Below are 43,121 nucleotides of genomic sequence, written 5' to 3' on the forward strand. Positions count from 1 at the left end.
CCTGCACCTGTCGCTCCTGTTGCTCCTGTAGCCCCTGTTGCTCCCGTTGCTCCTGTTACCCCTGCACCTGTCGCTCCTGTTGCTCCTGTAGCCCCTGTTGCTCCCGTTGCTCCCGTTGCTCCTGTTGCCCCTGTTGCCCCTGTTGCCCCTGCACCTGTTGCTCCTGTTGCCCCTGTTGCCCCTGCACCTGTTGCTCCCGTTGCTCCTGTTACCCCTGCACCTGTTGCTCCTGTAGCCCCTGTTGCTCCCGTTGCCCCTGCACCTGTCGCTCCCGTTGCTCCTGTAGCGCCAGTTGCGCCATGAGGCCCCTGAGGTCCTTGAGGTCCTTGAGGCCCTTGAACCCCTTTCACTTTTACCCTAACTTTTTGCGTAACATTAACCTTTTGCTTCACATTGCATCTGCAAATTCGATGTCCACATTTTTTACATTCCTTTATTGGTCGTTTGGGGTGCAAATTTCTAACCTCCTTCTTTTTGAGACTTTTATATCGTATGAAATAAGCAATAAGTGAGAAATGGCATGTACCTATCATTGCTATAAAATAATGGAAAAGAAAGGGAAGGCCCAAGATGATATGCTCCTCATACGGTAGACAGGTGAAATAATAAAACCTAAATATTGAATCCAGCCCGTCATCCGCAGGAAGAGAAAGGGATACGCTCATTCCACTCCGCAGCAGGTCGCTGAGAACGTGCTAAACCGCAAATTCCATGCAAAAGTACCCAATGAGAAGTGGGTAACCGATGTGACGGAGTTTATGTACGGCAATGGCCAGAAAGCTTATCTGAGTGCTATTCTTGATCTTCATGACAAAACGATCGTCTCTTACGTACTCGGGCATTCCAACAACAATCCACTTGTATTCCTATGACCCAGCATGTCCGTGTTGGACGGTGCATTGATAATGGTCCCATAGAATCTTTCTGGGTAACTCTAAGAAAGGGACATTAATGCCTACATCCGCTTTTACAATTACGAATGGTTGCAGGCTAAACTAAACGGCCTTAGTCCAATGGAATTTAGGACTAAGGCCGCGTAATAGATTTTATTTTTTGTACTGTTTAAGCATCCTTTTTATCTGTAAAAGCGACTTTTCGTACAATTGCATTGATGAAATCCTCATCTAAGAATGGAGCAATTGAGACAATGGATCGCATCCCTCCGGCTTCTAACTCCTTCTTGGCTAGTTCACTAAGCACTGCTTTACTTACGAACGGCGCAATCGCTGTTATCGAACGGATACCTTCAGTGTCAGCAATCTTAAGTACAAGCTCATCAAGTACTTCCCGGCTGAGGAAAGGAGCAAGAGGCGTTATGTTCTTGATACCTTCAACCTCAGTCGCCTTACGTGCAAGCTCATCAAGCACTTCACTGCTGATGAACGGCGCTAACGGGATGAGTTCCTTTATATTAAAGCTATCCTTGATCTGATTAAACATATCATCAGCCTGTGATGCACTAAGGAGCGGTGCTACCGTTGTAATTTCCTCAACTGTTACTTCATTATTCTGAAAATAATCAGCCGTATCCTGTTCAATCACTTTCTTGATCAATTTCGCTTCTTTGCCATCATCCAAAATTTCATCTATGCTGACACCAAAAATTTCGGCTAATACGGGCAGCTTCGAAATATCAGGCATTGTCTCGCCGCGCTCCCAATTGCTTATCGCTTGGTAACTAATGCCTAGCTGATCCGCAAGCCCCATCTGCGTAATGTCTTTCTTTTTTCTAAGGCTAGCGATATTCTTGCCAATCTTCTCCATACTGAACATGATTACAACACTTCCTTTAAATGTTTTTGGTGTTAATGTATCTATCCCTATCAATTTGGACCCATTCACTGGGCAATGGATATTGATTACTTCGCTCAGTTGTAAATTCAGTCCTTGTCTTCGTAAACTTTCTTCTAAAGCTGGCCAACTTCTTCGTAATCCTCTCCATGTTGAACATGAATGCGTCACTCCCTTGATTTGATAATCCGAGTGTATCGCGTCCATTCACTTAAGTATATCAAGTGGTTCTTGAGTTGAAAATTCCCTTTGACAGCAAGGATTCTGACTCGTTCTTATTTCTGTAAGCATAGTCTGTACACCTTCTCAATTTACAATTGAGTTGTACCCTAATGTACAAGAAGAAACGGTTTCACCGGCCATATAGGCGGGTGCGTTTCTTAAGGTATTACTTAGAATTTATGATACGATAGCCATAAATTCTATAATTCTAAAAAAACGGCAACTCAATTAACGCTTGAGTGCCGAATTTTGAAACTTGCTTTAATTTCCTAAATCTGATGAACTTGCTTCATATCGCGAATCTGTTGTTTAAACAACTGAGTAACATGCTTAGGCTCTTCAGCAGCAAGAATGGCTGAAATCATCGCTATGCCATCAAATGAATAATTCTGCAACTTAGGCAATGTCACTTCATTAATTCCTCCAATAAGAACAATTGGAATCGATACCGCCTGCCTTATTTGTTTAATTACACTTAACTCGATATAGGAAGCGTCCTCCTTGCTTCCTGTTGGAAAGCAGGCTCCTACGCCTAAGTAATGTGCACCTGCTTGTTCAGCATGAACTGCTTGCTCGACAGTTTCAGCCGAGATGCCAACAATCATATGTTCTGCAAGGCTGCGAAGATTATGATTACCAATGTCACTTTGCCCTAAATGAATACCCTCTGCCCCTAGTTCCATCGCTAATTGAACATGGTCATTGATGAACAATGGAACTTGGTACTGCTTGCAAAGTAGATGCAATACAGCAGCTTCTTCAAGCATCTGCTCGTACAGTTTTATTTTCTCCCGATATTGAACACAGGTCGCCCCACCCTGCAAAGCAAGTCCTACTCGTTCCTTCAAACAATCCTTACCGTCAGTTACAATATATAATGTAAGATCAAATGGCTGCTGATGCATAGGCGACCTTCGCTTTCTGTGCAATCATAGCTTCGTTCATCGCAGACATCTCATCAAAGAACCTTTGACGGAATGTACCTAAGCGACGTTCATGCACAAGTGAACGGGCTGCCTCTTCGCCTGCAATTCCGACTGCCGTTAATGCAAGTACTGCTGCATCAAGCGCTGGCAGTCCAGTACCAACTAAGCAGCCCGTAACAGAAGCTGTCATGCAGCCTGTACCTGTTACATCAGCAAGAATCGGGTGTCCATTGGCAATTTCTACTGAATGGACGCCATCTGTAACAAAATCTATAGGACCACTTGCAGAAATGACACAGTTCAAGCTCTTCGCTAATTGATCTGCCTTATCCGCATCAAAAGGAGCGTTAGGATCAGCATCCACTCCACGCCCACTGCTCAATCCTGTTAATGTGGCAATCTCTGAACGGTTCCCACGGATGACAGTAAACTTCACTTGATCTAGCAAAGCTTCAATGCATTGCTTGCGATATGCACTTGCACCAACTCCAACAGGATCTAGAACAACTGGAATATGAAGACGATTCGCCTCTTTACCTGCACGAACCATGGATAAAAGCTGCTCTTCTTGAATCGTGCCGATATTGATGACAAGTGCATGGCACAGCCCAACCATTTGCTCACTATCATCGGGATTTAATGTCATAATCGGACTTCCGCCTGCCGATAAAGTTATGTTAGCACAATCATTAACCGTTACAATATTTGTTAAATGATGCACATACGGATGAAAGGCTTGCATGTCTTTCCACTGTCTAGCAAATTTATTGTTCATAATGAACCGCCTGCTCTCCACAAAGAATGAAAATGATGTATCGGTCCTGAGCCTTGTCCAACCGCATAAGCGTTCCGAATTCCCTTAGTTACATACAATTTGGCTAATCGAATGGCTTCATTGCGCTCATATCCACGCGCCCACAATGCAGCAATTGCAGATGAAAGACTGCATCCTGTTCCATGTGTATGCTCACTAATTACCCATTCCTCTGTAAATGTCGTTCCATCAGATAAATAATCAATCGATACTTGTGTGCCACTAGAATCCCGAACTGGCAAATGCCCGCCTTTAAGCAACACTTCACAGCCGAATGTGCTGGCTAAATCAGCAACTACTGCTTGCATAATGGAATGAGAGTGAATGGAAGATCCATATAGAAGCTCTGCTTCATGCAAATTAGGCGTCATCAAGCTACAAATAGGAAATAGCTTTGTTCTTAGCGCATCTACCTGATCAGGTTCAAGTAAACGATGACCACTCGTAGACACCATTACAGGATCTACAATAACAATTGGCGGCTTATACCGCTTGATTGCTTCTGCAATTTCGTGAATAATGAACTTCTCGGCAACCATCCCAATTTTGACTGCATCAATTCGGATGTCTGAGAACACCGACTCGAGTTGCTTAGCAACAATATGGCTACTTAGCGTCTCAATCGCCTGCACACCGAGCGTATTCTGGGCTGTAATCGCAGTAATTACACTAAGCCCATATACACCTAGTGCAGAGAATGTTTTGAGATCAGCTTGAATCCCCGCTCCACCGCCTGAATCACTGCCTGCAATCGTTAGTACATGCTGCATTCCTCTCACCTCAAGGTTATAAAATATACATAGTGCAGCCATCGATACGATGATCTAACTCAAAAATTAAGCCTCAAGCTGATATGCCATAGTCCAAAATTGATATTCCATCTGGCAGCTTACTCGGAAGGCTTCCTCTACACGAAGCTGCTCAGCTTCTGACGAATTAGCAGACAAGACATCTAATTTAGAACATACAATCTCTACCCATGATGGCTTCTGTTCCTTTGCATAGAACGTAATCCATTGGTAGTAAGGATGATTCTCAGCAGGTGGCGATTCACTCATGATGCGCTTCGCAATATATTCATACGTCCAAGGACATGGTAGCATCGCCGCATATAATTCGGGAACCGTACCAAATTGCGCTGTAGTAAACATGTGATTCCGGTAATTCCGAGTTGCCGATGCCATGGCTTCTGACTTTATCTCGTCTACTGACACGCCTGCTGCTTCGCAGAACACGTGATGCGGCTGCACCTCATCATTCAGAATATAGCTAATCCCTTGGTGGAAGAATGTCATATCCTCACGCGTGCTAACTTTCGTAATCGCCATTGCATACAGTTGTATGTACGCATTCAAATAGAGATGATCCTGCTGAACATAATGAATGAGCTGATCCTTAGACAAACTCCCCTGCCGGATTCCTGCAACAAAAGGATGTTCATAAAGCTGTTGAAATAAGTCCTCGTTGATCTCGCGCAGCTTAGCTGATAATGATCGAATCATAGCCATACCCTTCCCTCCTCCTGTATAAAGCATCTCAAATAAAAAACTCACCGGATGCAAAAAAACCATTTCCTGTACAGGAAATGGTTCGGATCTCATAATTGCATAGTACCGAAGCCCACTTCCCTACGCTAGTATGAACTAGATCAGGTTCAAAGGGTCCGAGCCTCGCGCTCGTCTCAATCTTGCGATTCCCCTAGTGGTTACTTTTGCTATTTAAGTTGACCTCAATATATCACGGTCTTATTAGAGCGTCAAGCTAGTCTGGATGTAACTGATCCCACCATGTTAGGTTTGATAACTAATCACACCATCTCGCTCTGAACGTTTAATTCGACCTTCACCTTCGAGATACACGAGATGTGCAATCGTTTCTGCGAGCGCGAAGCGAAGCTGATGCGTCGTCAGCCTAAAGCCGAAGACGGTGCGGCACAGCTCGTAGGCTGTCATCGGGTGACGGAGATGCTCCACCATGACACTTAAGCGCTCATGGTGGTGAACGATCAGTTCGGCGGCACGCTCGCCGAACTTTGCGAACGGCTCTCGGTGGCCAGGATAAGCTGCATCCACCGAGAGCTGTTGAACCGCCGCAAGCGAGCTTAGATAAGCGCGCAACGGGTCTTCATCAACGTCAGGCATGTAGCTGACGTTGGGGGAAATTTGCGGCAGCACATGGTCGCCGCAAAGAATCTCGCGAGCCTCGCGGTTGTAGAAGCAGAGATGCCCCGCGGCATGGCCCGGGGTCTCGATAGCTTCGTACAAGCGGTCGCCGAGGCGCACAAGCTCGCCCGCAGCAATCGCTGTCATCGCAGGCTGCGGGGATACGTGATCGACGAACTCACGCATGTGGTTCGTCATCTCGTCCCGCAGCTCGGTCGGCAGCCCATGCTGCGCGAAGCTTTCGCAGAGCAGCCGCGTCATCGGCTGCTCGGCGCCCCACATGAGCGAAGTCAGGCGTATCCCCGTCTCCGATAGGAGAACGGGGGCGCCGCCCGCTCGCTCCTGGAACCAGCCTGCCATCCCGTAATGATCGGGATGGTAATGGGTCAGTACGACCTGTTCCACTTGGTCGTATTTAATGCCTAGCTCTTGGAATGCCTTCTCCCACGCTTCTTCAGAATCTTTTGTATGTAAACCTGGGTCGATTACGGTAAATCCATTCTTTCCCTTCAACACATACGCATTCACCCAGCGAAGCGGAAATGGCAGTGGCACTCTTACTTGTATGAGATCATCCCGAAGGATGGTAACCGTCTCTCTCATCATTAATAACCCCCTTACGTATCATCCAATTGTCAATAACCTTATTATGACATAAGCAGAGCGACAATTGGAATATGACTGAAAAACGCTTTTGCTGTAAAATAATTCCATGGTAAAATAAGAGAAAGCGATTACACCATTCTCACTATAGAGGTGATTCAGGTTGGTTAGCTATACCGAATATCGACAAGCTTTTGAAGGAATTCCGAAACCTTTCGCTTATCTTGATCTCGATCTGCTTGAGCAGAACATTCAGCATGTTCTTACCCTCTCAGGCTCCAAACAAATTCGGATTGCTAGCAAATCCATTCGCTCTCGCGAGGTTATAAAGAGAATCCTGGATTACGATTCGCGATTTATCGGATTGATGTGTTTTACAGCAGACGAAGCGATCTTTCTTGCCGAACATGGCTTTCAAGATTTACTGCTCGGCTATCCGATCTGGGATCGGCATGCCATTCACGCAATCGCTCGCAAAGTAGCAGAGGGAAATCAGATTACCTTGATGGTTGATTCCATTCAGCATGTGGAACATATCGAAAAGATCGCAGAGCAAGTAGGCTGCAAGCTTCCTCTATGTATTGATCTCGATCTTTCGATGGATTTTTTCAGCCTGCATTTTGGCGTATGGCGTTCTCCGATTCGAACTGCTGCGGCTGGAGTCAAGTTAGCCGAACGAATTGCGAGCTCATCGCATGTAACACTTGATGGCATCATGGGGTATGAGGCTCAAATTGCCGGTGTTGGCGATGCCAACCCTTCGACTAAGATGCGAAATCAGCTTATTCGTTACCTCAAGCACAAATCCATTAAGCAAATCGCTACTATTCGTGCAGAATTTATTCATACGCTTCATGCCAAAGGAATTGTTCCACGCATCGTAAATGGGGGTGGAAGCGGTAGTCTCGACTCTACTTGCGCGGAAGAGGTTGTCACTGAGGTTACAGTAGGATCAGCCTTTTACTCACCTGTATTATTTGATTATTATGACAATTTCAGATTTCAGCCTGCTGCCGGCTATGCAATTGAAATTGTTCGACAGCCGAGAGCCGATATTTATACCTGTCTTGGCGGTGGATATACGGCATCAGGAGCAATCGCCCTGGATAAACAGCCGAAACCTTATTTACCAGAAGGTACCGAGCTCCTGTCAATGGAGGGAGCAGGTGAAGTACAAACTCCAATTCTTTATCGTGGGGCTGAGCCAATAATGTTAGGTGATCCTATATTTATGCGCCACAGCAAAGCAGGAGAGCTATGTGAACGATTCAAGGAGCTGCATATACTCACACAAGGACAAGTCACGCAAACGATGTTAACTTATCGTGGAGAAGGGCGATGTTTTTTATGAGACAATCGAGTGGTATGAGATGGAGCAATTGGTCGGGAAGTGCAGTTAGTACGCCAGAGCGTATTGTGTATCCTTCCAGCATTGAAGAGATTTCAAGGCTTGTTCACGAGAGCAACGATCAAGGCAAGAAAGTCCGAATTGTGGGATCTGGCCATTCGTTCACAGCGATTGTGCCAACGGACAGCATCTTGATTTCGCTGGATGAGATGCAAGGCATCAAGCATATGAATCATTACCATTCGATCGCGCATGTATGGGCTGGTACGAAGCTTAAGCTGCTAGGTGAATCCCTGCACGCGCTTGGTTATGCGCAAGAGAACTTGGGTGATGTTAATTTTCAATCGATTGCTGGTGCTGTAAGTACGGGGACACATGGTACAGGTGTCAAATTTGGCAGCGTTGCTACTCAGGTAGTGGGCATCACGGCCGTTACGGCTGATGGCTCAATCGTAGAATGCGATGCTAACCACAATTCGGAATTGTTCAAAGCGATGCAAGTATCGCTTGGTTCACTCGGCATCATCGCAGAGGTCAAGCTGCGCGTTGTTCCTGCATGGAAGATGGATTTTGAGAGCCGTAAGGTTAACTTTCATGATTGCATGCAGCAGCTAGATTCGCTTTGTGCTAGCAATCGCCATTTTGAATTTTATATTTTCCCATATAGTGATCATGTTCAGATTAAATTAATGAATCAGACCGATGCTGAGCCTGACAAGAGCAGCTTCTGGAACAATTTTAACAAAATCGTAGTTGAGAATGGCGCCTTCAAGGTCATGTCGGAGGTCAGTCGCCTATTACCCAAGTCTTCCAGATCCATAAGCCGCTTATCGGGCAAGCTTGCCCCTGTCATGAAGCAAGTGGGTCACAGCCATAGCATGTTCGCTACGCCTCGTCTCGTGAAATTCAATGAAATGGAATATAACATCCCCGCCCAGCACATGCAAGCTGCGCTTGAAGAGGTTCGCGCCTGTATCGATAAGAAGCAATATGCGGTCCATTTTCCACTGGAATGTCGTTATGTCAAAGCCGATGATATATGGCTCAGCCCTGCCTATGGACGTGACTCTGCTTACATCGCAGCGCATATGTACAAAGGAATGCCTCATGAACAGTATTTTGCCGATCTAGAGCAAATTTTTCTCAAATATGACGGACGCCCACACTGGGGCAAGTTACATACATTGAAACAAAAACAGTTAGCTGAACGCTATCCACAATGGGAAGCGTTTCATACGTTTAGAAAAGAGCTTGATCCAAAGGGGACTTTGCTCAACAAGTATTTGGAAGGCCTATTTATAGGTTAGATTTTGAGTTCGTTTGCAGGTCAGTTATTACAAGCCAAAAGCGGGTAAGCTTCCTCAAGCTTGCCCGCACTTTTTTTTATAACAGCACAAATTCCAGGTTAACGGAAGTACTGATCTCCATTGGCCAATGTTGTGTTTGTTGTGAATCTTATGTTGGACAATCTTGGATATGCAATTTATAATACCGAAGTGAAACGGTTGCACCATCATTAAGGCCAGATGCGTTCTCCCTGCATCGAAATGAAAATTATAGCCATACTAAGCATACTAAATTTTGGATAAAGGCTGTGGACAAATGAGGCAAATCTTTGCAATCTATTCTCGCGATATTCATAACGTCATGACAAATTGGGTTGCACTTGTCATCATAGGTGGGCTTATCTTTCTCCCATCGCTCTATGCATGGTTTAACATTAAGGCGTCATGGGATCCATACGGCAATACAAGTCAGCTATCCATTGCTGTCGCAAACAATGATGAAGGTGCCATGCTCCGCGACAAGGAGCTCCAAATTGGGCAAGAAATTATTAAAGCATTGCATGACAATCATTCGATCAATTGGATTTTTACCGACGAGACAGAAGCGACCAGAGGTGTAACTCATGGCGATTATTATGCCAGCATCATCATCCCATCTGATATGTCAAGTAAGATTGCTTCCGTCATCACACCTAATCCGCAAAAAGCAGAAATCATTTATCAGGTCAATGAAAAAATCAATGCGATTTCTCCTAAAGTAACGGCCAAAGGCGCTAGCAGCATCATCGAGCAAGTGAATGAGAACTTTGTCGAGACAGCGAGTGCTACCATCTTCCAAATTATGAATGAGCTTGGCATAGAGCTTGAAAACGAACTACCGAATATCCAGAATCTTACAAAACTTATATTTAAGCTGGAAACTATGTTCCCTGAAATTAACCAAACCGTTACAACAGCCGTAGATGATCTTGATCGTGTGAGCGGTATTTTGGACAAGATGCAGCAGAAACTTCCAACCATTGCGCAGGTTGCTACAGATGGGCAGGATTTAACAACGAAACTAAGCGAATTCTTCGAGCATGGAGAAGAGACAATCAATACGATCGGACCGGATCTCAAAAATAATCTTATCCTACTGCAGCAAGTTACAAGTTCTACAGAGCAATTAACTGGGATGCTTCAAGATGTGAATATCAATAAAGAAGACATATTAACCCCAATTGTACATATCAAAAAACGTCTAACAACATCTGTTGGTGTGTTAGATAGAATGAACGGCGTTATTCAGAAAATAAATAACTTTCATCCTACAAATAAATTGTCAGATGTGATCAACAAGCTCGAGCAAGTGAAAGCAAAGTTCAATAAACAAATCGAGATATTGAACAGCATCTATGATCATGTGGATAAAGGCGAGAAACCTACGCAAAGCTTAATTGATAGCTTAAACCAATTATCTAAAGATGCTTCTGCTATACTCGGTGATCTTATCGATCGCTGGGATCGTGATATTACTTCGTCTATTGTGGACGCACTTCAAACCGCCAACCGCATGGCCAAGAATGCAAACGATATTCTCAAGGAAGCAAGCGCAAGCTTGCCAGATGTTAATAAGATCATAAACGATGCTGTTGCAGGCTCTACATTTGGAGTGAACGAATTAAAGGCACTCCAGGGAAAACTGCCAACGATCGAAAACAAAATCAAGCAATTAGCGAATAAAATCCGTTCTTTAGAGCAGGAAACCAATCTACAAGAAGTGATTGATTTGCTTAAATTGAATGCGCAAAAGGAAAGTGACTTTTGGGCTAACCCCGTCCTTCTTAAAGAGATTAAATTGTTTCCGATACCTAATTATGGCTCAGCAATGTCACCGTTCTTCTCTACGTTATCCTTGTGGGTCGGTGCGTTATTGCTCGTATCTTTGCTGACCGTAGAGGTTCACCAGCCAGCAGGAGCAACTGCCTATCGAAGTTACGAAATCTACTTTGGCCGTTACTTAACTTTTATGACATTTGCTGCGCTTCAATCTGTTTTCGTTACACTCGGTGACATTTATTTACTCGACTGCTATGTCACAGATAAGCTTTGGTTTGTCTTATTCGGTATTCTGCTAAGCATCGTATTTATGCTTATCGTATACACGCTTGTATCTGTTTTTGGCAATGTGGGCAAGGCCATCGCGATTGTCCTGCTTGTTCTGCAGCTAGCTGGCTCAGGTGGTACATTCCCGATCCAATTGACGCCACCGTTCTTCCAAATGATTAATCCCTACCTTCCATTTACTTATGGAATTAGTATGATGCGCGAAGCAGTCGGCGGAATTCTGTGGGACATCGTCCAGAGAGATATGTTTAAGATGCTTTCTTATGCAGCTGTTGCATTGCTGATCGGATTAGCGCTTAAGCGCTGGATTAATCGCGGTAGCGAGGGCTTTGTTCAAAAGGCAAAAAAGAGCGGATTAATCCATTAAGCCGTACTAACACACAACAAAGGAACCTCCTTTCATGAGAGGTTCCTTTCCTTTGCTCCTGATACCGATCGCAATAATATTTGGAACTATTCCAAATATACTACGTAGATTTATAGAGCAGAACAAGATTACAATCGGGGGTTTAGGAATGGACGAGAGTAATAGAATTGCAATTATCGGCGGTACGGGGAAAGTTGGAAGATATCTCGCATGTGAGGCGTTACATCGCGGCTATCAGGTTCGCATGCTTGTGCGGAATCCACAGAACTTAACTTATCGCGATGATCGAATTGAGCTTGTAGAAGGCTCAGTAGAATATATCGATCACTTAAGAGCCCTTCTTAAGGGTTGCCATACTGTCATTAACGCTTTCGGTCAACCACCCAAAGCTATACCGATGTACAGCAATGTAACAAGTAATCTCCTCAATCTTATGAATGAACTTACGATCAATCGTTACATTGGAGTAACGGGAGGTTCACTTACTTTACAAGGAGATCACAAAGGGCTGCTGAATAAGCTTGGAGCCTATATGTTTGAAACCTTCTTGTCCGAGATGATTACGGACAAGAAAAGAGAAGCCGCTATATTGCAACAGCATAGATCCCTTGATTGGACACTCATTCGACTGCCATTTGTCACAGAGGGTTCAGCAATAGGGGATGTTCAGGTTAAGCTTACCGATATGCCTGGTTTTAAAATTTCGAATCAAGATATCGCAAGTTTCATGATTGGTCAAATAAATGACAAATCGTACATACGTCGAGCTCCATTCATCGCAACTTAAACTTTTTTGAGGGGACTTCTACTCAGAGTTAGTTCCCCTATCTATACTGTCTCTTCTTGATTCCGAGTTCGGAATTGAGAAGGCGTAAGCTGATATTTTTTGCGAAATACTTGTGTAAAATGCCTGATATCTTGATATCCCACATATTCCGCTATTTCCGTAATGGAAATTTTGGACTGAGAATTTGCTAGCAGCTGTTTAGCTTGTTCCAGACGAAGCTGAATCACATAATCTTTGTATCCCGTACCAGTCTTGAGCTTAAACAACTGACTAAAGTAAATGGGACTTAAATATACGATAGAAGCCACCTTCTCCAAGGATAAATTCTCACGAAAATTATTCTTGATGTATTGAACGGCAATATCGATCTGATCCTCGTTTTTATTCAGTATGAAAGCAACATGTGACTCGCCCTTTTGAAGCTTGCTGATCTCAAACGGGATTGACTTGAATTGATTCAGCATATCACTAACTTGAACTTGATAGGCTACTTTGAGATATCGATCCAAATGCTGCCTGACCTTAAGCTCAATACCACGCATTGACTGACCATCTTGTATGCTAACCACACCAAGCAGACTAAATGGATCAAAGCTAACCACGAACCCTTTTGCCTGTTCCTCAATGATTTCAGTCAGTACATTCTCAATAATAAAATGATTGATCGTAACATCCTTCTCCTTATCCTTCAGCCTAATAAGCATAAGGAGAAAATGTGGGAACGATTCCTCTAGCTTTGAAATATCAAATCGGCCGATATCAAGCCCATGTGCCAAGCGCTGAAAAACGGCCTCTCTAAGGTACTTCAGATTGAAATCGAGCATGCTGGTGTCGCTTGCTCGCGGTTCCTCATTAGACAGCTCATATTCAATGGCTGCGATGATTTCATTCAGCTTACTTTTGCCAATTGGCTTCAATATATAATCTATGGCTCCAAGACGAAGCGCTTGCTGAGCAAAGGTAAAATCCGAATGCGCTGAAATGACAATCCATTTGGTATTCAGATTTGATTTGCGCATCTTTTCCATCAGCTCAAGTCCGGTCATGCCAGGCATGAGTATATCGAGGAACACCACATGAATATGACAGCTGCGAAGAATGGTTATGGCTTCTTGAACGGAGCCTGCCGTATATGTATTCATATGAGGGAACGATTGTCTGATCGTACGCTTCATGCCTTCTCTAATGACCTTCTCATCATCTACCACTAGAATGTTCATAAGCATTCAGCTCACTCCTTTAAGCTTGAACTGCTGTACCATCTGATTCGTAATTGGCAAACGAATGGAAACCACTGTACCCTTGTTTTCTTCACTCCTAATTTGAAGCCCATAATCAGGTCCGAATTTAATCACGATTCTTCGATGCACATTCAAAATCCCGATTCCAATCTCCTCTGATTGTTCCTGGCTGAACGATTCATTCGCTATATATTCTTCTGTGCTTTTCAATACAATATCTTGAAGCTTGCCTAACTTCTCGCACGGAATGCCAACGCCGTTATCACGGATATGAATCGTAAGTGCATGCTCATCCATCTCCGTATGAATCCACAGCCTGCCTTGCACTTCTTGCAACATTAATCCGTGCACAATTGCATTCTCGATGATTGGCTGTAAGGTCATTTTGGGCAACTCAGTCTGCAAGCAAGCATCGGGAACATCGATTTCCACATGTAAGCCCTCATCCGCTCTGGCTTGTAGAATCGCCAAATAATGCCGAATTTGTTCCATTTCTTCTCTGAGCGTAATTTCTGCATACTCCCAATCGCTGCTATATCGAAACATACGGGACAGGGACAGAATGATATTACCTAGCTTCTCATTCTCCTTCTCGTCTAGCATCCAGTAAATCATATCTAAGGTGTTATACAGAAAATGTGGATTCACCTGCGATTGCAGCGCGTGCAATTGCGCATTCTTCTCACTCGTGGACACAAAACGAACCCGTTCGATCAATTGGTTAATCCGGCTTACCATTCGATTAAACGCGGATACAAGGAAATTAACCTCATCAAACGATTTAACCTCCAGCAGTACATCAAACTGACCGCGTTCTACTTGCTTCATGCCGCGAACCATCTTCTTAATGGGAGCTGCGATCATGCGCGAGAAGAACACACTAAGTCCAATCGATAGCAGCACCAATAAACCTGAGACGATAAACAAAAAGCGTTCATTCTTATCTAATTCTACGTTTAAATCTGAATTAGGTGTGACACTGACAATCCGCCAATCCAGGATCGGCTGCTTCTCGACCACGGTCAGAAACCCTGCATCGTTATTCATATAAGTGAGCTCATCTTCTGACATAGGAGGCAGATCAACTGCCTTCAGCTCCTTATTAGCTGGAAATCCCGAGTAAGCCAATATTCGATTATCTCTGGTTAGGATATAAGATTCGCCATGCGAGCCTAAATTCAAATTGCTTAATACATTCAGCACAACGGCAGGCTCGGTTTCAATCACCACGATCCCGATTGGCTTATTCGAATAAATATCATACAGAACGCGTCCAAAAGTAAAGACAGGACTCTGATGCATCAAGTCAATGATCGATTCTTGCTGCATCCCTAACCATACCATTTCGCCTTTGGACTTCTTAATTTCTTTATACCAATCTTTATTTGAATATTCTGAATCTATTGCATGCGTAAAGCTGCCATAGCTATAAATTTTTCCTTCATTCGTAAGCATATAGATGCCTACTAAATCATCTCGGCTATAATAAATGGAGCCTAGCACATTTTCGATGGATCGCTGAGAAATCGCCTGTACAGACGTATTGGATTCCACTTGAGTCAGCATTCGCTGAATATCCAAATTGCCGATAATCGACTTGGAGACGCTATCGTACCCTTTCATGACGAGCGTCAAATGATCGGCAGCCTGCGACACATTCTTCTGCGAAATTTCCCCGACGCGCAGGTTGATCTGATCGGTTGTTTTATTGTAATACACAATCGATACCACCGTTAATAGGCCAAGATTACAGAGAAGAAACCAAATAAACACAGAGGCGCTAATTGTATTTAGCCGTAATCGTTTAACGTTAGACGCCCCCCTCTAATCGTTGCAAGATATCTTGATTCTATCATGCAGAATTAGCCTTTGACAGCCCCTGCTACGATCCCTGCCGTAATTTTCTGCGAGAGGGTAAAGTAGATCATCAGAACGGGCAGAGCTCCTAACACCAAATACGCTCCGATCGCGCCATAATTGGTCGAATACTGACTAAAGAAGCTATAAACGCCAAATGGCAAGGTTTTGAATCGTTCAGCGGTTACGAAAGTTGCCGCCATAATATATTCATTCCACGTCGAAATAAAAGTTAATATACACACCGTTACAATGGGCGGAATCGTAATCGGCATTACGACATTAGAAAATACTCGATAAACCGAAGCTCCATCCATAATGGCAGATTCCTCAATCTCATGCGGTATGCTCTTCATAAAGCTTGATAGAATGAAAATTGCCAGTGGAATAGCAAAAGCGACGTATGGAATAATCAAGGACAGATACGTATTCAATATAGTCATATTTTTAAAAATAATCATAAGTGGCAATAGAGTCGATTGAATCGGAATCATAATTCCAATCATAAAAACAAGCATAACCACATTCCCATAACGCCAGCGAAATCTCGATATAGCGAATGAAACCATCGCGCTAAGGAGAATGGTTAATGCCATCGAAGCTGCTGTAACAACGATGCTATTAAATAGATATTGAAGATAATGACCCGAAACATAGGCATTCTTATAATTTATCCATTGCGGCACAGCTGGTAATGCAAAAAAGTTTCCATCAAGGATTTCTTGCGTTGTTTTGAACGAATAAAGGAATAGCCAAAGTAAGGGATAAACCTGGGTAATAAATAGAATTAGAAACAAGAATCCAACAACAATTTTCTTAACACGTTTCATCGCTCGGCTAGGATAGGAAACTGCTGGCTGCTGAGCATGAACAGATGGTGTAATCGAATTCGATTGCATCTTAACATTCCCTCCTGCTTAAGATAATTGATTCTCTGAACGTCTGAACAGCGCATTAAGCAATACTGTAGCAACCAAACACTCAACAACCAGAAAAGAGGAAATTGCACTGCCGTACCCATATTTTTGAGACAGGAAAGACATGTTATACATATGAGTCGAGATCACATCTGTCGCATGAGCAGGACCGCCAGCTGTCATAACCATAATCATATCGAATGCCTTAAGCGAACCAATAACCGCCAGTACAATGGAGATTTTAATAATCGGCATAACGAGTGGAATCGTAATGTAGCGATCAGCCGTAAAGCCTTCTGCGCCGTCAATCCGGGCTGCTTCATAGATTTCTTTGGGTACGCCTTGGATTCCGGTGAACTGAATCAGGATGTGATAGCCAAGATATTGCCACAGAGCGACAAAATAAATGGCATACATGGCGAATTTGGGGTCAGAGAGCCAGGCATGCGTCCAGCTTTCAAGCCCAAGACCAATTAAGACTTTATTAAGCATTCCTCCTAGAGAAGCAGGGTTATAGATCGTGCTCCACAATTGTCCAACTACGACTACCGATAGAATCACAGGGAGAAAATAGCTCGATATCAAAAAATTTGGCCGCCTTAAGTAACGGGTCATCAGAATGGCTATCCATAGCACGATTGGTATTTCTCCAACAGAAAATAAAGCAAAGATTAACGTTCGATATACAGAAGGCCAGAAGATCGAATCGTTCGTGAACATCTCGACGTAATTCTGAAATCCGATGAACTTGGGTGTACCAATCCCTGTCCATTCAGCTAAGGAATAATAGAAAGACACTAGAATCGGTACGAATACAAATACGACATACATGAGCAAACAGGGAAGGACAAACACGGCAATTGCTCGTTTGGATACCCTTAATACACCATTCATCTGATCCATCTCCTTCCTCATTATTTATGCTTTCTTATAGCCTGAAAGGGAAGGGATCCAGCATCGGGTTCCCTTCATCCAGCTACAAGGCTTATTTTATTTATTGTTCTTATCGAATGAATCCTGATGCTCCTTCGCTACATTCTCTGGATTAATTTTCTCGACGAATACATGCTGCAGACTCGTAAGATGGGTTTGTGCGATAGCAGGGTTCATCGTATTATCAAATGCCAGATCTCCCCCCTTAACCCCTTTAAACAACTCGAGGATCTCCATCGCCAATTGGGAGTAGCCCGCTGCCTTGAAATCACCTTTAACCTTCTGTGCAATACCAACCGCATTCTTCATTTCGAAGGACACCTTTGGATAATTCGTCATGAAATAATGAAGGAAATCTTTGGTTTCCTGCAAATGCTTGCTCTTTGCGGAGATCGCAAATGCGCTTCCAGGCGCTAGCATGAACTGGTCTGGGTCGCCCTTGCCATCAACGGTTGGAAACTTGAATACACCGACATTATCCTTCACAACTGAAGTATCCATACTGCCTGTTTCCCAGGTTCCGATAAAATGCATGGCAGCTTTACCAGTTTTAAACAGATTGCCAGCCGAAGTTTGATCAATCGCTGTAGCTCCTTCTTCAAACCCGCCAACTTGAACCAAATCCTGCAGCTTCTGAATGGACTGTACGAAGACCGGGTCCATGAATGTTTTCTTCTTATCGAGTACGTCCTTGAGGAAATTAGGACCATTGTTCGCACGTAGAACGATGTTCATGAACAAGAAGGATCCTGTCCAAGTATCCTTCTCTCCAACTGCAATGGGCGTGATCCCTTTCGCTCTTAATTTTTTGGAAATATCGACTAATTCCTCAAATGTCTTCGGAACTTCAACTCCCGCTTGCTTAAACAATTCCTTGTTGTAATAAACAACAGCAATATTGTTCCCATCAGGCAAAGCGTATATATGATCATTGAATGAGTAATAATCCAGAATTCCTGACTGGAATGTCTCCTTAAGTCCGTCACCTAACATATCATCAAGTGGTGCCAAGACGCCTTCATCGACGAATGGCTTCATTTGGGCAGCTGGGTTCACGATTGTAATATCAGGTACGGCATCTGAAGCTGCTTGCGTTTTCAGTTTAATCTTCTGTTGATCCGTATTTAAGGAATCTAGCTCAATCGTAATATTCTTATGCTCTGCCATGTAATCTTTAACGATCTTATTCATAATGCTGTAGTTTGGCATAGTTGGGTCAGGGTAAATATTTTGGAAGGTGATCGTCACGTTCTTCTCCCCAGAAGCTGATTTGTCACCGCCATTTGTTGCTGCCGCATCCTTGCTTCCACCGCTGCTTCCGCAAGCTGCAAGTCCTAATGTTAGGGACGATGCTAATAGAAGTGTCAATAGTTTCTTCATTTCGTTACCCCCTTGATTAATTTCTTTCCTAGAATTAATTATGATGGGCTTCCTCAATTGGAACAATGTGTAAACTTAAGAATTCAGGTGTGTTTTTTCAAGATATCTTTATACAAAAATAGCTGCTGAGAAAATTCTCAACAGCTAGTAAATACCTTATATTACAATTTTACATGTTGTGCCTGATTATCTACGGTTCCTTTGTTTTTCACTAAATGCGTCATATTCGTTTGGATGACGAGAAAGCTAATAAACATTAAGCCTGCTGAAATCATAAAGACGAATCTTGCCCCATATGCGTCTGTTAATAAGCCCATTACGAGAGAAGCAGTTCCGAAGCTTATTGAACTGAGTGCCCCGTGTGCGGAGTATATTTTGGGAAGACTATTTACTGCAACTGCCTGCTGAGTAATCGTCTGCATCGAGATCCCCTTTACTTGCTCTGCTATACCAAAGACGAAAGATATGAACAATGCTAGCCACGGGAGTGATAATATCCCAAACACGAACGTCGCAGCGAAGCATATAAAAGAACCTAATGCTAGATACAGCTTCTTATGCGATTCAAATTGTTTACTGCGCTTCAGCATGAAGAATCCGCCAATCAATAGACCGAACATGAACGACGCATTGATATAGCCCCACCATTCTTCTGTTTCGTGGAGGACTTGTTCAACGTAGACATAAATAATCGCTGCAATCCAGACAACATATGCAATACTCTCGATCACGACATTAATCGAAATCACTTTCAACGCCTTATTCGACCACAGCAAAATCCAGCCTTCTTGAAGTGAAGCCCATGGCTTCATTCGATCCTTCTTATCTTTCGCAGGCTCTTTCACACGGATTAAGCTCATCATAATTGTAGAGAGTGTAAAGAGTCCTAATGTTAGCCATACGATATTCGTTGCACCAATTAGAGCGACAACCATCCCACCTACAGCCCAGCCACCTAATTGAATCGTCTGATCCACAATCGACAGAAAACTATTTGCTTTTATCAATTCATCCTGATTCATTAGTATTGGGATCATTGAATGACTTGCTGGTGTTGCCATTGCATCTAATAGCGATATGATCATCACTAGCGCAAATAGAAACACCAAAGGTATCTCTGAAATGAATAGAACAAGAAAGAGTAGAACAATTGTCTTACCTAGCTGAGAATAGACTAGTATTTTGGTGAGAACAAATCGATCGATGAGTAGAGGGATGAACAACCCTCCTACAAAAGCTGCACATGTAATTGTAAATGGCAGGATCGCCATATAAACAGCTGAACCTGTACGTGCGTAAATAATCGTAATTAAACCAACAATGTAAAATAAATCCGCGATATTCGCGAAGGATTGACCTATCCACAGATATCTAAACGCCTTTTTCATATCATGTATCCCCAATCTTAAGTGTTTATGGTGAATCAACATTTAAGGGATACAATACTTACACCTTACCGCCTCCATATACCGAATTTTCATGATCCGTGACGTTTGAAAAGCAATCCATACCTAATAATTAACCATTAGCATGATATAACATCAGAAACATGATATGAAAAGGGCAAATTTTACAAAATACATATTTATTTTTATGTTATCTCAGCCTTGCTCAACTTGCAAGATAATTCAGATAAATTTTTCCCCATTTCTAGGTTTGAAGTGCTACAATGTAATTTGTGCAATTTGAATTGATATCGGGGTGAATGCATGGGTTTCGTACAACATATCAAGTTGGAAATAAATAAATGGAACCGCAATATTAAACTATTTTTTCTAGCTAATATTTTCTATCAAATTGGAAGTGGCATATTCTCTGTTCTATATAATCTTTACATACAATCACTAGGTTATAGCGAAACCATGAATGGATCGATCGTCAGTATTCAATCACTTGCTACTGCACTCATGTTCATCCCAATTGGATTTATCGGTGATCGATCCAGTCGCAAACGTTTGCTAATTATCGGTTCCCTATTAACTGGATTAACCTTTGTGGGACGCGCATTTGCTGAAGCTGAACTAAGCATGCAGCTGCTTGCTATTGGCTCAGGAATCTTCGTAACCTGTTTCCAAGTACTTGCCGTACCTTTTCTGGCGGAGAATGTGAGCAAAGAATATCGTCTTAAGTTTTTTAGCTATCATTTTTCTATGGTACTAGCTGCGCAAGTATTGGGAAGCCTCGGTGGAGGGTTCATTGCAGATATTCTTGAATCCATCGGATGGGAGCAGAAAACAAGTTTACAAACAATTCTGATGATTGGTGGAATTGCCAGCATCATTGCGTTTTTGCCGCTACTATTTGTCACCGAATCTAAATCTAAAGAGCAAGCTGATCATCAAAGCAAATTGGAAATGACTGAGTATAAGCCCCTCACAGCTAATACCTCTAAATCCGAGTGGAAAACAATCGCTCAGCTCACACTTATCCAGCTCATCATCGGCATTGGTTCTGGACTTGTCATTCCGTATTTAAATCTGTACTTTGTCAATCGATTCAATGTCAATCTGACGATGGTTGGTTTACTCATCTCACTTGGTCAAGTGATGACCATTATTTCGATGATGATCGGTCCTATGCTTGTCAATCGGGTCGGGCAAGTGCGAGCAGTAATCTGCTTTCAGCTATTGTCTCTGCCGTTTCTTATACTTACAGGCTACACGAACTTGCTCATTATCGCATCCATCAGCTTCCTCTTCCGTCAGGCTCTGATGAATGCAGCGAATCCGATTACTTCTTCCATTATGGTGGAACGAGTCTCCGATGCTCGTCGCGGGATAGTCAACTCCCTAACGCAAGCCGCCTTCATGATGGGCTGGGCAAGTATGGGGACGGTGCAATCCTATTTTGTAACGACTTACGGCTCCTACTGGGGCTATGCTATTACCTTCAGCATTACAGGCGTACTCTATATAACGGCTGCCTCGCTGTTCTACATCATGTTCGGCTCCAAAACCAAGAAGCACACTCGACCAGTCGAGATGAAAGGCTAATTATCTTAGATACAACAAATACATCAAGGGATGTCTGCCTTGCAGAAATCCTTTGATGTTTTTTTACAAAATCAAAAACCTCCTTACATCTCTGCTAACACAGAGACCTTAAGAAGGTCAATGGACGAAGCGCAAAGCAGACATCAAATCGTTAACTCCCCAAGCCTGATTAACTCCACAACCGCTTGTGAACGCCCTTTGACGTTGAGCTTTTGCATGACATTGGAGATGTGATTTCGGACGGTTTTTTCAGAAATAAATAGATGCTGAGCGATGTCTTTAGTTGTTTTGTCTTGTACAAGCAATTCGAAAACTTCTCGTTCACGATTGGTAAGTAAAAATTTGTTTTTATGGTCGCTGCCCTTCATGTGTCACCCCTCCTTGCTCGGGTTGTAGTAGTTACAAGGGTAAGGGATACAGTCAACATATCTTATGAATAAGAGTGATTTATGGTGCGGTGATCTGGTAAAATTGGGCGGTTGATCTGTATCACTTTACATTGAAAATATCCACATTTACAGGATAGGCAGCAGCAGTTTGTATATTGACTTAGGGCGCACTCTGGTGTAAATTTAGTACCAGGTACTAGTAACAGTTCACATAATTCATCAATTTACGATAAAGAGGTGCTTCGCATGTCTGAGAAAACCCTTAACCCGCGTATTACTGCAATTGGAAGCTATGTTCCCGAGCGTCGTCTCGATAATACTGAGATGGAACGATTAGTGGATACCAATGATGAATGGATCGTTCAACGAACAGGCATCCGAGAACGTAGAGTTGGTGGAGAGAATGAATACACCTCTCACTTTGCCTTTGGAGCCGTTCAGGATCTAATCGATAACTATCAAGTTGATGTGACAGATGTTGATATGGTCATCGTCGCAACGCATTCACCAGATTATGTCTTTCCTTCCGTTGCATGCTTGGTGCAGAATCACTTCGGTATTACAAGTACAGGTGCACTGGATTTGAATGCAACTTGTGCAGGTTTTGCATATGGACTGCATGTAGCCAATGGGCTAATCAGTTCAGGTCTGCATCGCAAAATTCTAGTCATTGGCGCAGATAACTTAACTCGTGAGACGGATTACACGGACCGCACAACATGCATCCTATTCGGTGACGGTGCAGGTGCAGTTCTCGTGGAAGCGAAAGAAGAACCTTCGGCATTCATCACATCTCGTCTTGGTTCTGACGGTTCAGGTGGAATTCACGTTTATCGCAGTGGATTTGCTGATACGATGAATGGTCAACCACTAGGCGGTAATGGCAAGCTTGTGCAGAATGGCCGCGAAGTATATAAATTTGCAGTATCCACCGTTACACAAGGCATTGGTGCGATGCTAGAACAAGCAAACATCAATGTGGATAAGATTGATTGGTTCATACCACATAGTGCAAATCTAAGAATTATTGAATCTATCTGTGAACGTAGTGGATTGTCCATGGATAAAACTCTTTACTCCCTGGAGTATTATGGCAACACATCGGCAGCATCTATCCCGCTTGCCCTTCATCTTGGAATCAAAGAAGGCAAAGTACAAAAAGGCGACACCATGCTCCTCTACGGCTTCGGCGGCGGCCTCACCCACTGCGGGGTTGTTGTGGAGTGGGGGTAAGTAGAAACATTAAATTCATCATATTGATGATGAATTCGTTTCTGCGGGAGATAAGTAGAAACGTTAATGGCACATTATCAGGTGACATCGTTTCTGCAAAAAAACCATGAATTATTTCTTCCGCTTGGGGAGATATAATCATGGTTTTATTGTTTAGAAATTTCTCTCATGATAAATAATTCGTAGATATCGTCGATGCTAGTGGTGAGCTAGCTATATACTTTCTTTTGCATACTCACGCATCCTAAGTATATCCTCAAATTGCAGTCGATTGCCTCGCGCTTGAATCAATAATCGCAATGCTTCCATCTGATCATGAAGTTCTCGATTGAATGGAGGTATTTGTGAATCTTTAACTTTGATCTTGGCGTAATTCGTACGGACTAGTCGTATATCTAAACCGCGCAGCATAGCCATCATGTATGCTTGACTTGGAACAACTAAATTTGACGGATTTATTAACTCGCAAGCACTTCGGGTCATGGCATGAGGGGTTTCTTCAAGCGAGCTAGAGCCAAGTTCTGGTCTCCCAAGACAATAGTTAATAAATTCATTTGTTACTTCTAGCATATTTCTTTGATAAAATGGTTTAACCTGTGCCTTAAGCCCATTATCATTCAGAACAATATCTGCACCGTTCGTAATTTCCATCAAATAAGGAAGTAATTTTTTCGCAGGGACTACAGATTTGCCATCTAAGAACAAGAGAATATCGCTTTTAGCTAATCTAGCCCCTACTGTACGCGATGATTCGGGAATGTGCGGTTCATTATTATAAATTTGCGCTATGGCTGAGCTCTGACGAATAACTTGAGTCAACTGTTCGTTGCTTCCACTGACAATACAAATAATTTGATGTAAGGGCAGCTTAGCCAGTTGTATAAGCTGCTTATATGCAAGCTTTTCATCCATTTGCATCGATATAATCACACCAACGGTTTTATTCGTAGGAATCAGCATGAAATCTTCTTGGGGAATAATACCTGCTCGGTAGTAACCTTGGATATATCCTCTAGCTGCTGCATAATAAGGGGATAATAGATGCTTGGGCATACCTGAACTTTGCAATCGCAAAACCCATAATCGGTTCACATGAAAAAGAAGGTCATGCTTATCTATAGCTACCGACTTATCATTATACGCATCAGCTAATCCTTGGTTAAACCCCCATTTTCGCCACTTGATGCTTGCAGGGACTGTATTTTGTTTCTTTCTATTCCCCATAATTTCACCTCACAATGGTACGAAGATGATCCTGTTGATTAGCTCTGGATTAATTTGCTGAATGAGTAAGCACCCAATGGATAGCTTCAATATGATCGCCAACGATCATTTTTCCTATTGGATCATTTGGTCTAGTCTTGCGTCGCAATGGATTTTTACTGCCGACATTAATTACTTTCAAAGCCTTAACTCTTAGCCCTTTCTGAATCGCTATAGCTTGCGCTTTAGGTGGTACGCTGAGTGCTTCAAAGCCTATTGCCTCGACAGCATTTCTAGATAATGCATGTGGAATTGCAGTCATCGATGCCCCTTTCAAATCAGGACGCATCAGCAAATAATTCAGAGAATGTTTTGCTAAAACCACTTTATGCACTTTTTTACATTTAACAGGACCTGAGTATCCATTAAGCGCTACATCTACTCCTTGTTCTACCGCTGCAATAAGCGGCTTCATCTGTTTAGCAGGGATCACGATATCTCCATCTGTAAATAAAAGGATCGAGCCCTGGGCAGCTCTTGCACCAATGCTACGACCGACATCATGGCCTAACAGATGATCAAAAGCAATAACTTTTGCTCCCATATTTCTCGCTATTTGCAAAGAGCCATCCGTTGTACCATTCGATACGACGATGACTTCCACATGTTTATGCACATTGTAAGCTTCAATAATAACCGAAGCTATCGTTTTGCGTTCATTAAAAATCGGGATAATAACGGACACCTTAGGTTGTTTTGCATTCGTATAGGGTTTCATGATGAATGCCTCCTCTAATTAATGTATTCTATGAGCATTCTGCAGGCGGGGCAGGGCATGAGCTGAAAAGCTTGGGAAAAAGGCTCATCTTGGCTAAAAATAAAACAAAACCATCCCCCTAATATTACGGAGATGGTTACTGGACTCATTCAAACGAGAGCTTTTGAACCTCTCATGACTAAAGTCACGAGATTCTTGGGAAGAGAGCGTACTTGCCAGCGTATTTTTTGCGAGCAGCGGTTTCTCTTATTTACCAAGCTATCCCCGTAGTCCCTACGGTTCTTGTTTCTAGCCATTATGCTAATGCGTGTAATCTTAGACCTTCGGTCAAAATGTTTATACTAGCGTTAATATCACGGTCATGATGAGTGCGACAAATAGAACAAGTCCAATCTCGAATTTCAAGGGATTTTTTTCCGTCTTTATGTCCGCACTCAGAGCAAATTTGACTAGACGGAAAACACTGATCTACTTTGATGATTTCACGTCCGTACCAGTCAGCTTTGTACTGTAATTTTGTGACAAAACTAGACCAAGATACGTCTGAGATACTTTTTGCTAATTTATGATTGCGCAACATACCTTTTGTGTTTAAGTCTTCGATACAGATTATATCGTGGTTTTTGATAATCTCTGTACTCAACTTATTCAGGTAGTCAGTACGTTGATTCAATACCTTTTCGTGCAAGCTAGCAACTTCACGTTTTTGATTTTGGTAGTTTTTTGCTTCAAACAGAAGTATCCCCTTCTTTTTGGCGATCAAAGCACGTCTGGACAACTTCCGTTGTTCTCGTTTTAGTTTCTTTTCCATTTTGGAAGTGAATTTATGATTGTCTATTTTGCGACCATCTGAAAAAATTGCAAAGTCAGTGATACCAAGGTCAATGCCAATTGCACTAACTGTTTTGGATAGCTTATCAATTTCTTCTTCACAAAGAATAGATACAAAAAATTTGCCACTAGCATTTTTGCGAATCGTTGCGCTTAAAATGCGTCCGCTAGATTCTTGGCTTTTAGCGAATTTCACTAAGCCAAGTTTAGGAAGTTTTAAATACTTTTCTTTTAATTCGATACTGTTGTTCACATTCTTTGTTGTATAGCTTTGAAGAGGATTCTTCTTACTTTTGAATTGGGGTTTATGATTTTGCTTCTTGAAAAAGCGAGAGAAGGAATCTGCAAGATGTTGAAGAGAAGATTGAATGGCAATACTATCCGCCTCCTTGAGCCAGTGAGTAGCTTCATCTTTTTTCATTTTTGGTAACATAGCGGAACAAGCATGATAAGACAATCCTTTTCCGGATTTGGAGTATTCTTCGTTCCATAAATTCAAAAAATGATTATAGACAAATCTGGAACAACCCATCGTTTTAGCGATTAAAATTTCTTGTTCTTGATTGGGATAGACTCTAAATTTATAGGCTTTGTGACGTAGTATTGCATTCACCTCATTTCTTCTTCTGATTGTGTCTGATTGTGAATGTATTTACGAACAAAAAAATGCCTATAGGAAAATTTTAACATATGTGCATCGTTAAATCTATTTCTAGAGGTATTAAAGCTTATATTCAACCTAACAAATGTCGGTTGATTAACATAGCTGAAGCTATGCTGCAACCGAAGCCGATTCATCTACACGACTAAAGTCGCGAGTATTCTCGGCAATTTGATAAAGATGTAGATGGCGCTACTCTGCTGCCATATGGAATTGTTGTAAGACGAACAGTAGAAGCCACTCCATCTCTAATAACGTTAAGTTGAATAGCTTGATTCGGAGCTTCCGTAATCATTCTCTCAAAATCGTCATAACAAGTAATAGACACATCATTTAATGAAAGAATTAGATCCTCTTCCTTGAGCAATCCATATGCAGGAGTATCAGCGATAACTTGTACAACTTTAATGGCGGTACGATCTTCATAGTTCACGGTGCAATGATTCATGCCAATCCAGCTCTGCCAGAACGTATGACGAATATCACCTGTCTCTTCCAGTACACTCTTAAAGTTGCGCATGAATTGATACGTTCCGAACATCATATTCTCCATTTGCATAAACCCAATATCACCAGCCCACAGACCTGTGTATTCAATCGTAACGATACTGGATTGAGCCTGCGATTCAATGCTCCAGATCGTCAGCTGCTTATCGCTTCCCTCAAGCACGAGACGCTTGTTCACTTCAATTTCAGTAATAATCCCGTCATAGGTAACATTCCAACCATAATCCAAGTACATTCGTCCACCAACTACGAGATCAATCTCGCAACTCTTCGTCTCCCATTGATTACGTATCGAAGGAATAGTCAAAGCTTGCCACACCTTCTCAGGTGAAGCTTGAATTTCAATGCTTTTCTTAACACTTGTAATCTCTTTCATTGATCATCATCCTTTTCCAAAAATAGTTTTAAGTTTACTAGTTTTTGTTCTAATATTGCGCCCAGCTCTTGCTGCAAGTTCGAGTAACTGTTACGAAATACCGATTGATTCAGTCGATAGAAGCAATACCTACCTGATCTTCTTTCTTCCAATAATCCTTCTTCTTTGAGGATCGTCAGATGTTTAATAATTGCAGGCTGGGATATCGTAAAAACACTTACAATCTCTGATTGCGTACATTCCTTCTGTGCTGTCATCAGTAAAATTTGCCTTCTAATCGGATCAGCAATTGCACGATAAATATCCGTCATAGTGCCTCCCTTTAAATATAACCTTTTGGTTATATGAATAAATTATCACGTCTTTTGCATTAGGTCAATATATATTTTAATTTTTCAAAAAAATAAAAAAAGGATGTTCTCAAGTCCAGTAGACTCTAAAGCATCCTTTGCAGTCTTTCGTTTTTAAATGACTCGAAATGAGCCCGTTCCGTAAGTCCCTAGTTGACCTTGTTCATCTGTTACACTGCCAGACACCGTAAGTGATTTGCGTGATTGATGGATGACTTCTGCGGTAGCATATATGGTGCCTAGCTTCAAAGGAGCAACAAAATGCACATTTAAGTTCGATGTCACCATCTTCTCTCCTGGACGTGTCAACAAAGCTGAAATGCCCATCGCATTATCGAGCATTGTTGTGGAAACACCACCATGGACAATCCCAATTGGATTGAGATGGTGAGGTTTAATTTCCAGGCTAATCACTACTTTATTCGATTCAAGACTATGCAGCTTACAACCAAGGAAGTCCCAGAACGTTCCTTTGGCGCGATCTTCTAAATGCTTAAACATGGCTGGATCAAATTGTATTTCTTCCGACATACGCTAGCTCCATTCCTAAAGTTTGGTTTCATTCACCTAGATGTATTATAGCATGCTACTCAGACTTTACATTACAATCCTCTACCCAAGCTATTGGAATAGATTCCTGCGGATGAGCTATTATGATCCTACCTTGAATCAAGAGCTTTGCGACTTCTGTAGCTCCTCTTCAAGCAGCTTTCGGCGTAATACTTTACCTACTAATGTCTTCGGCAGTGAATCTCGGAATTCATAGCTGCGTGGCACTTTGAATGCGGCAAGTCGTTCTCGACACCATGCATTAAGCTCCTTATCTGTTACAGCTGCTCCTTCTCTTAGCACGATATAAGCTTTGACCGTCTCACCTCGATAGGCATCAGGAATTCCTACGATCACAACTTCCTTAACGGCAGGATGCTGATATAACACTTCTTCAACTTCTCGTGGATAAATATTAAATCCGCCTGCTATAATCATATCCTTCTTGCGATCCACAATCGTAAAATAGCCATCCTCATCCATAGTTGCCATATCCCCTGTATATAACCAACCGTCACGGAGCGTCTTCGCCGTCTCATCCGCTCGATTCCAGTAACCAATCATCACCTGTGGTCCCCGAATGACAAGTTCGCCAATTTGCCCGACAGGCATTTCCTCACCTGTGTCAGAATCGACTACCTTGGCATCTGTATCCGGCAGTGGGATTCCAATCGTTCCATTACGACGTTCCTCCCATATCGGGTTTACATGCGTTACAGGCGAACATTCGGTAAGTCCGTAGCCTTCGATCAGTTTACCACCAGTTAACTCTTCGAACTTCTCTTGCACTTCAAGCGGAAGTGCAGCAGCACCGCTTACGCAAGCCTTAATCGAAGATAAATCGTATTCCTTGATGCGAGGATGATTAATAAGTCCGATATACATCGTTGGTGCGCCTGGGAATAACGTACCCTTCTGTTTCGAAATCGCTTTCAAAATAGCTTCTGCGTCAAATTTAGGAATAAGCACCATCAGGCCAGCCGTCATTACAGCTTGATTCATGAACACCGTCATACCAAATACATGGAATGTCGGAAGAACGCCTATAAAAACTTCTTCCGCTTCCTTCAGCTTGTACACCCACTTAACGATCTGTATCGTATTCGCGTTCATATTATGATGAGTCAGCATAACGCCTTTGGACAAGCCAGTCGTGCCACCCGTATATTGCAGCAGCGCAAGGTCATTCTTCGCATCAATCTTGACGAATAACGGTTGATTCGACGCAGCATGAAGCGCTTTTTTATAGGAAATCACGGAAGAGTTATACGTAACAGATAAATCGGACCCTTCCTTCTTGGCCTTTATCGGATACAGCAGGTTGATCGGGAAAGGCAAATAGTCTTTGATCGATGTAACGAGTAAATGTTTAATTCGGGTCTTGCTCTGTACTTTAATTACCTTATGATGAAGCTGGTCTAGGGTAACAATGGTTTCTGCACCTGAATCCATCAATTGATACTCAAGCTCACGCTCGGTATACATCGGATTCGTCTGTACCACGACCGCTCCAATATGGAGCGCGCCGTAGTAAGAGATTACTGCTTGGGGGCAATTCGGGAGCATCAAGGCAATACGATCACCCTTATTAATCCCAAGACCTTGAAGCACATGTGCAAAACGATAGCTGGCATCAAGCAGCTGTGCGTAAGTCATTGTTTTTCCCATAAAATAGATTGCGTCTTTATTCGGATATTTGTGGGCCGATTGAACTAAATAGTGTGCCATATTATCGTTGGGATATTCGTAGCTGGAAGCAACTTGCGCTGGGTAATGCTTAAGCCATCGCCTTTCCGTATGCATATCATCATCCCTTTCAATCGTATCAGTACAGAATTAAACGATATATTTTTCTGCTTGAATGACACGTGCGGCAATTTCACGTTTCAAAGCGATAGCGTCAACTGGCGTACTCTTCGTTAACTTCTTCAAGATCGATAATTGGGTGCGCAGTGTATCTCCGCTTTCTATTGCGGACAATGTTTCCTTCGCCCACTCACCGATTTTGCTGAATGCTTCATTTACGAATACGGCCGTCATTTGAATCGCATTCTTCGCTTTATCCTCACCTGAACGTTTCATCATTTTCTGCGTACGAAGCAGGGCGCTTTCCATCGCATAGATTTGAATCATCATATCAGACATATTGCTTAGAACCTCTTGCTCTTTCTCAAGGCTCATACCATATTTCTGAACGGCAAGGCCGCCGACCATCAAGAATATTTTCTTGGCATTACCTAGCAAATGAACTTCCCCAGCAAGTGCGGAATCATCTGATGCGCTTGGGATAATTTGCATCAATTCACTTTGCAAAGCCATCGTTTTCTGCATCAAAGGCAACTCGCCCTTCATCGCTTTCTTCAGTAAGGAGCCTGGGATGAGCAGACGGTTAATTTCATTCGTTCCTTCAAAAATACGATTAATCCGTGAATCACGATAAATACGCTCGATTTTATATTCTTGCGTAAATCCGTAGCCTCCATGAATTTGCACGCCTTCATCTGCCACAAAATCAAGCCCTTCGGAAGCAAATACCTTATTAAGCGAGCATTCGATCATATATTCTGCAATTTGCTTAAGAGATTGCTTGGACGCTTCAGGACTTGTATGATCGATATCTTTAAGACCTTGTTCAATTAGACCCGAAGTACGGTAGACAACACTCTCCGTTACGTAAGTAATCACATTCATATCCGCAAGCTTCTTTCCGATAAGCGGGAAGGAAGATAACGGAGTGCCAAACTGTGTTCTTGTATTGGCATATTTTACACTAAGCTCCAGTGCTTCTTTCTCAGCACCTAAGCAGCCTGCACCTAATTTAAAACGACCGATGTTCAGAATGTTAAAGGCGATATGATGCCCTTTACCAATCTCACCAAGTAAATTTTCTACTGGTACCTTCATATCTTCAAAGAAGAGTGGGCGAGTGGAGGAGCCTTTAATTCCCATTTTCTTCTCTTCTGGTCCAATTGTAAGACCTGGCATGTCACGTTCTACAATAAAGGTGCTAAAGTCCTTGCCATCAATTTTCGCATACACGATAAATATATCCGCAAATCCAGCATTCGTAATAAATTGCTTGGATCCATTCAGGATATAATGCGTTCCGTCCTCAGATAATTTAGCAGTCGTTTTCGCTCCAAGCGCGTCCGAGCCTGATGTTGGCTCTGTTAAGCAATAAGCTGCAAGCTTAGCGCCTGTTGCAAGGTCTGGGAGATACTTCTCCTTCTGCTCTTTCGTTCCAAAATATACGATTGGCAGCGTGCCGATTCCGACATGTGCTCCAAGTGAAAGGGCAAACGAAGACCCTCTAGCCAATGTTTCATTGATGAGCGTTGCACTGACTTTATCAAGTCCCAGCCCGCCAAACTCCTCCGGCACCTCTGCTCCAAGCAAGCCGATGTCTCCTGCTTGACGAAGCAGTTTTACCGTTAGGTCATAGTCCAATTTCTCAAGCTGCTCATCTACAGGTAATACTTCTGAATCAATAAAATCACGTGTAGTTTCAGCAAACATGCGTTGTTCTTCTGTAAAATCCTCTGGCGTCAGAATCGCATCTGACTCCAAGTCTTCAATTACAAAGCTGCCGCCGACATTTTTAGTTCCTGTAATCATTTATAACCCTCTCCTTAAATGAAATGAATTAGTCTGCAAAAACCTCAAATACACCAGCTGCTCCCATACCGCCACCAATACACATCGATACAACCCCGTATCCACCGCCACGTCTTCTTAGCTCATGAATAAGACTTGCACTAATTTTGGTGCCTGTGCAGCCGAGTGGATGACCTAGCGCAATCGCTCCACCATTCACATTCACAATCTCTTCATCAATTCCAAGCTCACGAATAATTTGAATACATTGAGAGGCAAAAGCTTCGTTAATTTCGAACAGTTTCACATCATCAAGCGTAATGCCTGCCATCTGCAAGGCTTTGGGAATTGCTTTGATTGGACCTACTCCCATTATTTCCGGATCAACACCCGCTACAGCAAAGGATCGAAAAGCCGCAAGCGGTTTAAGACCAAGCTCTTCCGCTTTTTCTCTGCTCATCAGAACAGCAGCAGCCGCCCCATCGCTCATCTGTGAGGCATTTCCTGCTGTAACGGATCCATTGATTGAAAACGCAGGCTTGAGTTTGCCTAGTCCTTCGACCGATGTATCTGGACGAACACCTTCATCCTTATCAAATACGAACTTCTTCTCCCAGAACTTGCCGTTGTCGTCTACCCCTCTGAACGAAGTAGCAACTGGCACGATCTCATCCTTAAATTTGTCTTCGGCTAGGGCAATAGCTGCCTTGCAATGACTGTTCGTCGCAAATCGATCCTGATCCTCACGACTAACGCCGAAGCGGTTCGCTACGTTCTCAGCCGTATTTCCCATTGCCATGTAGACTTCTGGCATGGATTCGATAATTCCTGGATGTGGTGATGGCTTAAAGCCTGTCATCGGAACATGGCTCATGCTCTCTACCCCGCCAGCGATTATGACATCTGCGGTACCAAGCATAATACGCTCTGCTGCATAGGCAATGGCTTGCAATCCAGAAGAACAGAAGCGATTCACCGTGATTGCAGGAACCGTTACCGGAAACCCTGCATACAGAGTCATAGTTCTTGCAAAGTTAAGCCCCTGCTCGCCTTCAGGCATCGCACAGCCAATGATGACATCCTCTACATCTTCCTTGCGAAGTCCTGGTGCTCTTGCAATCACTTCCTCTAATACGACCTTGCCTAAATCCTCCGCACGTGTCTGCGACAAGCTGCCTTTCTTCGCTTTGCCGACAGGCGTTCTGGCGATTGATACGATTACAGCCTCTTTCATGAATGTTCACCTCTCTAAGAATTATTTAGTTGCGAACTGCCTTACCTGTCGTTAGTAAGCTTTGCATGCGCTGCTGCGTCTTCGGTTCACCGCATAAGCTCATGAAGGCTTCACGTTCAAGATCAAGCATATATTGCTCTGTCACATACGTTCCTGCCGGCACATTGCCCCCCGCAAGCACATGCGCTAGTTTACCTGCAATCAATTGATCATGCTTACTGATATATCCGCCTTGGCGCATAGTGTAAGCTGCTGTTTGTAAGATAGCTTTTCCCGTATCACCTACAACACGTATCTTCTCAGGAAGCTGTACCTTATAACCTGCTGCATCCATGCGCAGGACGGCCTGCTTCGCTTCGTAAACACGATAATCTTGATTCACAACAACAAAATCACCTGATCTCATAAAACCAAGACGCTTCGTATCATGTCCGCTTGTCGATACTTTTGCCATCCCAATCGTTTCAAAATATTGATTCATCAACGGCTGAAGATCATGCTCTGGATTCGGCAAATGCTTGCTCGCCATCAATGCAACTTCCTTACAGCCACCACCTGCAGGAATTAACCCAACCCCTACTTCAACAAGACCAAAATACGTTTCCGCTGAAAAAGCAATTTGATCGGCTGGCAAGCAAGCTTCTACGCCACCGCCTAATGTCATGCTATGTGGAGCTGCAACGACCGGTTTCTCGAACCATTTGAGCTTCATCATCGTATCTTGGAACGTTTTGATAATATGGTTCACTTCATCCCACTCATCATCTTGAATCTCCATCAAGAGCAGCATTAAGTTCGCACCTACGCAGAAATGCCTGCCTTCGTTAGCCAGAACGAGTCCACGATAATTATTCCGAACCTCATCGACGCTTCTAGAGATCATCGATAAAATATCTTCACCAATCGCATTATTATTGGAATGGAACTCCAAGCATGCAATATCATCGCCAATATCAATCAAACTAGCTCCGCTATTGGAGATGATTACTTTATTCTGCTCCTTAAGCGACTTTAGCGAAATAATCTCAGGCTTTGACTCGATGCCCTTGTATTTGCCCTCTGAATAATAAAATGTTGATCCAGGCTCGCTCTTATAGAAGCTTGTATGACCGTTCGCAATCCACTCTTTAACCCAGCCTGGAACAAGGTTGCCTTCAGATTCCATACGCTGTACAGATTTCACAAGACCAATGGCATCCCACAGTTCGAAAGGCCCGAGATTCCAATTAAAGCCCCATTTCATTGCATTATCGATTTCTACGATTGAATCAGCAATTTCTCCGAGCAGCTGTGCCGAATAAAGCAAGACAGGTTTAAGCAAATTCCAAGCCAGCTCAGCATAACGATCATTTGCGCTAATCAGTGCCTTCACTTTCGCAGCCGTTCCTTTGGCAGCCTTGGATGCTTCTAATGAAGCGGAGGAAACCTTTTTCGTCGGTGCATATTCAAGTGTCGCTAGATTTAATGCAAGAATCTGCTTGCCTGACTCATCCTTCACTTTCTTGTAAAAGCCTTGACCGTTCTTCTCACCCGTCCAGCCTCGCGCAACCATCTCACGAAGCACATCCGGAATGTGGAAAATCTTCTTCTCTTCCTCTGTGTTCACATGATCGTAGACGTTCTGTGCTACATGGACGAACGTATCCAGTCCCACAAGATCAAGCGTACGGAATGTTGCACTCTTCGGTCTGCCCATCGCAGGTCCCGTAACGGCTTCAATCTCCTCAACGGTGTAGCCCTTCTCCAGCATCTCGCTCAGAGTTGCCATTAAACCGTACGTACCAATTCGATTGGCGATAAAGTTCGGTGTGTCCTTGGCTATTACGACGCCTTTGCCAAGGATTTTTTCGCAAAATTCAGACATATATTGAACGACTTCAGCGTTTGTCTGCTCGCCTGGAATGATTTCAAGCAATTTCATATAACGAGGTGGATTAAAGAAATGAGTTCCTAAGAAATGCGCTTTAAACGCATCGCTGCGATCACTGACCATTTCATTGATTGATATGCCCGATGTGTTCGAGCTGACAATCGTGCCTGGTGTCCAAACCGACTCAATTGTAGCTAATAAAGATTTCTTCACATCCAGACGCTCCACAACCACTTCAATGATCCAATCCACTTTAGCTAATTCGCCTAAGTGATCCTCTAAGTTGCCTGGTGTAATTCGATCTGCAAAAACTTCACTATAAAGCGGAGCCGGATTCGTCTTTTTCAATTTGGCGATAGCGCCTGTTGCCAGCTTATTGCGAACCTTCGGGTGTTGGAGCGATAAACCTGCCGCTCCTTCCTCTGCTGTTAAGCTATTCGGCACGATATCAAGCAGCCAGCAAGAAATTCCTACGCCTGCTAAATGTGCCGCAATCGCAGAGCCCATAACACCTGAGCCAATAACCGCTGCGGTTCGAATCTTTTTGTGCATTGTAAAACCCTCCTATGAAACTTATTTTTGATAAAAGGCCAAAATCTGATTCTAATTCATAGCAACTGGTTCTTTATTCGCGATTCCGAAAACAGATACTTCCAGAATTTCTGCGATATCTCTTGCCTTAACAGACTCCTCTACTTCCTTCATCTTGGTTCCATCTTCAAGCATCGTTAGACAATACGGACATGCGGAGCTAATCACAGTTGGCTTAACTTCAAGTGCTTGCTCGGTACGTGCTAAATTCACGCGTTTGCCTGCCGTTTCTTCCATCCACATCATGCCGCCTCCTGCTCCACAGCACATACCATTGGAGCGTGAACGCTGCATCTCAATCAGTTCAACTCCAGGGATGGCTTGTAGAATATTGCGAGGCTGATCATAGACATTGTTGTAGCGTCCAAGATAACAGGAATCATGATAGGTAATGCGTTCGACTACTTCATGCTGCGGCATTAGCCTGCCTTCCTGTATGAGTTGATCAAGAAGCTCAGTATGGTGAAGAACTTCTGCCTCTAGACCGAACTCTGGATACTCATTCTTGAACGTATTGAATGTATGTGGACATGCCGTAACGATTCGCTTCACCTTATATTTCTGAAATATCTGAATATTATCTGCGCAAAGCTGCTGAAATAGCATCTCATTTCCCATTCTGCGAGGTGTATCGCCTGAATTCTTCTCCTCGTTGCCGAGAATGGCAAAATTAACATCCGCTTCATTCAGGAGTCTGACAAGTGCTCGCGTAATTTTACGACTGCGATTATCGTATGAGCCCATCGATCCGATGAATAATAAGTATTCAAAATCGGGATTCTCTTTGACTGTTGGGACAGATAGTTCACCATCTGGATCAACCTCCTGTACCCATTTCACACGATCATTGCGCGAGATTCCCCAAGGGTTGCTTTGTCGTTCGATGTTTTGCAGCGCACGCTGACCATCATGCGGCATACTGCCTTGCATCAGGACAAGGTGTCTGCGCAAATCAATAATTTTATCTACATGCTCATTATCCACAGGGCATTGATCCTCGCAATTGCGGCAAGTGGTGCAGGACCATATTTCATCCTCGGTTATCACATCGCCAATAAGCTCTAACTCAGTAACAGAACGCTTATCCACGCTCCAACCATACTTCTGTGCATGCATCGTGTGCTCAATGTTCGTAATCGACGAATCATTCCACTGCAGCAATCGCCCGGCTGAATCAGGCTGCATGACATGCGACCCTTCTTGACCTCCGAAAGCAAATGCAGGAACCCACGGGGACTTGCTCGTAATGGCGGCCCCTTTCTCCATCAGATGATCACGCAGCTTGACAATCAAATGCATTGGCGAGAGCAGTTTGCCTGTATTCGATGCTGGGCAAACATTCGTACAGCGACCGCATTCTACGCAAGCATAGAAATCTAGCATTTGCTTCTGGGTATAATCCTCTATTTTGCCAACTCCGAAGGATTCCGCTTCTTCATCCTCCAAGTCCAGCTTATGCAGTTTGCCAACAGGCTCAGTTCGTTTGAGAAGAATATTGATTGGACCTGTAATGAGGTGAAAATGCTTGGATTGCGGAACATAAACAAGGAAAGATAGTAAGATCAGGAGGTGCGCCCACCACGATATCTGGAACAGAACCTCTGCGGTGCCATGTGAGAGCCCGCTAAATCCTGATGCAAGCAAAGAAGAAATTGGCGCGTACCAAGACGCCTGCATATCCTCCTTCACACGTTCAAACCCTAAACTGAAAATGACTGAAAGCATCAGAAAAAAGATAAAGAACACGACGATACTCGGCTTCCAGCCTCGCTTGAGGCGTCGCAGCTTCTCCACATATCGCCTGTACGTTGCATACAGCATAGCGACCAGAATCAAAGCAACCGTCGTCTCCTGCAAGAGACTGAACGCAGCATATCCTGGAATCGGCAGCCCTCTTCCAATCAGCCCTTTAAGGATCAAATCAAGAGCACCAAATTGCAAAATAATAAATCCATAAAAAATGAAAATGTGCATAATTCCACTTTTGCGATCTTTAAGCAGCTTTGTCTGACCGAATACTTCGATCAAGAAGGTTCGGATCCTTGCTGACAGCTGTTTGCGCAGGTTAGATGGTTGCCCGAGCTTTAAATACAAGTACCGATGATACACCGCTAGGACAAATGCATACACGAACGCACCTGTTACAGCAAGAAAAAGGAGAAATTGAATCCATGCAGTGAACATTTGATTTGCGTAGCCCCTTTCTCATTTTAATACATGTAAAGCGCTTACATCCCCTGCTTCCTTCGTGCTTTAAACAGAAGATTGACAACGTTATTAATGTATTTTATGATGTTTGTAGAAAATGAATGACCATTCATTCATAACTTATTCACATTCTAACACCGAGGTGATGACGTGACAAGTGGCAAAAAGACAGAAAAATACAAATTAATTTTGGATGCAGCAGTCAAGGTATTTGCCGCACATGGTTTTCATAAAGCTCAAGTATCCAAAATTGCCAAGGAAGCAGGCGTTGCGGACGGCACCATATATTTATATTTTAAAAACAAGGAAGATATCCTTATTTGTTTGTTTAAAGAAAAACTTGGGGAGCTCGTGGAAAAATTTCATTTGAGCATCGAGCAAACAACCAATGCCAAGGATGCGCTCCGCAGAGTATGCGAAATCCATTATGGTGAGCTTGAAGCGCAAGTCGATCTCGCATTCGTTACCCAAATTGAATTAAGACAAAGCTCACTTGAGCTACGTAAAGAGATTGGAAAAGCCGTTAAGCCATATATTGTATTAATCGAACAATTGCTCCTTCAAGGAATGGAAGAAAAGCTGTTCCGTCAAGACCTCGATGTAAAATTAGTTAGACAGCTGCTATTTGGCGGTCTGGATGAAGTCGTTACCTCTTGGCTGATTGCAGGTCGTAAGTATTCGTTGTCGGCGCAAATCGAAGGTACAATCAATTTTTACTTAAATGGGATTAAGGCTTAACCAAGCAGCAACGCAACCTGATGTTAGAAATTGAAACTAAGGGTTGTGCTGCGAAAAATTATTCGAATATTCAATCATTAACTATTTAGGAGGACTCATTCGATGGAAATCTATGTACTATTAAAGCAAACTTTTGACACCGAAGAGAAAATCGTCATTCAGCAAGGCGCTATTTCGGAGGACGGCGTAAAGTTCGTTATCAATCCATATGATGAATATGCGGTTGAGCAGGCGATTCAATTCCGTGATGAACATGGCGGCAAAATAACCGTTCTAGCTGTAGGACCTGAACGGATGGCAGAGGCACTTCGTACAGCTCTTGCAATGGGTGCTGACGAAGCTGTATTGATCAATGACGATCGTATTACGAGCGACGAATATGCTGTTGCACACGTCATTCATCTTTATTTGTCCGATAAATCCTATGATTTAATTCTTGGAGGCAGCTTTTCCGTAGATAATGGCGCAGGCCAAGTGACGATTCGTATTGCTAAGCTGCTAGGCATCCCGCATGTATCTACCGTGACCAAGCTGGAGCTGGCAGGCAATCAAGTCGTTGCTTATCGTGATTCTGAAGGAGATTTGGAAGTATCTGAGCTATCGCTTCCAGCCCTATTCACTGCACAACAGGGCCTTAATGAGCCTCGCTACCCTTCCCTTCCAGGCATTATGAAGGCGAAGAAGAAGCCATTTAAGGAGCTTAACTTGGATGACCTAGGGATTAGCGAGTTAGTGTCCAGAACAGTCCGTACAGAATTGTTCTTGCCTGATGCACGCAAGGCAGGTCAAATCCTGAAGGGTGAACCAGGCGATCAAGTAAAAGAGCTCGTAAGCTTGCTTCGAAATGAAGCGAAGGTTATTTAATTGTTGAGGAGATGAATAGCGATGAGCAAAATATTATTAATCGTGGCAGAAGCTAAAGCTGGCAAGCTTCGCCAAGTTACATTTGAGACAATCGGAGCAGCCAGAACAATCGCCGATGAAGGCGATCGCTTGCAGGCGGTTGTGATTGGCTCAGGGATAAGTGGATTAACTAACGAGCTTGCAGCATACGGGCTTGACCATATTTATGTCATAGACGATGCTAGTCTCGAGCACTACAACCCTGAAGCTTATTATGCAGCAATAAGCGAAGTGCTTCGCACAGCGAGGCCTAACGCTGTGCTGCTCGGACATACGGCGATGGGCAAGGACCTGGCCCCGCAGATTGCGACTGCGCTTGGGGCAGGTCAAGTGTCCGACGTCATCGCCGTGAGCAAAGAAGCTTCGGGCGTTTCGTTTACACGCCCGATCTATGCCGGCAAAGCGTTTGAGAAACGCGCATTTGCCGGCAGCAGCCCTTGGGTCGTAACATTCCGACCCAACAATATTGCAGCGCCTGCGGCTGATGGCGCAGGCACGACGGCGACTACAGCGCTCGAGGCGCCAGCTCCATCCCTTCGCTCGGTGATTAAAGAGGTCGTCAAGAAGACCTCTGGCAAGATCGACCTGACGGAAGCGAAGGTGGTTGTCTCTGGCGGGCGCGGAGTGAAGAGCGCTGATGGCTTTGCACCGCTCGAAGAGCTAGCGAACGTGCTAGGCGGTGCAGTTGGCGCTTCGCGTGGCGCATGCGATGCAGGTTATTGTGATTATGGACTTCAGATTGGCCAGACAGGTAAAGTGGTGACACCTGAGATTTATATCGCATGCGGCATTAGTGGAGCGATTCAGCATCTTGCTGGCATGAGCGGCTCAAGAGTCATCATAGCGATCAACAAGGACCCTGAAGCTCCAATTTTCAAAGTTGCGGATTATGGAATTGTCGGCGATCTATTTGAGGTCGTGCCTTTATTAACGCAAGAGTTCAAGCAGCTTCTCTAACGAACGATTGCAATCGATTCAATAGGATATAAAAGGGGTATCCCTTGTCTAGACAACCGTTCTAGAACATTGGATACCCCTTTAATTCACTTATAGTAAATACTTCGCACCATCGATAAGACCTTGGTCGAAGCCTTTCTTATAACCAGTTTGATACCCCTCCTCAAATTCTCTCCTATTCTTGTGGAGACGCTCCTGATTAAATACCAATATTCCCCTGTTTATGTTTTGATCTTTCTTTGACCTCTGTTTCGCACTATGAAGTCTAATAGCCTTGAAGCGCTTCTTAGCGTGCAACAGCTTATCTTGCTTGCTTGTTTTACGTTTACGCATCGTAATCAGTGCCTCCTGCAGGGTATAATCATAGTTCTTGTAGAAATTTTTATTCGCTAAGAAATCTCTTTCAAAGCAGTTACCTTAAGCAGCTGGTTAATCCTGTGTTTAAACGTATGGTCCTTTAAGGTTCGGCTATAGCCTCGATAGGCAATATGCGAGCGTTCTCTATCGTGCTTAAGATAGTACTCCGCTTTGCGAATGAATTCAGTTGGAGAATTATAAGTTTCTATCTCTTTCCCTACAGCATATAAATCATGCAAGTCATCTCTTGCATCAGATAATTGGAAGGCTGCGCAGCTATTAATTTCGAAGGTTCTTAGATTGGCAGAGCTTCCTCGAATATCTGCACTAATGCGAGTATCGACTAGATCTTCGGATTCCGGATGAAAATTAACGACAATTTTGGCGCCATTATAATATTTAATCGTTTCCTCAATCGGCATCCAATTGGGATGAATCTGCTTAGATAGTAATGGATACTGCTCAAGCTGATCCCAATGCGCTCCAATAATCATAACTTTTTTGCTCGCCAGATAAGGAGCTATAGCGTTGAAGAAATCGAACCGATTCGGAATTGCATTGCCCACAAAACAGATATCACTCCTATATTTCTCATCAACCTCAAATGGTCGATACAAGTTATTGCAAACAGCATAAGGTAAATAATGAACTTCCTTACAGCCTATGGATTTAAATAACTGAACATAAGAATATTCATGCGTAAACACATAATCAAAATGAGTTCCAATCCTGCTAGTATAATCCGTATCATATAGTTCATCTGTAAACCAGATTGCGGTTTTGACTCCTAGCGCTCTTACTGCTTCGATTTGATCCAGACAAGGGAATGCACGCAGACCGCTCATGACAACCACCAAATCCGGATGAACAGACCGAGCGCTCTCAAGTATTTCTTGCTGGCTCCCAATCACAAGCTCAGGAATCAGTCCACGAAAACCATCGATTACACCCGTGTCAGTTGCTTCGAATCCTTGGGGTATTAACAAGACCCTACAATCGTGATCTATGAATTTCGCATGTTTGATTTGATTTCGGATCGTTTCACAACAACCCAACCTATAGCCGATCTGATAACCAGAACAATAGCCTTTTACACTGCTGTTATATTGAATTGGAATTGTGTTTGTCACTTTTATCCCTCCTTTTTAAAGCATATGCGAACCGGTATAAACGTACATGGACGTATAACTACAATGCGTAAAAATCGGCGAATAATTAAAGGCTTTGAGCTAAATAGACAACACAAAAAAGCATACCTGCATCAACAGGTATGCCTTCATGATGTTAAACTAACATTTGGATCCAATTGCGATCCAATTGATGCTACCACTAATTTCAGACGAGATTGTCGCACGTATAATTGAAATAACAGCTCGATCTGCCTCTTTCTGATTAATAATCGCATAACAAGCAGGATGATTTGTCATCGCAACGATGGCGTATTCGATATTAGCAAATGGTTCGTCAAAGATCACTTCAAGATCGGCAGTCTCATCCTCGATACCCATTTGGTAGTCGGCAAATCCAAATTGTTGCAATGCGATTGGCTTGGACTGAACGGTTAGCACAGGCTTAAAGGTTAAATGCTCTTCTCGAATTGAACCTACTGTTAAGTGATCGCTTAAAATAGAGCCATTCTTAATATGGTCTGCACCAATCGAAAGCAATCCCAGCTTATCACCAGTTATTGATTGGTCTTGTAGCTTATCAGATGAGATCGCGCCACTGCTTATATGTTCGCCTCGAATCAATTCTTGAGTCAAGTGTTCTGTGATAATGGATCCTTCACATATATGCTCAGCGTTTACTGCTTCATATGCCAGCTTCTCTCCAGTCACAGCTCCATCCGCAATGTGCTCACAGGTAATCGCATGATCGGTTATTTTTTCACTTGTAACGCTCTTTCCCACTAGATGATAATCTGTAATGGATCCCGGTGATATCCGATCCTTAGTGACTGATCCTTCACTCAAATGCAAGGTCGAGATCGAGAAATGTCTGATTTTTGAACCATCCACACTTCCAATAGCAAGTTTGTCATATGTGACGGATTCATCCT

Annotated in this window: 36 protein-coding genes, 2 pseudogenes and 1 riboswitch; of the genes and pseudogenes, 10 read left to right on the top strand and 28 right to left on the bottom strand. The window is 43.2% G+C overall.

What is annotated here, in order from left to right; genetic code table 11:
- Nucleotides 1-392: pseudogene (locus E0485_RS21345) on the bottom strand (hypothetical protein); the annotation flags it as partial.
- Between the two features lie 231 nt (nucleotides 393-623).
- Here E0485_RS21345 and E0485_RS25605 point away from each other — a divergent pair.
- A pseudogene (locus tag E0485_RS25605) lies at nucleotides 624-1,040 on the top strand (IS3 family transposase); the annotation flags it as partial.
- Nucleotides 1,041-1,062: 22 nt separating this feature from the next.
- On the opposite strand, the gene E0485_RS21360 reads toward E0485_RS25605, so the two are convergent.
- From E0485_RS21360 to E0485_RS21385, 6 genes are all read right to left on the bottom strand, one after another.
- Entirely contained in the window at nucleotides 1,063-1,773 is a 711-nt protein-coding gene (locus E0485_RS21360; RefSeq protein WP_132420105.1) for a helix-turn-helix domain-containing protein, read from the bottom strand.
- 509 nt (nucleotides 1,774-2,282) lie between these two features.
- Complete coding sequence (thiE, locus tag E0485_RS21365) at nucleotides 2,283-2,918, bottom strand: thiamine phosphate synthase (protein WP_132420106.1); 636 nt, start codon at nucleotides 2,916-2,918, stop codon at nucleotides 2,283-2,285.
- Nucleotides 2,899-3,714 carry a hydroxyethylthiazole kinase gene (gene thiM / locus E0485_RS21370; RefSeq protein ID WP_132420107.1) on the bottom strand — a complete coding sequence of 272 codons (816 nt, stop codon included), beginning with the start codon at nucleotides 3,712-3,714 and terminating at the stop codon, nucleotides 2,899-2,901. Before thiM ends, thiE begins: the two co-directional genes overlap by 20 nt.
- Nucleotides 3,711-4,523 (bottom strand): bifunctional hydroxymethylpyrimidine kinase/phosphomethylpyrimidine kinase, encoded by an 813-nt coding sequence (gene thiD, locus E0485_RS21375; protein WP_132420108.1) that lies wholly within the window; start codon nucleotides 4,521-4,523, stop codon nucleotides 3,711-3,713. Before thiD ends, thiM begins: the two co-directional genes overlap by 4 nt.
- 66 nt (nucleotides 4,524-4,589) lie before the next feature.
- The gene (gene tenA / locus E0485_RS21380) at nucleotides 4,590-5,261 is read right to left on the bottom strand and encodes a thiaminase II (RefSeq protein WP_165921253.1); all 672 of its coding nucleotides are present in this window, start codon (nucleotides 5,259-5,261) and stop codon (nucleotides 4,590-4,592) included.
- Between the two features lie 100 nt (nucleotides 5,262-5,361).
- Nucleotides 5,362-5,463, bottom strand: a riboswitch (TPP riboswitch).
- Between the two features lie 80 nt (nucleotides 5,464-5,543).
- A complete protein-coding gene (locus E0485_RS21385) occupies nucleotides 5,544-6,521 on the bottom strand; it encodes an MBL fold metallo-hydrolase (protein WP_132420110.1) in 978 nt (325 codons plus the stop codon).
- A gap of 160 nt (nucleotides 6,522-6,681) precedes the next feature.
- Here E0485_RS21385 and E0485_RS21390 point away from each other — a divergent pair, with 160 nt between their 5' ends.
- The 4 genes from E0485_RS21390 to E0485_RS21405 all read left to right on the top strand — a co-directional run bounded on the left by E0485_RS21390 (nucleotide 6,682) and on the right by E0485_RS21405 (nucleotide 12,412).
- Nucleotides 6,682-7,869 (top strand): amino acid deaminase/aldolase, encoded by a 1,188-nt coding sequence (locus tag E0485_RS21390; RefSeq protein WP_132420111.1) that lies wholly within the window; start codon nucleotides 6,682-6,684, stop codon nucleotides 7,867-7,869.
- On the top strand, nucleotides 7,857-9,173 hold the full coding sequence (locus E0485_RS21395; RefSeq protein ID WP_207911033.1) for a D-arabinono-1,4-lactone oxidase: 1,317 nt from the start codon (nucleotides 7,857-7,859) through the stop codon (nucleotides 9,171-9,173). The genes E0485_RS21390 and E0485_RS21395 overlap by 13 nt, the downstream gene beginning before the upstream one ends.
- A gap of 295 nt (nucleotides 9,174-9,468) precedes the next feature.
- Nucleotides 9,469-11,625 (top strand): YhgE/Pip domain-containing protein, encoded by a 2,157-nt coding sequence (locus E0485_RS21400; RefSeq protein ID WP_132420112.1) that lies wholly within the window; start codon nucleotides 9,469-9,471, stop codon nucleotides 11,623-11,625.
- A 148-nt stretch (nucleotides 11,626-11,773) separates the two neighbouring features.
- A complete protein-coding gene (locus tag E0485_RS21405) occupies nucleotides 11,774-12,412 on the top strand; it encodes an NAD(P)-dependent oxidoreductase (RefSeq protein WP_132420113.1) in 639 nt (212 codons plus the stop codon).
- A 41-nt stretch (nucleotides 12,413-12,453) separates the two neighbouring features.
- Here the strand turns inward: E0485_RS21405 and E0485_RS21410 are convergent, their stop codons facing one another.
- From E0485_RS21410 to E0485_RS21435, 6 genes are all read right to left on the bottom strand, one after another.
- A complete protein-coding gene (locus tag E0485_RS21410; protein ID WP_235857668.1) occupies nucleotides 12,454-13,638 on the bottom strand; it encodes a response regulator in 1,185 nt (394 codons plus the stop codon).
- A complete protein-coding gene (locus tag E0485_RS21415; protein WP_132420114.1) occupies nucleotides 13,639-15,372 on the bottom strand; it encodes a sensor histidine kinase in 1,734 nt (577 codons plus the stop codon). It abuts the gene before it with no gap.
- 143 nt (nucleotides 15,373-15,515) lie between these two features.
- Nucleotides 15,516-16,340, bottom strand: a complete 825-nt coding sequence (locus E0485_RS21420) for a carbohydrate ABC transporter permease (RefSeq protein WP_132420138.1) — start codon at nucleotides 16,338-16,340, stop codon at nucleotides 15,516-15,518.
- An 87-nt stretch (nucleotides 16,341-16,427) separates the two neighbouring features.
- A complete protein-coding gene (locus E0485_RS21425; protein ID WP_407944869.1) occupies nucleotides 16,428-17,330 on the bottom strand; it encodes a carbohydrate ABC transporter permease in 903 nt (300 codons plus the stop codon).
- Nucleotides 17,331-17,417: 87 nt separating this feature from the next.
- Nucleotides 17,418-18,740 carry an extracellular solute-binding protein gene (locus tag E0485_RS21430; RefSeq protein WP_132420115.1) on the bottom strand — a complete coding sequence of 441 codons (1,323 nt, stop codon included), beginning with the start codon at nucleotides 18,738-18,740 and terminating at the stop codon, nucleotides 17,418-17,420.
- A gap of 161 nt (nucleotides 18,741-18,901) precedes the next feature.
- Entirely contained in the window at nucleotides 18,902-20,128 is a 1,227-nt protein-coding gene (locus E0485_RS21435) for an MFS transporter (RefSeq protein ID WP_165921254.1), read from the bottom strand.
- Nucleotides 20,129-20,449: 321 nt separating this feature from the next.
- Between E0485_RS21435 and E0485_RS21440 the strand changes: the two genes are divergently transcribed.
- Nucleotides 20,450-21,733 (top strand): MFS transporter, encoded by a 1,284-nt coding sequence (locus tag E0485_RS21440; RefSeq protein WP_132420117.1) that lies wholly within the window; start codon nucleotides 20,450-20,452, stop codon nucleotides 21,731-21,733.
- Nucleotides 21,734-21,876: 143 nt separating this feature from the next.
- Here the strand turns inward: E0485_RS21440 and E0485_RS21445 are convergent, their stop codons facing one another.
- Nucleotides 21,877-22,101 carry a helix-turn-helix domain-containing protein gene (locus tag E0485_RS21445; RefSeq protein WP_132420118.1) on the bottom strand — a complete coding sequence of 75 codons (225 nt, stop codon included), beginning with the start codon at nucleotides 22,099-22,101 and terminating at the stop codon, nucleotides 21,877-21,879.
- A gap of 267 nt (nucleotides 22,102-22,368) precedes the next feature.
- Between E0485_RS21445 and E0485_RS21450 the strand changes: the two genes are divergently transcribed.
- A complete protein-coding gene (locus tag E0485_RS21450; protein WP_132420119.1) occupies nucleotides 22,369-23,355 on the top strand; it encodes a ketoacyl-ACP synthase III in 987 nt (328 codons plus the stop codon).
- 213 nt (nucleotides 23,356-23,568) lie between these two features.
- On the opposite strand, the gene E0485_RS21455 is transcribed toward E0485_RS21450, so the two are convergent.
- The 11 genes from E0485_RS21455 to E0485_RS21505 form a co-directional block, all read right to left on the bottom strand.
- The gene (locus tag E0485_RS21455) at nucleotides 23,569-24,579 is read right to left on the bottom strand and encodes a hypothetical protein (protein WP_132420120.1); all 1,011 of its coding nucleotides are present in this window, start codon (nucleotides 24,577-24,579) and stop codon (nucleotides 23,569-23,571) included.
- Between the two features lie 49 nt (nucleotides 24,580-24,628).
- On the bottom strand, nucleotides 24,629-25,336 hold the full coding sequence (locus E0485_RS21460) for a glycosyltransferase family 2 protein (RefSeq protein WP_132420121.1): 708 nt from the start codon (nucleotides 25,334-25,336) through the stop codon (nucleotides 24,629-24,631).
- A gap of 295 nt (nucleotides 25,337-25,631) precedes the next feature.
- A complete protein-coding gene (gene tnpB / locus E0485_RS21465; protein WP_132420140.1) occupies nucleotides 25,632-26,771 on the bottom strand; it encodes an IS200/IS605 family element RNA-guided endonuclease TnpB in 1,140 nt (379 codons plus the stop codon).
- 202 nt (nucleotides 26,772-26,973) lie between these two features.
- Complete coding sequence (locus tag E0485_RS21470; protein ID WP_132420122.1) at nucleotides 26,974-27,711, bottom strand: SRPBCC domain-containing protein; 738 nt, start codon at nucleotides 27,709-27,711, stop codon at nucleotides 26,974-26,976.
- Nucleotides 27,708-28,022 (bottom strand): metalloregulator ArsR/SmtB family transcription factor, encoded by a 315-nt coding sequence (locus E0485_RS21475; RefSeq protein WP_132420123.1) that lies wholly within the window; start codon nucleotides 28,020-28,022, stop codon nucleotides 27,708-27,710. Before E0485_RS21475 ends, E0485_RS21470 begins: the two co-directional genes overlap by 4 nt.
- Nucleotides 28,023-28,175: 153 nt before the next feature.
- Nucleotides 28,176-28,592 (bottom strand): PaaI family thioesterase, encoded by a 417-nt coding sequence (locus E0485_RS21480; RefSeq protein ID WP_207911034.1) that lies wholly within the window; start codon nucleotides 28,590-28,592, stop codon nucleotides 28,176-28,178.
- A gap of 138 nt (nucleotides 28,593-28,730) precedes the next feature.
- Nucleotides 28,731-30,413 (bottom strand): long-chain-fatty-acid--CoA ligase, encoded by a 1,683-nt coding sequence (locus tag E0485_RS21485; protein WP_132420124.1) that lies wholly within the window; start codon nucleotides 30,411-30,413, stop codon nucleotides 28,731-28,733.
- Between the two features lie 33 nt (nucleotides 30,414-30,446).
- The gene (locus E0485_RS21490) at nucleotides 30,447-32,225 is read right to left on the bottom strand and encodes an acyl-CoA dehydrogenase family protein (RefSeq protein WP_132420125.1); all 1,779 of its coding nucleotides are present in this window, start codon (nucleotides 32,223-32,225) and stop codon (nucleotides 30,447-30,449) included.
- A 28-nt stretch (nucleotides 32,226-32,253) separates the two neighbouring features.
- Nucleotides 32,254-33,438: an acetyl-CoA C-acetyltransferase gene (locus E0485_RS21495; protein ID WP_132420126.1), complete on the bottom strand. Its 1,185-nt coding sequence runs from the start codon at nucleotides 33,436-33,438 to the stop codon at nucleotides 32,254-32,256.
- Nucleotides 33,439-33,463: 25 nt separating this feature from the next.
- Nucleotides 33,464-35,860 (bottom strand): 3-hydroxyacyl-CoA dehydrogenase/enoyl-CoA hydratase family protein, encoded by a 2,397-nt coding sequence (locus tag E0485_RS21500; RefSeq protein WP_132420127.1) that lies wholly within the window; start codon nucleotides 35,858-35,860, stop codon nucleotides 33,464-33,466.
- A gap of 51 nt (nucleotides 35,861-35,911) precedes the next feature.
- Nucleotides 35,912-38,083: a (Fe-S)-binding protein gene (locus E0485_RS21505; protein ID WP_132420128.1), complete on the bottom strand. Its 2,172-nt coding sequence runs from the start codon at nucleotides 38,081-38,083 to the stop codon at nucleotides 35,912-35,914.
- Between the two features lie 174 nt (nucleotides 38,084-38,257).
- Here E0485_RS21505 and E0485_RS21510 point away from each other — a divergent pair, with 174 nt between their 5' ends.
- The 3 genes from E0485_RS21510 (at nucleotide 38,258) to E0485_RS21520 (ending at nucleotide 40,705) form a co-directional block, all read left to right on the top strand.
- A complete protein-coding gene (locus tag E0485_RS21510) occupies nucleotides 38,258-38,845 on the top strand; it encodes a TetR/AcrR family transcriptional regulator (protein WP_132420129.1) in 588 nt (195 codons plus the stop codon).
- A gap of 102 nt (nucleotides 38,846-38,947) precedes the next feature.
- A complete protein-coding gene (locus E0485_RS21515) occupies nucleotides 38,948-39,709 on the top strand; it encodes an electron transfer flavoprotein subunit beta/FixA family protein (RefSeq protein WP_132420130.1) in 762 nt (253 codons plus the stop codon).
- A 21-nt stretch (nucleotides 39,710-39,730) separates the two neighbouring features.
- Nucleotides 39,731-40,705: an electron transfer flavoprotein subunit alpha/FixB family protein gene (locus E0485_RS21520; RefSeq protein WP_132420131.1), complete on the top strand. Its 975-nt coding sequence runs from the start codon at nucleotides 39,731-39,733 to the stop codon at nucleotides 40,703-40,705.
- Nucleotides 40,706-40,795: 90 nt separating this feature from the next.
- On the opposite strand, the gene E0485_RS21525 is transcribed toward E0485_RS21520, so the two are convergent.
- From E0485_RS21525 to E0485_RS21535, 3 genes are all read right to left on the bottom strand, one after another.
- Entirely contained in the window at nucleotides 40,796-41,038 is a 243-nt protein-coding gene (locus E0485_RS21525; RefSeq protein WP_132420132.1) for a hypothetical protein, read from the bottom strand.
- A gap of 56 nt (nucleotides 41,039-41,094) precedes the next feature.
- Nucleotides 41,095-42,192, bottom strand: coding sequence for a CgeB family protein (locus tag E0485_RS21530; protein ID WP_132420133.1), 1,098 nt, complete (start codon nucleotides 42,190-42,192; stop codon nucleotides 41,095-41,097).
- Between the two features lie 159 nt (nucleotides 42,193-42,351).
- The coding region (locus tag E0485_RS21535) for a WIAG-tail domain (RefSeq protein ID WP_132420134.1) at nucleotides 42,352-43,121 on the bottom strand (770 nt) is incomplete at its 5' end.

Source organism: Paenibacillus albiflavus, from assembly GCF_004344915.1.
Classification (GTDB): Bacteria; Bacillota; Bacilli; order Paenibacillales; family NBRC-103111; genus Paenibacillus_AM; species Paenibacillus_AM albiflavus.

What these genes read in the sequence shown, in the direction of transcription:
- E0485_RS21450 (WP_132420119.1), top strand. Translation starts at nt 22,369, where the DNA reads ATGTCTGAGAAAACCCTTAACCCGCGTATTACTGCAATTGGAAGCTAT.
- E0485_RS21430 (WP_132420115.1), bottom strand. Translation starts at nt 18,740, where the DNA reads ATGAAGAAACTATTGACACTTCTATTAGCATCGTCCCTAACATTAGGA.
- E0485_RS21495 (WP_132420126.1), bottom strand. Translation starts at nt 33,438, where the DNA reads ATGAAAGAGGCTGTAATCGTATCAATCGCCAGAACGCCTGTCGGCAAA.
- E0485_RS21470 (WP_132420122.1), bottom strand. Translation starts at nt 27,711, where the DNA reads ATGAAAGAGATTACAAGTGTTAAGAAAAGCATTGAAATTCAAGCTTCA.
- E0485_RS21455 (WP_132420120.1), bottom strand. Translation starts at nt 24,579, where the DNA reads ATGGGGAATAGAAAGAAACAAAATACAGTCCCTGCAAGCATCAAGTGG.
- tenA (WP_165921253.1), bottom strand. Translation starts at nt 5,261, where the DNA reads ATGGCTATGATTCGATCATTATCAGCTAAGCTGCGCGAGATCAACGAG.
- E0485_RS21445 (WP_132420118.1), bottom strand. Translation starts at nt 22,101, where the DNA reads ATGAAGGGCAGCGACCATAAAAACAAATTTTTACTTACCAATCGTGAA.
- E0485_RS21490 (WP_132420125.1), bottom strand. Translation starts at nt 32,225, where the DNA reads ATGATTACAGGAACTAAAAATGTCGGCGGCAGCTTTGTAATTGAAGAC.
- E0485_RS21505 (WP_132420128.1), bottom strand. Translation starts at nt 38,083, where the DNA reads ATGTTCACTGCATGGATTCAATTTCTCCTTTTTCTTGCTGTAACAGGT.
- E0485_RS21435 (WP_165921254.1), bottom strand. Translation starts at nt 20,128, where the DNA reads ATGAAAAAGGCGTTTAGATATCTGTGGATAGGTCAATCCTTCGCGAAT.
- E0485_RS21515 (WP_132420130.1), top strand. Translation starts at nt 38,948, where the DNA reads ATGGAAATCTATGTACTATTAAAGCAAACTTTTGACACCGAAGAGAAA.
- thiD (WP_132420108.1), bottom strand. Translation starts at nt 4,523, where the DNA reads ATGCAGCATGTACTAACGATTGCAGGCAGTGATTCAGGCGGTGGAGCG.
- E0485_RS21440 (WP_132420117.1), top strand. Translation starts at nt 20,450, where the DNA reads ATGGGTTTCGTACAACATATCAAGTTGGAAATAAATAAATGGAACCGC.
- thiM (WP_132420107.1), bottom strand. Translation starts at nt 3,714, where the DNA reads ATGAACAATAAATTTGCTAGACAGTGGAAAGACATGCAAGCCTTTCAT.
- thiE (WP_132420106.1), bottom strand. Translation starts at nt 2,918, where the DNA reads ATGCATCAGCAGCCATTTGATCTTACATTATATATTGTAACTGACGGT.
- E0485_RS21395 (WP_207911033.1), top strand. Translation starts at nt 7,857, where the DNA reads ATGTTTTTTATGAGACAATCGAGTGGTATGAGATGGAGCAATTGGTCG.
- E0485_RS21485 (WP_132420124.1), bottom strand. Translation starts at nt 30,413, where the DNA reads ATGCATACGGAAAGGCGATGGCTTAAGCATTACCCAGCGCAAGTTGCT.
- E0485_RS21400 (WP_132420112.1), top strand. Translation starts at nt 9,469, where the DNA reads ATGAGGCAAATCTTTGCAATCTATTCTCGCGATATTCATAACGTCATG.
- E0485_RS21460 (WP_132420121.1), bottom strand. Translation starts at nt 25,336, where the DNA reads ATGAAACCCTATACGAATGCAAAACAACCTAAGGTGTCCGTTATTATC.
- E0485_RS21410 (WP_235857668.1), bottom strand. Translation starts at nt 13,638, where the DNA reads ATGCTTATGAACATTCTAGTGGTAGATGATGAGAAGGTCATTAGAGAA.
- E0485_RS21425 (WP_407944869.1), bottom strand. Translation starts at nt 17,330, where the DNA reads ATGGATCAGATGAATGGTGTATTAAGGGTATCCAAACGAGCAATTGCC.
- E0485_RS21525 (WP_132420132.1), bottom strand. Translation starts at nt 41,038, where the DNA reads ATGCGTAAACGTAAAACAAGCAAGCAAGATAAGCTGTTGCACGCTAAG.
- E0485_RS21360 (WP_132420105.1), bottom strand. Translation starts at nt 1,773, where the DNA reads ATGTTCAGTATGGAGAAGATTGGCAAGAATATCGCTAGCCTTAGAAAA.
- E0485_RS21480 (WP_207911034.1), bottom strand. Translation starts at nt 28,592, where the DNA reads ATGTCGGAAGAAATACAATTTGATCCAGCCATGTTTAAGCATTTAGAA.
- E0485_RS21385 (WP_132420110.1), bottom strand. Translation starts at nt 6,521, where the DNA reads ATGATGAGAGAGACGGTTACCATCCTTCGGGATGATCTCATACAAGTA.
- E0485_RS21520 (WP_132420131.1), top strand. Translation starts at nt 39,731, where the DNA reads ATGAGCAAAATATTATTAATCGTGGCAGAAGCTAAAGCTGGCAAGCTT.
- E0485_RS21500 (WP_132420127.1), bottom strand. Translation starts at nt 35,860, where the DNA reads ATGCACAAAAAGATTCGAACCGCAGCGGTTATTGGCTCAGGTGTTATG.
- E0485_RS21475 (WP_132420123.1), bottom strand. Translation starts at nt 28,022, where the DNA reads ATGACGGATATTTATCGTGCAATTGCTGATCCGATTAGAAGGCAAATT.
- E0485_RS21420 (WP_132420138.1), bottom strand. Translation starts at nt 16,340, where the DNA reads ATGAAACGTGTTAAGAAAATTGTTGTTGGATTCTTGTTTCTAATTCTA.
- E0485_RS21405 (WP_132420113.1), top strand. Translation starts at nt 11,774, where the DNA reads ATGGACGAGAGTAATAGAATTGCAATTATCGGCGGTACGGGGAAAGTT.